The sequence below is a fragment of the Streptomyces sp. NPDC006365 genome (genome assembly GCF_042870755.1).
GTDB lineage: Bacteria > Actinomycetota > Actinomycetes > Streptomycetales > Streptomycetaceae > Streptomyces > Streptomyces xiangluensis.
In genome coordinates this window covers 1-55,445 of sequence record NZ_JBIAHS010000024.1, presented here as the reverse complement: position 1 = coordinate 55,445, position 55,445 = coordinate 1, and the positions used below count along the sequence as shown (strand labels likewise).

At 70.1% G+C, this 55,445-nt stretch carries 53 protein-coding genes and 4 pseudogenes (1 of these 57 running past the window's edge); 29 read left to right on the top strand and 28 right to left on the bottom strand.

Translation table 11 applies throughout. From position 1 onward, the window contains the following. Positions 1–422 carry the 5' portion of a hypothetical protein gene (locus ACFYO0_RS40575; protein ID WP_388686470.1) on the bottom strand. The gene continues 43 nt to the left of window position 1, outside the view, so 422 of the gene's 465 nt are visible here — the first part of the coding sequence; the start codon lies at positions 420–422; the stop codon falls past the left edge of the window. Between the two features lie 230 nt (positions 423–652). Between ACFYO0_RS40575 and ACFYO0_RS40570 the strand changes: the two genes are divergently transcribed. Further along, positions 653–2,017 (top strand): diacylglycerol/lipid kinase family protein, encoded by a 1,365-nt coding sequence (locus ACFYO0_RS40570; RefSeq protein ID WP_388686469.1) that lies wholly within the window; start codon positions 653–655, stop codon positions 2,015–2,017. Positions 2,018–2,145: 128 nt separating this feature from the next. On the opposite strand, the gene ACFYO0_RS40565 is transcribed toward ACFYO0_RS40570, so the two are convergent. Beyond that, the gene (locus tag ACFYO0_RS40565) at positions 2,146–2,541 is read right to left on the bottom strand and encodes a VOC family protein (RefSeq protein WP_388686468.1); all 396 of its coding nucleotides are present in this window, start codon (positions 2,539–2,541) and stop codon (positions 2,146–2,148) included. Positions 2,542–2,708: 167 nt separating this feature from the next. On the opposite strand from ACFYO0_RS40565, the pseudogene ACFYO0_RS40560 reads away from it, so the two are divergent. Further along, positions 2,709–2,859 (top strand): annotated as a pseudogene (locus ACFYO0_RS40560) (IS5/IS1182 family transposase); the annotation flags it as partial. Positions 2,860–3,063: 204 nt separating this feature from the next. Here ACFYO0_RS40560 and ACFYO0_RS40555 read toward each other — a convergent pair. The 3 genes and pseudogenes from ACFYO0_RS40555 to ACFYO0_RS40545 form a co-directional block, all read right to left on the bottom strand. Then, positions 3,064–3,135: pseudogene (locus ACFYO0_RS40555) on the bottom strand (hypothetical protein); the annotation flags it as partial. A 67-nt stretch (positions 3,136–3,202) separates the two neighbouring features. Beyond that, the gene (gene tal, locus ACFYO0_RS40550; protein WP_388686466.1) at positions 3,203–4,318 is read right to left on the bottom strand and encodes a transaldolase; all 1,116 of its coding nucleotides are present in this window, start codon (positions 4,316–4,318) and stop codon (positions 3,203–3,205) included. Positions 4,319–4,547: 229 nt separating this feature from the next. Next, positions 4,548–4,982, bottom strand: a complete 435-nt coding sequence (locus ACFYO0_RS40545) for a hypothetical protein (protein ID WP_388686464.1) — start codon at positions 4,980–4,982, stop codon at positions 4,548–4,550. An 84-nt stretch (positions 4,983–5,066) separates the two neighbouring features. On the opposite strand from ACFYO0_RS40545, the gene ACFYO0_RS40540 reads away from it, so the two are divergent. Continuing rightward, on the top strand, positions 5,067–5,777 hold the full coding sequence (locus ACFYO0_RS40540) for a helix-turn-helix transcriptional regulator (RefSeq protein ID WP_388686583.1): 711 nt from the start codon (positions 5,067–5,069) through the stop codon (positions 5,775–5,777). Between the two features lie 90 nt (positions 5,778–5,867). On the opposite strand, the gene ACFYO0_RS40535 is transcribed toward ACFYO0_RS40540, so the two are convergent. Genes ACFYO0_RS40535 through ACFYO0_RS40525 form a run of 3 tightly spaced genes read right to left on the bottom strand, consistent with a single transcriptional unit; the run spans position 5,868 to position 8,315 of the window. Next, on the bottom strand, positions 5,868–6,638 hold the full coding sequence (locus tag ACFYO0_RS40535) for a class I SAM-dependent methyltransferase (RefSeq protein WP_388686463.1): 771 nt from the start codon (positions 6,636–6,638) through the stop codon (positions 5,868–5,870). A 13-nt stretch (positions 6,639–6,651) separates the two neighbouring features. Continuing rightward, the gene (locus ACFYO0_RS40530) at positions 6,652–7,464 is read right to left on the bottom strand and encodes an LLM class flavin-dependent oxidoreductase (RefSeq protein WP_388686461.1); all 813 of its coding nucleotides are present in this window, start codon (positions 7,462–7,464) and stop codon (positions 6,652–6,654) included. Continuing rightward, positions 7,461–8,315, bottom strand: a complete 855-nt coding sequence (locus ACFYO0_RS40525) for an alpha/beta fold hydrolase (protein WP_388686460.1) — start codon at positions 8,313–8,315, stop codon at positions 7,461–7,463. The genes ACFYO0_RS40530 and ACFYO0_RS40525 overlap by 4 nt, the downstream gene beginning before the upstream one ends. A 72-nt stretch (positions 8,316–8,387) precedes the next feature. Here ACFYO0_RS40525 and ACFYO0_RS40520 point away from each other — a divergent pair, with 72 nt between their 5' ends. Then, positions 8,388–9,317, top strand: coding sequence for a LysR family transcriptional regulator (locus ACFYO0_RS40520; protein WP_388686458.1), 930 nt, complete (start codon positions 8,388–8,390; stop codon positions 9,315–9,317). A 429-nt stretch (positions 9,318–9,746) separates the two neighbouring features. Continuing rightward, positions 9,747–10,682, top strand: coding sequence for a hydroxymethylbilane synthase (gene hemC / locus ACFYO0_RS40515; RefSeq protein ID WP_388686456.1), 936 nt, complete (start codon positions 9,747–9,749; stop codon positions 10,680–10,682). Between the two features lie 47 nt (positions 10,683–10,729). On the opposite strand, the gene ACFYO0_RS40510 is transcribed toward hemC, so the two are convergent. The 4 genes from ACFYO0_RS40510 to ACFYO0_RS40495 form a co-directional block, all read right to left on the bottom strand. Then, positions 10,730–11,113 (bottom strand): toxin Doc, encoded by a 384-nt coding sequence (locus ACFYO0_RS40510; protein WP_388686455.1) that lies wholly within the window; start codon positions 11,111–11,113, stop codon positions 10,730–10,732. Beyond that, complete coding sequence (locus ACFYO0_RS40505) at positions 11,113–11,349, bottom strand: hypothetical protein (protein ID WP_388686454.1); 237 nt, start codon at positions 11,347–11,349, stop codon at positions 11,113–11,115. The genes ACFYO0_RS40510 and ACFYO0_RS40505 overlap by 1 nt, the downstream gene beginning before the upstream one ends. 599 nt (positions 11,350–11,948) lie before the next feature. After that, entirely contained in the window at positions 11,949–13,067 is a 1,119-nt protein-coding gene (locus tag ACFYO0_RS40500) for a hypothetical protein (protein ID WP_388686452.1), read from the bottom strand. Positions 13,068–13,449: 382 nt separating this feature from the next. Next, positions 13,450–13,566 (bottom strand): helix-turn-helix domain-containing protein, encoded by a 117-nt coding sequence (locus ACFYO0_RS40495; RefSeq protein WP_388686581.1) that lies wholly within the window; start codon positions 13,564–13,566, stop codon positions 13,450–13,452. Between the two features lie 14 nt (positions 13,567–13,580). Between ACFYO0_RS40495 and ACFYO0_RS40490 the strand changes: the two genes are divergently transcribed. After that, positions 13,581–13,757, top strand: a complete 177-nt coding sequence (locus tag ACFYO0_RS40490; protein ID WP_388686451.1) for a hypothetical protein — start codon at positions 13,581–13,583, stop codon at positions 13,755–13,757. Positions 13,758–13,806: 49 nt separating this feature from the next. On the opposite strand, the gene ACFYO0_RS40485 is transcribed toward ACFYO0_RS40490, so the two are convergent. Further along, the gene (locus ACFYO0_RS40485; RefSeq protein ID WP_388686449.1) at positions 13,807–14,253 is read right to left on the bottom strand and encodes a Tn3 family transposase; all 447 of its coding nucleotides are present in this window, start codon (positions 14,251–14,253) and stop codon (positions 13,807–13,809) included. Positions 14,254–14,443: 190 nt separating this feature from the next. Between ACFYO0_RS40485 and ACFYO0_RS40480 the strand changes: the two genes are divergently transcribed. The 3 genes from ACFYO0_RS40480 (at position 14,444) to sthA (ending at position 19,799) form a co-directional block, all read left to right on the top strand. After that, on the top strand, positions 14,444–15,304 hold the full coding sequence (locus tag ACFYO0_RS40480) for a hypothetical protein (protein WP_388686447.1): 861 nt from the start codon (positions 14,444–14,446) through the stop codon (positions 15,302–15,304). A gap of 146 nt (positions 15,305–15,450) precedes the next feature. After that, complete coding sequence (locus ACFYO0_RS40475) at positions 15,451–18,252, top strand: SpoIIE family protein phosphatase (protein ID WP_388686445.1); 2,802 nt, start codon at positions 15,451–15,453, stop codon at positions 18,250–18,252. Positions 18,253–18,395: 143 nt separating this feature from the next. Beyond that, positions 18,396–19,799, top strand: coding sequence for a Si-specific NAD(P)(+) transhydrogenase (sthA, locus tag ACFYO0_RS40470; RefSeq protein ID WP_388686444.1), 1,404 nt, complete (start codon positions 18,396–18,398; stop codon positions 19,797–19,799). Positions 19,800–19,978: 179 nt separating this feature from the next. Here the strand turns inward: sthA and ACFYO0_RS40465 are convergent, their stop codons facing one another. The 3 genes from ACFYO0_RS40465 to ACFYO0_RS40455 form a co-directional block, all read right to left on the bottom strand. Beyond that, on the bottom strand, positions 19,979–20,794 hold the full coding sequence (locus ACFYO0_RS40465; RefSeq protein WP_388686442.1) for an SAM-dependent methyltransferase: 816 nt from the start codon (positions 20,792–20,794) through the stop codon (positions 19,979–19,981). 176 nt (positions 20,795–20,970) lie between these two features. Further along, the gene (locus tag ACFYO0_RS40460; protein ID WP_388686441.1) at positions 20,971–22,020 is read right to left on the bottom strand and encodes a hypothetical protein; all 1,050 of its coding nucleotides are present in this window, start codon (positions 22,018–22,020) and stop codon (positions 20,971–20,973) included. Between the two features lie 517 nt (positions 22,021–22,537). Beyond that, entirely contained in the window at positions 22,538–22,729 is a 192-nt protein-coding gene (locus ACFYO0_RS40455) for a hypothetical protein (protein WP_388686440.1), read from the bottom strand. Between the two features lie 61 nt (positions 22,730–22,790). Between ACFYO0_RS40455 and ACFYO0_RS40450 the strand changes: the two genes are divergently transcribed. Continuing rightward, on the top strand, positions 22,791–23,093 hold the full coding sequence (locus ACFYO0_RS40450) for a hypothetical protein (protein WP_388686439.1): 303 nt from the start codon (positions 22,791–22,793) through the stop codon (positions 23,091–23,093). Between the two features lie 78 nt (positions 23,094–23,171). Then, complete coding sequence (locus ACFYO0_RS40445) at positions 23,172–23,483, top strand: ArsR/SmtB family transcription factor (RefSeq protein WP_386338539.1); 312 nt, start codon at positions 23,172–23,174, stop codon at positions 23,481–23,483. A gap of 95 nt (positions 23,484–23,578) precedes the next feature. Here the strand turns inward: ACFYO0_RS40445 and ACFYO0_RS40440 are convergent, their stop codons facing one another. After that, complete coding sequence (locus ACFYO0_RS40440; protein WP_388686437.1) at positions 23,579–25,558, bottom strand: heavy metal translocating P-type ATPase; 1,980 nt, start codon at positions 25,556–25,558, stop codon at positions 23,579–23,581. A 208-nt stretch (positions 25,559–25,766) separates the two neighbouring features. On the opposite strand from ACFYO0_RS40440, the gene ACFYO0_RS40435 reads away from it, so the two are divergent. From ACFYO0_RS40435 to ACFYO0_RS40415, 5 genes are all read left to right on the top strand, one after another. Beyond that, positions 25,767–27,425 carry a ricin-type beta-trefoil lectin domain protein gene (locus ACFYO0_RS40435; RefSeq protein ID WP_388686435.1) on the top strand — a complete coding sequence of 553 codons (1,659 nt, stop codon included), beginning with the start codon at positions 25,767–25,769 and terminating at the stop codon, positions 27,423–27,425. A 272-nt stretch (positions 27,426–27,697) separates the two neighbouring features. Further along, the gene (locus tag ACFYO0_RS40430; RefSeq protein WP_388686579.1) at positions 27,698–28,330 is read left to right on the top strand and encodes a nucleotidyltransferase family protein; all 633 of its coding nucleotides are present in this window, start codon (positions 27,698–27,700) and stop codon (positions 28,328–28,330) included. Further along, positions 28,327–28,647 (top strand): hypothetical protein, encoded by a 321-nt coding sequence (locus ACFYO0_RS40425; RefSeq protein ID WP_388686433.1) that lies wholly within the window; start codon positions 28,327–28,329, stop codon positions 28,645–28,647. Before ACFYO0_RS40430 ends, ACFYO0_RS40425 begins: the two co-directional genes overlap by 4 nt. After that, positions 28,644–29,411 (top strand): metallophosphoesterase, encoded by a 768-nt coding sequence (locus ACFYO0_RS40420; RefSeq protein WP_388686432.1) that lies wholly within the window; start codon positions 28,644–28,646, stop codon positions 29,409–29,411. The genes ACFYO0_RS40425 and ACFYO0_RS40420 overlap by 4 nt, the downstream gene beginning before the upstream one ends. Positions 29,412–29,521: 110 nt before the next feature. Continuing rightward, positions 29,522–30,085: a hemerythrin domain-containing protein gene (locus ACFYO0_RS40415; RefSeq protein ID WP_388686577.1), complete on the top strand. Its 564-nt coding sequence runs from the start codon at positions 29,522–29,524 to the stop codon at positions 30,083–30,085. A gap of 61 nt (positions 30,086–30,146) precedes the next feature. Here ACFYO0_RS40415 and ACFYO0_RS40410 read toward each other — a convergent pair. Together ACFYO0_RS40410 and ACFYO0_RS40405 are read right to left on the bottom strand one after the other, a co-directional pair. Beyond that, positions 30,147–30,726 (bottom strand): annotated as a pseudogene (locus tag ACFYO0_RS40410) (NAD-dependent epimerase/dehydratase family protein); the annotation flags it as partial. Between the two features lie 533 nt (positions 30,727–31,259). Further along, a complete protein-coding gene (locus tag ACFYO0_RS40405; RefSeq protein ID WP_388686430.1) occupies positions 31,260–31,787 on the bottom strand; it encodes a hypothetical protein in 528 nt (175 codons plus the stop codon). A 179-nt stretch (positions 31,788–31,966) separates the two neighbouring features. Between ACFYO0_RS40405 and ACFYO0_RS40400 the strand changes: the two genes are divergently transcribed. The 4 genes from ACFYO0_RS40400 (at position 31,967) to ACFYO0_RS40385 (ending at position 36,089) form a co-directional block, all read left to right on the top strand. Further along, on the top strand, positions 31,967–32,305 hold the full coding sequence (locus tag ACFYO0_RS40400) for a thiamine pyrophosphate-binding protein (RefSeq protein ID WP_388686429.1): 339 nt from the start codon (positions 31,967–31,969) through the stop codon (positions 32,303–32,305). A 106-nt stretch (positions 32,306–32,411) separates the two neighbouring features. Beyond that, positions 32,412–32,540, top strand: coding sequence for a hypothetical protein (locus tag ACFYO0_RS40395; RefSeq protein ID WP_388686427.1), 129 nt, complete (start codon positions 32,412–32,414; stop codon positions 32,538–32,540). A gap of 160 nt (positions 32,541–32,700) precedes the next feature. Next, positions 32,701–34,779 (top strand): SpoIIE family protein phosphatase, encoded by a 2,079-nt coding sequence (locus ACFYO0_RS40390; protein WP_388686426.1) that lies wholly within the window; start codon positions 32,701–32,703, stop codon positions 34,777–34,779. A 71-nt stretch (positions 34,780–34,850) separates the two neighbouring features. Next, positions 34,851–36,089, top strand: coding sequence for an acyl-CoA dehydrogenase family protein (locus tag ACFYO0_RS40385; RefSeq protein ID WP_388686424.1), 1,239 nt, complete (start codon positions 34,851–34,853; stop codon positions 36,087–36,089). A 13-nt stretch (positions 36,090–36,102) separates the two neighbouring features. On the opposite strand, the gene ACFYO0_RS40380 is transcribed toward ACFYO0_RS40385, so the two are convergent. Both ACFYO0_RS40380 and ACFYO0_RS40375 read right to left on the bottom strand, forming a co-directional pair. Beyond that, positions 36,103–37,368, bottom strand: coding sequence for an LCP family protein (locus ACFYO0_RS40380; protein ID WP_388686423.1), 1,266 nt, complete (start codon positions 37,366–37,368; stop codon positions 36,103–36,105). A gap of 29 nt (positions 37,369–37,397) precedes the next feature. Further along, positions 37,398–39,476: a glycosyltransferase gene (locus ACFYO0_RS40375; RefSeq protein WP_388686421.1), complete on the bottom strand. Its 2,079-nt coding sequence runs from the start codon at positions 39,474–39,476 to the stop codon at positions 37,398–37,400. A 286-nt stretch (positions 39,477–39,762) separates the two neighbouring features. On the opposite strand from ACFYO0_RS40375, the gene ACFYO0_RS40370 reads away from it, so the two are divergent. Next, complete coding sequence (locus tag ACFYO0_RS40370) at positions 39,763–40,773, top strand: permease (RefSeq protein WP_388686420.1); 1,011 nt, start codon at positions 39,763–39,765, stop codon at positions 40,771–40,773. Next, entirely contained in the window at positions 40,770–41,546 is a 777-nt protein-coding gene (locus ACFYO0_RS40365) for a TIGR03943 family putative permease subunit (RefSeq protein ID WP_388686418.1), read from the top strand. Before ACFYO0_RS40370 ends, ACFYO0_RS40365 begins: the two co-directional genes overlap by 4 nt. 8 nt (positions 41,547–41,554) lie before the next feature. On the opposite strand, the gene ACFYO0_RS40360 is transcribed toward ACFYO0_RS40365, so the two are convergent. Together ACFYO0_RS40360 and ACFYO0_RS40355 are read right to left on the bottom strand one after the other, a co-directional pair. Beyond that, positions 41,555–42,241 carry an MBL fold metallo-hydrolase gene (locus ACFYO0_RS40360; protein ID WP_388686417.1) on the bottom strand — a complete coding sequence of 229 codons (687 nt, stop codon included), beginning with the start codon at positions 42,239–42,241 and terminating at the stop codon, positions 41,555–41,557. After that, positions 42,238–43,380 carry a CapA family protein gene (locus tag ACFYO0_RS40355; protein ID WP_388686415.1) on the bottom strand — a complete coding sequence of 381 codons (1,143 nt, stop codon included), beginning with the start codon at positions 43,378–43,380 and terminating at the stop codon, positions 42,238–42,240. Before ACFYO0_RS40355 ends, ACFYO0_RS40360 begins: the two co-directional genes overlap by 4 nt. A gap of 88 nt (positions 43,381–43,468) precedes the next feature. On the opposite strand from ACFYO0_RS40355, the gene ACFYO0_RS40350 reads away from it, so the two are divergent. After that, positions 43,469–44,356: an aminoglycoside phosphotransferase family protein gene (locus tag ACFYO0_RS40350; RefSeq protein WP_388686414.1), complete on the top strand. Its 888-nt coding sequence runs from the start codon at positions 43,469–43,471 to the stop codon at positions 44,354–44,356. Here the strand turns inward: ACFYO0_RS40350 and ACFYO0_RS40345 are convergent. The 3 genes and pseudogenes from ACFYO0_RS40345 to ACFYO0_RS40335 form a co-directional block, all read right to left on the bottom strand. Continuing rightward, entirely contained in the window at positions 44,343–45,194 is an 852-nt protein-coding gene (locus ACFYO0_RS40345) for a pectate lyase (protein WP_388686576.1), read from the bottom strand. The two genes, ACFYO0_RS40350 and ACFYO0_RS40345, sit on opposite strands and share 14 nt — an antisense overlap. A gap of 33 nt (positions 45,195–45,227) precedes the next feature. Further along, positions 45,228–45,578: pseudogene (locus ACFYO0_RS40340) on the bottom strand (RICIN domain-containing protein); the annotation flags it as partial. 260 nt (positions 45,579–45,838) lie between these two features. Then, positions 45,839–46,492: a TetR/AcrR family transcriptional regulator gene (locus ACFYO0_RS40335; protein WP_388686412.1), complete on the bottom strand. Its 654-nt coding sequence runs from the start codon at positions 46,490–46,492 to the stop codon at positions 45,839–45,841. 147 nt (positions 46,493–46,639) lie between these two features. Here ACFYO0_RS40335 and ACFYO0_RS40330 point away from each other — a divergent pair, with 147 nt between their 5' ends. Beyond that, positions 46,640–47,197 carry an NADPH-dependent FMN reductase gene (locus ACFYO0_RS40330; RefSeq protein ID WP_388686410.1) on the top strand — a complete coding sequence of 186 codons (558 nt, stop codon included), beginning with the start codon at positions 46,640–46,642 and terminating at the stop codon, positions 47,195–47,197. A 109-nt stretch (positions 47,198–47,306) separates the two neighbouring features. On the opposite strand, the gene ACFYO0_RS40325 is transcribed toward ACFYO0_RS40330, so the two are convergent. Beyond that, positions 47,307–49,001, bottom strand: a complete 1,695-nt coding sequence (locus ACFYO0_RS40325; RefSeq protein WP_388686408.1) for an ArnT family glycosyltransferase — start codon at positions 48,999–49,001, stop codon at positions 47,307–47,309. Positions 49,002–49,230: 229 nt separating this feature from the next. Between ACFYO0_RS40325 and ACFYO0_RS40320 the strand changes: the two genes are divergently transcribed. From ACFYO0_RS40320 to ACFYO0_RS40310, 3 genes are all read left to right on the top strand, one after another. Then, positions 49,231–51,129 carry an AMP-dependent synthetase/ligase gene (locus ACFYO0_RS40320; protein WP_388686406.1) on the top strand — a complete coding sequence of 633 codons (1,899 nt, stop codon included), beginning with the start codon at positions 49,231–49,233 and terminating at the stop codon, positions 51,127–51,129. A gap of 145 nt (positions 51,130–51,274) precedes the next feature. Continuing rightward, entirely contained in the window at positions 51,275–52,459 is a 1,185-nt protein-coding gene (locus ACFYO0_RS40315; protein ID WP_388686404.1) for a hypothetical protein, read from the top strand. 490 nt (positions 52,460–52,949) lie between these two features. Continuing rightward, positions 52,950–53,390 carry a TIGR03618 family F420-dependent PPOX class oxidoreductase gene (locus ACFYO0_RS40310; protein ID WP_388686403.1) on the top strand — a complete coding sequence of 147 codons (441 nt, stop codon included), beginning with the start codon at positions 52,950–52,952 and terminating at the stop codon, positions 53,388–53,390. Positions 53,391–53,424: 34 nt separating this feature from the next. Here ACFYO0_RS40310 and ACFYO0_RS40305 read toward each other — a convergent pair whose 3' ends face one another. Beyond that, positions 53,425–53,994, bottom strand: coding sequence for a pep a2 (locus ACFYO0_RS40305; RefSeq protein ID WP_388686401.1), 570 nt, complete (start codon positions 53,992–53,994; stop codon positions 53,425–53,427). A 325-nt stretch (positions 53,995–54,319) separates the two neighbouring features. Here ACFYO0_RS40305 and ACFYO0_RS40300 point away from each other — a divergent pair, with 325 nt between their 5' ends. Both ACFYO0_RS40300 and ACFYO0_RS40295 read left to right on the top strand, forming a co-directional pair. After that, positions 54,320–54,625 (top strand): DUF5133 domain-containing protein, encoded by a 306-nt coding sequence (locus ACFYO0_RS40300; RefSeq protein ID WP_388686399.1) that lies wholly within the window; start codon positions 54,320–54,322, stop codon positions 54,623–54,625. A 156-nt stretch (positions 54,626–54,781) separates the two neighbouring features. Continuing rightward, positions 54,782–55,445: maltotransferase domain-containing protein (locus ACFYO0_RS40295; RefSeq protein WP_388686397.1), on the top strand; the 664-nt coding region annotated here is incomplete at its 3' end.

Here is a 55,445-nt window from a genome sequence, read left to right as displayed (position 1 = left end):
TCCCCACTGGCCACCGTCGTCCTCAGCAGAGGCATCGAGGCGACGAAGGTGCCGATGGCAAGGACGAGACTCAGTACGCCGGCCCCGGCCCCGTCGAGGATGGCGCCGACGGCCAGGGGCCCGATGCCGGTGCCCAGCGCGCCCGCGCCACTGAGGGAGGCGACCAGGCGGCCGGTCGGGTCGATGAGTGCCGCGCCGGCGAGCATCTGCACCAGGATGGCCAGTTGGCAGGTCTGCCACAGGACAGCCGCGACTGTGAAGACCACGGGGTCGCGGGTGAAGGTCAGGACCGACATGGCGAGGACCTGCGCCGTGACGAAGTCGGCCATCGACCGCATGCGCCCGAAGTGCCGCGCGGTGACGGGTCCCACCACGGCGCCGACGAGCGCCACGACGCTGGAGACGGCGAGGACTGCCGACACGGCCGAGTGCGACGGGCCCAGACACCGTTGCGCGGCTTGAGCGTGTTGGCTGCGCCGAGGGGTAATGCGCGGGGTCCTGTTTGCCACGTGCTCGTGATGGGACGTGTGGCCGGGATCGGCGAACCCGGGTCTGGTCAACGCCGTGGTCGACGAGACGCCGCGGCGCCCGTCCCGCCGGAACAGGACCAAACAGCGCAGCCCTACGATGACCGTCGGCGAGTGGAGGCAGCATGGCCAAGGACTTGAGCAGGCGGGCCTACCGCACACAGAGATGGGCGGCGAGGGCAGCACTGGCCGCGGCCGCGCTCGCGGTCGTCGTCCCCCTCGCTTACGACGGCATCGGCGGCGTACTGCTGTTGGTGGCCGCAACAGCGGGCCTGGCCGTCACCGCGGCCGCGGTGTGGTGGACGCTCACCCTGCGCGGTCCGGCGCGCGCAGCCGCGGCCGTCCTGGCCATGACGGTGCCCGCTGTCGTCGTCGTCCTGTTCGCAGCCACCCTCTTCTGGGCCCTGCCGCTGTCCCTGGCGCTGTGGGCGGTGGCCGTCTGGAGTGGCCGGTACGCCCTACGGGGCACCGGCAGTCACCGGATGCGTGCGATGAGGGAGCGCCGCACGCCGCCACCCCGACACCCGTTCCTGATCATGAATCCACGCTCGGGCGGCGGCAAGGTGACCCGGTTCGGTCTCAAGGACAAAGCTGAGCGGCTGGGCGCGCGCGTCGTCCTGCTGGACCCGGAGTCCCACCAGGACGTCGCCGTCTTGGCCCGTGCCGCTGTCACGGGCGGCGCGGACCTGCTGGGGGTCGCCGGCGGCGACGGCACCCAGGCACTGGTCGCGGCCGTCGCCGCCGAGCACGACATCCCCTTCCTGGTGATCAGTGCGGGGACCCGCAACCACTTCGCCATGGACCTCGGCCTCGACCGCGTCGACCCCGCCACCTGCCTCGACGCACTCACCGACGGCGTGGAGGTCCGCATCGACCTCGGCTTCGCCGGCCGACACCCCTTCGTCAACAACGCCTCGTTCGGCGCTTATGCGGCCATCGTCCAGAACCCCGCGTACCGCGAAGACAAAATCAGCACCAGCCTCGACCTACTACCCGATCTCCTCACCCGACAGCAGGGCCCCCGGCTCACCGCCCACGCCGGCAACAACACGCTCACCGACCCGCAGGCCGTGCTGGTCAGCAACAATCCCTACCGCACGGACGATCCCTTCGGATTCGGCCGACGCGAACGCCTCGACACCGCCGCGCTCGGCGTCCTCGGCGTCCGGGTGGACAGCGTGGCCGAGGCCGCCGGGCTGCTCCTGGACCCCGAGCCGGACGGCCTCACCATCCTCACCGCCCCCGAGGTCGTCATCGACGCCGACCGCGCGGAGATCGAGGTCGGCCTCGACGGCGAAGCCCTTGTCCTGCCCACCCCGGTGCACTGCCGTATCACCCCCGGCGCGCTGCGCGTCCGCCTTCCCCGCAAGCGGCCCGGTGTTCCCAAGCGTCAACCGCGCCTGGACTGGCGCCGGTTGCGCAAACTCGCGGCCACGGTCGGCCGTACGGCGGCACCACGCCGCGGACGCGGTCACTCAAGCACGCGCTGACCCGCCTTGAGTGTTCGGTCCTACCACCCGTCAAGGCCGGCGTGCCGCAGAGGACCGCCCGGGCAACCACTGAAGCCTTCTCGGCAACGTGATAGTCGCGTGTGACGGGGTACGGGTGCCCGCGCGGCCTAGTTCTGCGGTGCCAGGGTGCGCAGGACGTCGAACTCGTTGCCCTCGGGGTCTGCCATGACCACCCAGTTTCGGTCTGAGCCCTGGCCCACATCCGTCTTGGCGGCGCCGAGGCCGAGCAACCTCGTCACCTCGTCCTCGGTACTGCGGTCGATCGGGCTGACATCGAGGTGCAGCCGGTTCTTCACGCTCTTGCCCTCGGGCACCTGGATGAACAGCAGGGTGGGCGGCATCTGGCGGGCCCGAACATCCTCGACGGTCGGCACCCACGAGCCGATCTCGACCTTGCCCTCGCTCCGGTCGATCACCTTGAAGTCCAGGACCTCGCACCAGAAGGCCGCGAGCCTCTCCGGGTCGTGGCAGTCAACGGCCAACTCGGTGAACCTACTTGTCATGACTCTCCCAGATAGTGCGGACGGGGCTCAGAGTATGCCGCCCGTCCGACAGATCCGAGATCTTCCTGACCAGGGATACCAGACGGGCTTGACCCGGCATCAGATACGCGAGGAACCCCTGGTAGGAACAGGTCTGCGCAGAACAGGTTCCGGGTACCCGAGAGGCTTTCAAACAGAGCGTGTTGATCCTGCGCTCGTGCCTGGACGGTACCCGGCTGACTCAACTCGCCCGCGACAACCGGATCTCCGTCCCGACGGCCTACCGCTACCTCCACGAAGGGCTGACCGTTCTCGCCGACCACGCCCCGGACCTGTCCACCGCAGTGAGCGCGCGGCCGCGGCCGGCTGTACACACCTCAATCTCGACGGCACCGCATTCCTACCCGTCGCGTCACCGCCCTCCGGCCGGGACGGCCGACCTGTGGTGGTCGGGCAAGCACTGTGACCGGTGCGCACGGCGGCGAAGTTCTGGGACACCTCGCGGCCCAGTACGCGCAGCAAGGGCAGGTCCGCAGTCTCCAGGACGGTGACCTCCACGCCAGCCGCGCGGGTGTCGGCCGCGGTCTCCAGGCCGATCCGGCCTGTGCCGATCACTGCGGTGCGATGCGGATCTTCGCAGGAAGCTGCTTCGCCGGGATGGTCCGGTCGGCGACCGGCTGCATCAGGCGGCGGCGTGCTTGGTGTGCAGTTCGGTATCCAGCTGCTCGAAGAGTTCGTCGCCGGAGGCCGTGAACTTGGCTATGCCCTCGTCCTCCAGCACACGCACCACGTCGTCATAGGACACTCCGACAGCCTCCAGGTCATCGAGTACCTGCTGGGCTTCCGCGTACGTGCCATGGATGGTGTCGCCCTGGATGCGGCCGTGGTCCGCGACCGCGCGCAGGGTCTGTTCCGGCATGGTGTTGACCACCCCGGGAACCACCAGTTCGTCGACGTAGCGGGTGTCGTGGTAGGCGGAGTCCTTCACCCCGGTGGATGCCCACAGCGGGCGTTGCGGGCGCATCCCGGCCGCCGCCAGGGCCCTCCATCGGTCCGATGCGCACGCCTGCTCAAAGTGCTGGTAGGCCAGGCGTGCGTTGGCGATTGCCGCCCGGCCGCGCAGCTCCCGTGCCCGACGCGTGCCGATCTTGTCCAGTCGGCTGTCGACCTCGGTGTCCACCCGGCTGACGAAGAAGGAGGCCACCGACGTGACGGACGTCAGGTCGTGGCCCGCCGCATGCGCCCTGCCCATGCCGTCCAGGAAGGCGCGGAGCACCAGGTCGTAGCGGTCCAGAGAGAAGATCAGGGTCACATTGATGCTGATGCCCTGGGCAAGCGCCGTGCTGATCGCCTCCAGGCCCTGCTGCGTGGCGGGGATCTTCACGAACATGTTCGGGCGGTCCACCAGCCACCACAGGGCCCGTGCCTCGGCGACCGTCGCCGCCGTATCGTGCGCGACGCGCGGATCCACCTCGAGCGACACTCGCCCGTCGACACCGTCACTGGCCTCGTACACCGGGCGCAGTACGTCGCAGGCCCAGCGCACGTCGAACGCGGTCAGCAGCCTGACGGCTTCCTCGACCCGAACCCCGCGCCGGGCGAGATCCTCTACCTGCTCGTCGTAGCGGGCACCCGAGCGGATCGCCTTGGCGAAGATCGTCGGGTTGCTGGTGATACCGACAACCCGCTGCTCCCCCACCAGGCTGGTCAGCCGGCCACCCGCGAGCCGCTCACGACTCAGATCGTCCAGCCAGACCGCTACGCCTTCGGCGGCCAGCCGGTCCAGGTTCCCACTCATGATCTTCCTCCCTCGCGTCGCTTCGGGCGATGCCCTACGCATACCGCCCGGCATCTCCCGCGGACCGGGCGCAGACCTCCTTCACGCAAGGAGGCCGGCGGCCGGTGACTCGATGCCGGGCGGGGTGTGAACGGCGTTCCGGATTGCCGAGCCCGCCCGGGTAACGCGTGCGGGTGAGCCGATGGAGGGGCCCACCCGCCTCGTCACCTTCCGCGGCTGCTGTCTGCCGTCAGGGAGACTGCCTCTTGCCGTGGTAGCGCTGTGCGAGCCGGGCGAGGGCGACCGCGCCGAGCAGAAGGCCGAAGTCGCGCAGCGCGATGTCGTAGTGGCCGGGGATGGTCAGCAGGTTGACGATGATCCCGGCGAGCCATCCGGCTACCAGCCAGCCCCCGAATCGCGGGGCGAGCGCGACGACGAGGCCCGCGACGATCTCGATCACTCCGACTGCGTACATGGCCGCCTGGGCGCTGCCCGGAACGACATCGTTGATCCAAGGCGCGAGGTAGGTGGGCCAGTCCACGAGCAGGTTGGCGAACTTGTCCAGCCCGAACAGGATCGGCGCCACGGTGAAGCCGGTGCGGAGGATGACGAACGCCTGGTAGCCGGGATCGGTGAACACGGCCCGCCGGGAGCCGGCGGATGTGGTTGTGGTTGCGGACGACATGACGCCCTTCCTTCTATTGACAACTCTCACTAACGATAGAAGCGCGCAAATCTTCTTTAGTCAATCGCTATGGGTTTTACACTCGTGTTCGTGGACCACTCGAAGAAAGCACCCCGCCCCGGCGTCTCCGCCGTCGCCGCACTCGACGAGCCGACCCGCAGAAGGCTCTACGACCACGTCGTGCGCCAGCCGGCACCGGTCAGCCGCGACGAAGCCGCCGAAGCCCTCGGCCTTGCCCGGCAGACCGCGGCCTTCCACCTGGACCGGCTGGCTGACGAATCACTGCTCGACGTCGTCTACGAACGGCGCAGCGGACGCACCGGGCCTGGAGCGGGCCGGCCCGCCAAGCTCTACAAGCGCTCCGGCAAACAGGTCACCGTCAGCCTGCCCGAGCGGCACTACGAACTGGCCGGACGGCTCCTCGCCAGGGCACTGGAGGAGTCCGAAACCACCGGTGAGCCGGTCCGCGCAGCCCTGCACCGAAAGGCCCACGAGCTGGGCACACAGCTCACCGGACCGGGCCGGACAGACGTGTTCACCATGCTGGAAGAGAGCGGATTCGAACCTCGCCATGAGGGTGACGCCATCGTCCTGGGCAACTGCCCCTTCCACGCGCTCGCCCGCGAACACACCCAGACGGTGTGCGGCATGAACCTCCACCTGCTTCGCGGCGTGCTCGAAGGAGTCGCCGAAAGCAGCCTCCAGGCGTGCCTGGCACCCAGCCCCGGTCACTGCTGCGTCCGCCTGGAGCCGGCTTCGTCACCGCCCAGAGCGTGCGCCCATCCTGAGACGTAGACACCATCCGCCCCCGCGGCTCGACATCCCCGAGGAGTACGTCACCCGGGAACACGAGCAGTGATTCTGGCGGCGGCCGCTTGCAGGTGGTCAATGCCGGCGCGCGATGACCAGCCAGGCGCGGGAGTCGAACCATACGCCGTCGCCGGTGTCGTGCGCGTCGAGAGTCGCGCGAAGCCGATCGAGCGCGCGCTCGGCGGACGCGGCATCCAGTTCGGTGACCAATTCCTTCGCCATCCACAGCTGGAGTACGGCGGCACGCGCGCTGTCGGCGTCCGGGCCGTAGCAGACGGGCTCGCATACGTCGACGACGTCCACTGCGGTGAAGCCGGCCGCGGCCAAGTGACCGACCACGACATCCGGATCGGCCAGCGCGAAGGGATCGAGGGCCGCCGGGGCCGACATCGACGACGCGTGCCCGCCAGAGAGCGCCGCCCGGATCGCGGCATGCCACTCCTGACGGTCGGCGGCCTGCCACACCAGTTGCACGAAGCGCGCAGCCGGACGCAGTGCTCGCCCGATATTGGTGAATGCGGCGATTGGGTCGGAGAAGAACATCGTGCCGAACCGACTGACGCCCAGACTGAAATGCTCCGGCAGGAAAACATGGACCTGGGCGTCGGCCTGCACGAAACCGGCATTGCGGAGCCCTTCCGCCTCGGCCTGTTGGCGGGCCCGCGCCAGCATCGGGCCCGAGACGTCGATGCCGAGCGCAGTACCGGACGACGCGGCTCGGGCCGCGTCCCGGGTGGTCTGGCCGGTGCCGCAGCCGATGTCGAGGACACGATCGCCGGCTCGGATGTCGAGGGCCTCGCACAGTCGCTCGTGATAGCGAGCGAGCTCCGAGTCGTAGTCGAACAACCCGACCGCCTCCTTATGCCGCGGGGCCGTCGCGGAGTACGCCCCGCACGGCGTCGAGCCGTACACCCGGTTCCAATTCTGGCAGCCACCACGTCGCGCCGGCCGTCGCGTACGGTTCGGGGTCGACACCGAGCGGCAGAGCGACGGCGATGTCGTACGAGGCCATCTCGCCATGACGCAGTTCGGTGAGGGTGCCGACGATCTCGGCGAGCTGGTCCGGGAGTTCGAGGTTGGCCGGGAAGAAGCCATCGAGCCGGGCGGCCCGGCGGATCGGCTTCACGTTGCCCGGAAATCCGGCGGCCCACACCGGCACGCCCGGCCGCTGGACCGGCCGCGGCAGGAACGCGATGTCGTCGACGGTGTAGTGCTCGCCGCGATGGCGCACCGGCTCGCCCGTCCAGGCGGCGGCCAGGATCTCCAAGGACTCGTCGAGCATCCGCCCGCGCCGCCGGTCGTCGAGTTGCTCGCCGGTCTTGGACAGCTCGCCGGCGAACCGGTCGCTGCCGAGGCCGACGCCGAGGGTGAGGCGGCCGTCGCTGAGCCGATCCAGTGTCGCGCTCTCCCGCGCGACCTTGGCCGGCCGTCGGCGGGGAAGCACCGACATCATCGGGCCGAGCCGGAGCCGCTCGGTCGCGGTCGCGATCGCCGCCAGTGCGATCCACGGGTCCGCGACCTGTCGGACCGGCGCCCGCCAGCACAGCTGATCCCACACGAAGCAGCCGTCCCACCCGGCTTCCTCGGCGTCGGCGGCGAGGCGCGCGACCGCCCGCGGGTCGGCGAGGTCGTCGAAGAGCGGCAGCCAGAGTGCCGACCGCAGCCGGTTCATGGGCGACTTCCTTCCGTGTGCAGCACCAGAGCCGACACGAAGTCGTCCCACACCGCCTTCGGCAGGTCATGTCCGGCCCCCTTGAGGACCAGCAGCTCCGCACCGGGGATCGCGTCGCGCAACGCCTCACCGTGCGGCAGCGGCAGCAGTGGGTCGTGGTCGCCGTGGACCACGAGCGTCGGCGCCGCGATGTCACCGAAGCCGCCTCGCGTCGGCCCATCGAGCTCGATGCGGTAGTGGTTGACCAGAGTCGACGAGTAGCTCCTGGCGCGCGCCACGTCACGTTCGGCCAACGCTCCGATCGCGGCCTCGTCGAAGTACGGCGAGCCACCGGCGTACGCCCTCGCGCCGGCGACCACGTACTCGACGACCGCGAGCAGGTCGGAGACGTCTGGCACGGCCGCCATGGCCAGGTCGCTCGACGGTGGCGGCAGGCCGTCGGCACCGGTCGAGCTCGAGACGAACGTCAGCGACGCGACCCTGTCGGGGTGATCCACACCGAGGATGAGCCCGATCCCGCCGAACATCGACTGACAGACCACATGGGCGCGCCCGATGCCGAAGGCATCCTGGATGCCGAGCACGTCCAGGGTCAGGTCCGTGAACGAGTAGGCCGGCTGCCCGGGCGGGTAGCAGGTCGACCGGCCAGTGTCCCGATGGTCGTACCGGACCACGAAGCGACCACGGACGGCGATCTGTTCGCACAGGTCGGCGTCCCACCACAGCATCGAGGCAGCTGCCCCGGCGACCAGGATGATCGCCGGGGCCCCGCGGTCTCCGAAGGTCTCGACACACAACTCGACGCCGTTGATCCCGAGTAGTTGCTCGCCGTGAGACTGATGTGGGCTCATGCCTGGCACGCTAGAGCCCGCGACTTCATTGTGAAAAGCGATGATTTCCGATTGATTCGATCGCTTTCAGCAATGGAAGTCGCTACGTTCGAACGCGTGAGCAATGTCGAGCTGCGCCATCTGGCGGCGATGACCGCCATCGCCGAGGAGGGCTCGTTCGGTCGGGCGGCCACCCGACTCGGGTACACCCAGTCGACGGTGAGCCAACAGATCGCCGCGTTGGAGAGGGCCCTGGGCGGTCCGGTGTTCGACCGGCCGGGCGGCCCCAAGCCAGTACGGCTCACCCCGCTCGGCTCCGTGGTGCTGGACCACGGTCGCGCACTACTGGCGAGGGCAGAGGCATTGGCCGACGCTGTGGACCGGTTCAAGGCGGGAGACGGCCGGATCGACATCGGCACGTTCCAGAGCGTGTCCAACGTGATCCTGCCCTCGGTCGTACGCCGGCTGCGGGACGAGCATCCCGGCTGCGACATCAGGTTGTCCGAGGAGGAGCCGGAGCAGCCGCAGATCGGCGACCTGGACCTGCTGTTCTACGACGGCCGCCTCGACGGCGACGTCGAGCACCGCAAGCTGCTCGACGACCCGTACCTGCTGGTGGCCGGCGCCGGCACCTTCCCCGAAGGTCCGGTCCCGCTGGAGTTGCTCGACGGCGCACCGATGGTGGCCTGGCCGCTGATCTGCGACCAGCCCGTGATGGAGCAGGCTGTCGCCCTCGGCGGCGCCCGTCCGCAGATCGTGTTCCGCACCGCGGTCAACGACACCCTGTTGTCGATGGTGCGCGCAGGCCTGGGTTCAGCGGTATTGCCTTGGCTCGCCATCCGCGGTGCCGACGTCCCATCCGACGACAGGCTCCGAATCCACGAGCTACGGCCGTCCCTGCCGCTACGGGAGATCTACCTGCACTGGCGGGCCGGACGTATCCACTCACCACTTGCCGGCCGGGCCGTCGAAATCGCCGTCGAGGTCGCGGCCGAACTCGCGCCGCCGCCAGCCAGTGCTTGATGCACGCCGGTTTCCCAGGAGCTCATGAGTCCGGCTGCCACATGGGCTTCGTTCCTGGTGTCTCGCCAAGCAGCGGTCAAAGGCCCAACGCCGGCTGCGATGACCGACGCCCTCGGGGGGACGCCCGCCCGCTCCCGGAGGAGTACGACGGCGGGACAGCGCACCCGAGCGCGGGGAAGGACACTGAGCGACAAGTGGTGTCGGCTCCCACGTATGAACCCAGCCCGAGCTGCGGGCGCTACTCAGACCGGGCGGCCTGTACGTCGTCGATGACCTGCTGCCGCAGCCGACGTGGCCTGATGACCACCAGGAGCGCGTCGACGACTTCCTCGCACACCTGCCCGACCAGCCCAACCTCCTTGCCGCACCGATGAGATGAGTGTGCGGGCTGGTGGGCGGCGCGCGCATCTGACGGTCTATCGTGGGCTTATGTCCGCCCCTGATCTGATCCGTATCGTCTCCCGCGACTCGCCCATGGCCCTGGCCCAGGTGGAGCGCGTCCGTGCCGAACTGGCCGCGCTCCACCCCCGCGTGCGCACCGAGGTCGTGCCCGTGAAGACGACCGGCGACAAGTGGATGGGCGACCTCGCCCAGGTCGAGGGCAAGGGGGCGTTCACCAAGGAGGTCGACGCCGCGCTCCTGGCCGGCGAGGCCGACCTGGCGGTGCACTGTGTCAAGGATGTGCCCGCCGACCGGCCGCTCCCGGCGGGCACCCTGTTCGCCGCGTTCCTCAAGCGGGACGACATCCGCGACGCCCTCATCCACCCCGGCGGGCTCCCCCTCGACGAGCTGCCGGCCGGCACCCGGATCGGCACCTCCTCGGTACGGCGCATCGCGCAGCTGGCCGCCACCCACCCCCACCTTGATTGCGTGCCGTTCCGCGGCAACGCCAACCGGCGCCTGCAGAAACTCGCGGCCGGCGAGGCGGACGCACTGCTCCTCGCGGTGTCCGGCCTGGAACGCATCGCCCGCACGGACGTGATCACAGAGATTCTCTCCCCCGAGACGATGATGCCCCCGATCGGCGCGGGCATCCTCGCTCTACAGTGCCGGCAGGACGACACGACGGTCATCGACACCGTCAGCGCGCTCGGCGACCCGGACACACATCGCGAGGCCACCGCGGAACGCATGTTCCTACACGTCCTCCAGGGCCACTGCAACTCGCCGATCGCCGGCTACGCGAAGGCCGGACGAGGTGGCGAACTGTCCCTGCGCGCCTGCGTGTTCACCCCGGACGGCAAGACCCAGCTCAACGCCCACGAGTGGGCCGGCCGCCTCGACCCCGCCACCCTCGGCACCTCGGTCGCCGTCGCCCTGCTGCGCCAAGGCGCCCGCGAGCTGATCGACAATATCGCCCACTGACCCGGGCGCCACGTACGCGCCGAGCGGTGGCGCCTGTTCTGGGCTGGTCAGAGTCTCCAGGAGCGCAACTGGTCGGCTACTGCGTGGACGCTGAGACGGGTGTCGCGGATCTTGCGTACGAGATCGGACAGGGCGCCGTAGGGCGCGTCGATGCCCTCACCGGACTGGTCCATGTACTGCGCGATGACGAACGCCGCGAACAGGCTGTTGCGGTGCGGGAGTGGCTCGAGGCGGACGAGGGTGTGCATCAGCGCGGCCGCGCGCCATGCGGCGTCCGGGTCGGAGGTTTCGAGGGTCGGCAGCCTGGTCTTGTGCCGTGCGACGGCCGCTACGAGCGCGGAGTAGTCCGAGACCGTCATGTCCTCGTGTCCGAGGGCGGTTTCCTGGACATCCAGGAGCCAGGGGACGTCGATGTAGAGGATGGGCGGCATCAGGCGGCTGCGGCCCCGTCGCGTTCGGAGGGCGGCACCTCGTCGGGGAAGGCAGCGTCGAACTCACCGCGCAGCCTGTCGGCCCACCCGGCGGCGCCGGTGACGAACTGCTGGCGCTGCATCTCGCGTACGCCGAGGTCGTGCAGGTACTGCTTGAGGCTCTTGCCCTCGGCCGCGGCGGCCGCGCGCACGCCCTTGAGTTCCTCGTCGGTGAAGGACACGTTCAGGGATGGCATACCCATGATGGTACCTAGTTGGTGCCTGCCCCGCGAGGCCTCCAGCTCGCGCGCCGGAATCGCTCTCCGGCCCAGTCCTGCGCGCGAAGACGCCCGGGTCCGGCGCCGGACGCCTCCGAGGCTGGACACTCGCCAGACTGCTGATCGGCTCCGGGGCCCTTCGGACGGGGCATCGGGGGCGGCTGACAGGTGACCTGCGCGAGCCGTGCGTGCCGGGTGTGCCGGGGATCGACACGCAGCCGGGCCTGAGGGTGGGGGTGATCAGGGACACAGAGGGCCCTTGTAGGCGCCCGGCGGCAGTTCCTGTTCCGGGGGCAGTGGCTCGCCGCCGCGGATGCGGCACAGATCCGTCATCCTGGCCTTGGCCTAGCGACGTTCGTCCGCGGCCACGGAGGCGTCGGGGGGGGGAAGGATGCCGTGATAACGCGGCCAAGTTCCCCGTGGTGGACATGTCCACCACGGGGAACTTCCGTACCCGGATGCCCACCTGACCGGCCCTACTTGCAGGCCTTCGACGACGCCGAGTTCACGGCGGCCCTTGCAGGCGATGCGGGCCGCGCGAGCGGTGGGGCAGCAGGAGAGCGTGGCGGTCGGGGCGGTCAGTAGAAGCGGCGGATGAAAACGTCCGACTTGCCGTTGGTGTCGCCGGGCACGATGTCGGCGGCCGTGGAATGGAAAACCACGTCGCGCCCACCGGCGCTGACCGCGTCGGTCCCGGCCGAGGCGAGCTGGTTCGAGACGATCTCCTCGGTGCCCGTCTCCAGGTCGCGCAGCGTGAGCGACGGTCCGCTCGTGTCGTGCGGGGCGTACAGCAGATAGCGTCCGGTGGGATCGATGGCCACGCCCTGCACGTTCGGCACCAGTTGGTCGGTGCCCGAGCTCTCGTCGTGGACGTAGGTGTCGGAGCCCGAGAGGTAGACGACCTTGCTGCCGTCCTTGCTGAGCTGGACGAGTGTCGCCGCCTTGGACGGGCCCTCGATCGGGCCGGAGGAGGTGTTGTCGGTCCGGTCCCACACGAAGACGTCCTCCGCCTGGCCGTCCTGGTAGGCGACAAAGCGGCCGTCGCCGCTGATGGACGGCCGGGCCGAGACGTTATGGCCGAACTCGGCGACTGTCTCCGTGGTGTTGGCGTTCCAGTCCGCTACCTCGATGCGCTGCCGGGACGGCGGTCGACTGAAGGTGGCGACCTGGGCCATATAGCGGCCGTCCGCGCTCAGCGACGGCTGGCTGCAGCTGAGGCCCGAGCAGTTGATGCCGATCGTGCTTCCCGAGCTCACCTGGGACAGGAAGGTCTTCGTGTCTCTGAACAACTGCCCCCACAGGGCAACGTATCGCCCGTCACCGCTGATCACCGGGCGCTGGATCGGGGAGGTGAGGGTGCTCATCAGCGTGGTCTGACTCGTCCGCCGGTCGCGGACGAACACCTCCCGTGTCACCGGGTTGGTGGGTGTGAGGTTCTTCGCCAACGACGAGAAGGCGATACGCCGGCCGTCGGTCGTGATCGTGGCGCCGGCGGAGTCGCCGTCGCCCTGGGTGCCGTCGGTCGCGACACTGATCCGCTCGACTCCGGCTCCGCTGTCGCTCGCGGCGCCCGCCACGGTCATGGGCTCGGCCGAAGCGGCTCCGGGCAGCACCGTCGTGACCGCGCAGACCACGACCGTGGCGCATAAGGCGGCCCGTACGCGTCTGGTGGCGCTCCGATTCGCGCTTCCCCTCATTTTTTCCCCCTAAGGCAGGACATGGTCCTTCTCTCCGGTTCCCCACCGGAAGGCCACAAGCATGCAACCGCGATGGCGCTGTGGGGTCAATGTGTCGCATGACTATTGAGAGGCGCGGTTCCGGTCAGGTGAGAGCGGTCGGCTTCGCAACGCGCTGCCAGCCTCTCAACAGCGCCCGGGCACTTCGGCGATCCCGGCACAGCGAGAGGCCGGGCGCGAGTACGAGAACCGCGTTGACGCCCTTGGCGCCCCGACCGGACCGTGATCGGCCCACTCCCGAATGATGCCGGCCAAGGAGGTGCGGGTGGCGTAAGTGCTCCCCGAAGGCCGTTCGAGGACGGCACGCAGCGAGCTGCTGATAACGACCTCCTGGCCCCCGTTCTCAGGGCCGACATCGGCTGCCGGGCGAAGTACGGCAGTTGGCGGGGCTGGTGCCGTACCGTGCCTTGAACGCCCGGGAGAAGTGTGACGGGTCCTTGAAGCCGACGCGCAGGGCGATGTCTGCTCGCGCCGTTGATCGAGCCGCGACTGCCCGACTCCGACCGCCGCGCCCTGCAGGCGCGCGCGATCGCAGCCGCGGCGATCACATGCCTCCAGGCAGCACATGAGGAGTGGATGCGCCTAGGCGGGAGGGTCGACGTCTTCGACCTCTACGACGCGGCCGTGCAGGCCATCCGCCGCCCGGCATGAAGCCCGGCCGCCTCCGCCCGCACAGCGCGACGAACCGGAACGAGGGCCGTCAGTCTTCGCCGCTCGTCCACTGCTCGTCGAACGGGGCCGGCCCGATGGGGACCTGCCCCCTGTTCGTCGCGTCGACCAGGTCCCACGGGACGAGCCCGTGGGGCCAGTCCCACTCGTCCATCGGCGTAGGTGCAGGGCGACGTCGAGGTCTCGGCGTGCACCTTCTCCGAGCCTGTGAGCGCGCCGTCCTTGCCGTGGTGGAGCACGGTGTTCGCCGAGTTCCGGTTCTCCACGGCCTGGAGCCCGCCGTGATCTCCCGGCGGAGGCCGAGGGCGGCGAGGTAGTCGCAGGCGAAGACCGTACGGACGGCGCGGCCGAGTTCTTCGAGCACGGCGTGGGTGACGTGCTCGGGCCCGCCGCGAGTGAAGCGCCGCAGGACCTGATCGGCCTCCGGCGTCCTGACAGCAGAAGCGCGTGACACCGGAATGAGAAGTCTCAGTGACATCGCACTGAGACTTCAGACCCGACCACACACCAGGCACGTCCCTCCGGAGAATCTGTGCAGGAGTGCCACATCGGCTGCACACAGCCCTTCTGCAGCCCCGTTAGCGTTGCTGGCCGTTCGATCTCGCGTGCGACCGTTCCCGGGCCGCAGCCCGGCGGGTCGACGGCACGTCAACTCAGGAAGACCGCACATGGACTACTGCACCTCGTGTCACCGGCATCTCAACGGCGCCCTCGTGTGTCCCGGGTGCGGCGCGTACGCCCCGGACATCGCTCCCCGAGCGGTCGAAGGTCGCGCCCTGTCGACGACGGCCGAAACGGCGGTGAGCGTGACGTCGGAGTGGTTCACGGCCTCCGGCACCTGGCGCGGTCGCGATCTCCGTGATGAGGCAGCGGACGGAGACGGAGACGGCGTGGACGAGGTCCCGGGCAACGGCCCTTCCGGTGACCTGGAGGCCGCGCCGCAGGGGCGGGCAGCGCGGCGTCGCCAGCTGGCACGCTGGAAGATGAACAAGCGCCGGGCCGTGGTCGCGACCGCCGTCGCACTCGTCGGGGGCGGCCTGACCGTCGCCGCGCTGGACCGGCCCTCCACCGACCGAACCCAGGCAGCAACGGCGTCGGACGACACGAACAAGGACGACACGCACGAGGGCGTCCTGGAGGAACCGCGAGCACTGCCCACGCTTCCGGCACCGACCCAGCCCGATACCCGCCGGTCTTCGCGCACGACTCCCCCCGTACGACCGCCCGCGGCCGACCTGCCGCATGAGAAATCCCCCGCCCCCTCGCGCCGCACGACGCGGACGATCACCCGGCCCGACGCCGCAGCCCCTGCTCAGCCGGATCCGGCGGCGCCGGCCCCGCAGCCGCAGACCGACTCACCGACCTCCCCCGAGACGGACCAGGGCGGCACCGGCAGGACAGCGGAGCAGCCGCCCCCGGCCGCCGACGGCACGGAATCGGGAACGTCCTCCGGGGCCACCCAGCCCAGCCCCTCCCCGACCGCGACGTCCCCGTCGGAGATCTGCCTGCTCGTGGTGTGTATTGGCTGAGCACACGGCGCCCGGATCCCCTGCGGCATCCGGGCCCTCATGCCTGAGCTTCCAGCCGATGAGGTCGCGGCCGCGCGGCCGAGGCCACGGCTGTCGCAGCGGTGACGCCCTCGCCTCCTGGCATCGTGGAGTGTAGACATGGGCACATGCTCCGCCACTTGGGTCGATCCCGGGCTCACTCGACCTCCTTTGCCAACGGCCGGCGCGCACGGCTCCGGCGTCCCGGTGCTCGCCGGACGCACGAGCAGCGAGCACGGCAGGCGTCGCACGGGCCTGTCGCAGAGCAAGGGCCACCCGCGGACGGGCCCCGGCGGAAGCCGGCCGACAGGTTCCGGTCGGCGTTGAGCGGGCGCAGCGTCGCCGGGCAGGTCTTCGTACTGCAGGTCGTGATCGTGCTGATGCTGGTCGTGGCCGCGGTGGTGGCGCTGGTGCTGCAAGTGCGACACGACAGCACAGAGGAGGCCCGCAGCCGTTCGCTCGCCGTCGCAGAGACGTTCGCCAATGCCCCGGGTATGCGCGAGGCATTGAGTGGTTCTGACCCCACGGCTGTGCTGCAGCCGCGTGCCGAAGCCGCACGCGTGCGGTCAAAGGTGGACTTCGTCGTCGTGATGAACGTCGACGGGACCCGCTACACGCACCCGAAACCGGACAGGATCGGCAAGAAGTTCGTCGGGACCATGGAACCCGCGCTGGCCGGCCGTTCCATCACCGAGGAGATCGAGGGCACCATCGGGCAGCTGGTGCAGGCCGTGGTTCCGGTCAAGGCTCCCGACGGATCAGTCGTGGGCCTGGTGTCGGCCGGCATCACGACCGCCAATGTGGGTGGCGTCGCGGATCGGCAGCTGCCGATCCTCCTCACGGCCGCGGCCGCGGCACTCGGCCTGTCCACGGCGGGGACAGCGTTGGTGAGCAGACGACTGCTGCGCCAGACCCGTGGTCTGGGTCCGTACGAGATGACCCGGATGTACGAGCACCATGACGCCGTGCTGCACGCCGTCCGGGAGGGAGTGATCATCGTCAGCGGTTCGGGGCGGTTGCTGCTCGCCAATGACGAGGCCCGGCAGCTGCTCGGCCTGCCCGCCGACGCCGAGGGCCGGCAGGTTCTCGAACTCGGTCTTGACGCGGACACCGCCGGGCTCCTGGCCTCGGGACGCGTCGCCACGGACGAGGTGCACCCGGTCGGAGACCGGCTGCTGGCGATCAACCAGCGCTCCACGGACCGTCAAGGGGGCCCGCCCGGAAGCGTCGCGACGCTCCGCGATACGACTGATCTGCGCGCCTTGTCCGGACGGGCCGAGATGGCACGTGAACGCCTCAAACTGCTGTACGACGCCGGGGTGGGCATAGGCACGGGCCTGGACGTCGCTCGCACCGCCGGAGAGCTGGCGGAGGTGGCCGTCCCGCGGTTCGCGGACTTCGTCACCGTGGATCTGGCCGACGCCGTACTGAACGGGGAGGATCCGAACAAGGTCACCGATCTGCGCCGCACGGCGTTCAGCGGAATCCGTAAGGACGCCCCGCTGTACCCGGTGGGCGAGCGCATCAGATTCGTCGCTTCCTCCCCCCAGGCCCGTAGCCTCGACACCGGCCAGGCTGTCGTCGAGCCGAACCTCAAGGACGCCCCCGGGTGGCAGGCCCAGGATCTGGAACGCACCGAGCAGGTGGTCGCGTACGGAATCCACTCGCTGATCACCGTCCCGCTGCGGGTGGGGGGCCTGGTGCTGGGCGTGGCCAACTTCTGGCGTTCTCAGAAGCCGGAGCCCTTCGACACGGAGGAGGTGGCCCTGGCCGAGGAACTGGTCGCCCGGGCCGCGGTCTCCATCGACAACGCGCGCCGCTACACCCGCGAGCACACGATGGCCGAGACTCTGCAGCGCAGCCTGCTGCCGCGCAACCTGCCCGAGCAGAATGCCCTGGATGTCGCCTACCGCTATCTGCCCGCGCAGGCGGGGGTAGGCGGGGACTGGTTCGATGTGCTGCCGCTGCCCGGCGCCCGGGTCGCCCTTGTCGTGGGCGATGTCGTCGGCCACGGTCTGCACGCCGCGGCCACGATGGGGCGGCTGCGTACCGCGGTGCACAACTTCTCCGCCCTGGATCTGCCGCCCCATGAACTCCTCGGGCTTCTCGACGAGTTGGTGGGCCGCATCGATCAGGACGAAGCGGAGGACAGCGGTGCCGCGATCACCGGCGCCACCTGTCTGTACGCGATCTACGATCCCATCTCCCGGCAGTGCAGTGTGGCCCGCGCAGGCCACCCGCAGCCCGCGCTGATCCGGCCCGACGGCAGCGTCGAGTTCCCCGAGGTTCCGGCGGGTCTCCCGCTCGGGCTTGGCGGCCTGCCGTTCGAGACGGCCGATCTAGAGCTCGCCGAGGGCAGCCGTCTCGTTCTCTACACGGACGGTCTTGTCGAGGACCGGGAACGAGACATCGACGTCGGGCTCGAGCTGCTGCGCACCGCGCTGGCCGGGGCCGACAGGTCGCCGGAGGACACCTGCCGGGTCGTACTCGACGCGATGCTCCCCGCTCGGCAGAGCGACGACATCGCCTTGCTCGTGGCCCGTACCAGTGCGCTGTCGGCGGACCGGATCGCCGACTGGCAGGTGCCCTCCGACCCGGCGGCCGTCGCCGACGTACGCGAATCGGTCACCCGGCAGCTGGCTCAGTGGGGGCTGGACGACTTGGCGTTCGCGACGGAGCTGATACTCAGCGAGCTGGTCACCAACGCGATCCGTTACAGCAGCGGCCCCATCCGTGTCCGTATGCTGCGCGACCGGAGCCTGATCTGCGAGGTCTTCGACAGCTCGAGCACCTCACCCCATCTGCGTTATGCGGCCACCACCGACGAGGGCGGGCGCGGCCTGTTCCTCGTCGCGCAGCTCGCCGAACGCTGGGGCACCCGCTACACGCCCACCGGCAAGATCATCTGGGCGGAACAGCCGCTGCCCTGAGAGCCGAGATCCGGGCGCAGAGCGACCGGGGCCGGTTGTTCGCCCCGTGAACGGGATCAACCTCACTCCAGTAACGTGCAGTTGGTCCCGGACATGGCTGCCCACCCTTTCGGGTGGGACCTTCGAGCTGTCAGACTCCGGACGTGCCCGACTTCGACATGCTCGTCATCGGATCCGGCCCGGGCGGCCAGAAGGCCGCCATCGCCGCGGCCAAGCTCGGCCGCCGGGTCGCCGTCATCGACCGCCCCGACATGGTCGGCGGGGTGTCCATCCACACCGGGACCATCCCCTCCAAGACACTGCGCGAGGCGGTCCTGTATCTGACCGGCCTCACCCAACGTGATCTGTACGGCCAGAGCTACCGTCTCAAGGAGGACATCACCGTCGCCGACCTGACCGCACGGACCCAGCACGTGGTGGGCCGCGAGGTCGACGTCATCCGCAGCCAGCTGTCGCGCAACCACGTCTCCCTGTTCGCCGGCACCGGCCGCTTCGTCGACGACCACACCGTCGCGCTGCGCGAAGTGACCGGCCACGAGCGGATGTTGAGCGCCGGGCACATCATCATCGCCACCGGCACCCGCCCTGCCCGGCCCGCCAGCGTCGAGTTCGACGACCTGACGATCATCGATTCGGACAAGGTCCTCAATCTGGAGCGGGTGCCGCGGTCCATGGTCATCGTCGGCGCCGGCGTGATCGGCATGGAGTACGCGTCGATGTTCGCCGCTCTCGGCAGCAAGGTCACCGTGGTCGAACAGAGGCCGGGGATCCTCGACTTCTGCGACATCGAGGTGATCGAGTCGCTGAAGTACCATCTGCGGGACCTGGCCGTCACCTTCCGGTTCGGGGAGACCGTCGCCGCGGTCGAACGTCACCCGCGGGGCACTCTCACCATTCTGGAGAGCGGCAAGAAGATACCTGCGGACGCCGTGATGTACTCCGCGGGCCGCCAGGGCCTCACCGACGACCTCGAACTCGACAAGGCCGGTCTGTCCGCCGACCGGCGCGGCCGGATCAAGGTCGACGAGCACTACCGCACCGAGGTGCCGCACATCTACGCCGTCGGCGACGTCATCGGCTTCCCGGCGCTGGCCGCGACCTCGATGGAGCAAGGGCGTACGGCGGCGTACCACGCCTGTGGCGAGCCGGTGAACCAGATGGACGGCCTTCAGCCGATCGGCATCTACACCATCCCGGAGATCAGTTTCATCGGGCGGACCGAGGACCAGCTCACCGAGGAGTCCGTGCCGTACGAGGTCGGCATCTCCCGCTATCGCGAGCTGGCCCGGGGGCAGATCATCGGCGACTCGCACGGCATGCTGAAGCTGCTGGTCTCGCCGGACGACCGCAGACTCCTCGGCGTGCACTGCTTCGGCACCGGGGCCACCGAGCTGATCCACATCGGGCAGTCCGTGATGGGCTGCGGCGGCACGGTCGACTACCTCGTCGACGCGGTTTTCAACTACCCCACTCTCGCGGAGTCCTACAAAGTCGCAGCCCTGGACGCGACGAACAAGATCCGGCAGATCGACCGGCTCAGGGATTGATGTCGACAAAGCTCAAGGATTGACGAGGAGGACTTCGCGTCGATGGCGGCAGCTGAATCCCGTACCGTCCGCTGCGGTCGCCGGCCGCGGTGCGGTGGCACGTCCTGAACCACTCCGGCCCCCGCGACCGCTGAACGCAGCGTCATCACACCGCCTCTTGGGGGTGCGACTTCAGGACTTCACGGCTTTCGAGCGACGCCACCCACAGCGATCACTTCGCCGTCAGTGCCGGTCGTCGTGGGGTCGGGGCGCCAGTCGGTGATGGGTACGACGCCGGGCTCCAGCAGTTCCAGGCCGTCGAAAAAGCCCGCGAGCTGCTGCGGGCTGCGCAGGTGGTACGGGGCCGCGCCGCTCTCGTTGTAGAGGCGGGTGGCCACGGCGTTGGCCCGGTTGGTGTCCACGCTGTCGTTGAACGCGAGGTAGCTGCCGGACGGCAGCGCCCCCATGAGCGTGCTGACGATGGACCGCGCTTCGTCGTAGTCGGCTATGTGCCCGCTGACCTGCATCAGTGTGAGTGCCACCGGCTGAGTGAGGTCGAGGGTGCGGGCCGCTTCGCGCAGCACGGTACCGGGGTCGTGCAGGTCCGCGTCGAGGTAGTCGGTCACTCCCTCACGGGTGCTGGTCAGCAGTGCTTGGGCATGGGCCAGGACCAGGGGGTCATTGTCCACGTAGACGATGCGGGCGTCGGGGGCCATCCGCTGGGCTATCTCGTGGGTGTTGTCCGCCGTGGGCAGACCCGTGCCGATGTCGAGGAACTGGCGGATCCCGGCCTCACCGGCCAGATGGCGCACGGCGCGGCCGAGGAAGGCCCGTGAGTCGCGGGCGAGGTCGGTGATGCCGGGAAAGACCTCGCGGAACGCGTCGCCTGCTTCCTCGTCGACGGGGTAGTTGTCCTTGCCGCCGAGCCAGTAGTTCCAGATCCGGGCCGAGTGCGGCACCGCCGAGTCGATCTTCGCTGATGCCGCGGTGGCGGGGGTGGACGAATCCTGCGTCACCGGACAGCCTCCTTGTGGGGAACCATCGTTGGCCTTAGGCATACAACGTAGGGTCAACTGCCTTCGTTCCGCCGGGAGTTCGCGGGATTGAGGTCCTCTCGACTGCCCCGCATCGCACGCATGCCGCCTCCTGCCCGCGAGGCAGGAGGCGGCCCGTTGTCGGCGCCCCTCGGGAGTTACAGGGGGATGCGTGCCTGGGCGGCGGAGATGACCGGCTCGCGCCGGCGGTGGCGCTGCTCGTACTCCGCCACCTGGCGGGCCACGCCCAGGGAGACGTTCTGCAGCTTGGCCATGATCTGGCTGGGGTCCATGGTGTCGTAGCCGGACCACGGTTCGCTGCCGCGCAGTTGCTCGATGGCGTCCAGGACCGCGTCCCGGTTCGCGTGGGCCCGCTCGTAGCCCTCGATCACCGTCAGGTCGGACTGCGACAGCGGGCGCAGCCGCTTGTTGATCTCGTCGAGGCCGAGCCGGCCGTACCCAGAGATCGGCAGGTCCTCCTCCCGGGTCACCGCGCCCTGGACTTCCTCGGCCATCCGGGTCACTCCCGGCATCTCGCGAACCACGCCCTCGGCCGCGGACTTGGTCTGCCGACCGCTGGTCCGGACGATGTCCCGTAGCCGGTCGGCAGTCGTCCGCACCACCTGCATGAGCTCGTCTCGCATGCTGCCGTCGTGCTGCGGGCCGAAGCCATTGCCCGCGGCCGCCACGGCCCGCGCGTGCGCGGCTACGGTGTCCTCCAGCTTTTCCAGCAGCTCCTGGTCCTGGCGGCGCAGCGACCCGAGCAGATCGGCGGCGGCCTGGTCCTGGACCTCTTCGGCGATGCTCTCCCCGGCGCGGGAGGCGGCCAGCGCCCGGGCCGCGGCCGTGAACTCGCTCTCGGCGTTCTTCAACAGCCGCAGCTCTTTGGCCTGCCGACCGCCCAGCAGCCCGGTCACGAGCGACGACCCGATCGCCAGCGGGAGCATGGCCGTACGCATGGCGCTGCGGGAGACGACCCCCGCCATGTCGACCGTGGTGCCGAGCAGGCCGCGCGGATGCGTTTCGCGTACGTGATGCTCGATCCGCTGAAGGCTGTCCAGGACCTCGGCGACCTGGCGCTCCAGCATCTGGCGGTACGGACCCGGAGGCGTGACCGTCACATCCGCCCGGAACCGGTCGGCGACTGCGGCATGCGTCTGCCGGGCATCTTCCAGCGCCGGTACCAGCGCCTGCGTTATCACTGCCATCTGCTACTCCCTGGGTGGGGGATCGGGCGGCTGTCCGCCGCGCGCGGGAAACGGCTGCTCGTCGGCCCTTTCCACGGCCGGGCAACCCCCACCATCCTGCGAGACCCCCACCGTGAACGCCCGGCGAGCGGTGCTCGGAGGACGGACACCGCACGGCTCGGGGCCCCGCCCGGCGCGGACTTCCCACGCCATGCCACACCTGCCGGATTACTCCGTACGAGTGACGGCGGCGCCCTCGCTGCGACAGCGGCCCGTTGTTGCGGCGCCTGTGCGGTGAGCCCTGCTTCCCGGCCGCGAAATGCAGCCACATCAGTCTGACCCCTCTACCCGGGGCATAGTCACTCAGACACCATCGACCTCATCACCTCTACACATAAGGGCGCCTGATGGAGGCTCCGGGGCAACCCTGCGTAACCTCCCCGGTGCGCAGTAGGTTCGAGATCAGAACGCGCGCGGCCCCCGGGGCGCGCGCGGTCTGGGTCGAGATGAGGGGGGAACCCGGCGCCGGGGGGACGAATTAGCCCGCCCCCAATTCCACAAACAGGGCAGAGGCGCCCGGGGGAGCGGTGATGTGTGGCTGGCCCACGACGAGGTGGTCGGGCAGGACGTCGCACTGAAACCGGAGCGGATCGAGGGCGACCGCGAGACCGCGGTACGGCGGCTGCTGGGCGAGCCGCGCGCCATGGCCAAGTTCCGCGATCATCCCCATGTCGTGACCCTCTTCGATGTCGTGACCGTCCCGCGTGCCAGGCACAAGGCAAGGAGTCGTCATGACCAGCGCCACCGACCACCTCACCCACGAGAACCACACGCACACCCACGGCACGGACTGCGGCCACGTCGCCATCCCGCACGGCGACCACACCGACTACGCCCACGACGGACACATCCACCGGGCGCACGGCGACCACATCGACGAGTACAACGGCGCGGGCCACAGCGTCCACGAAGGACACGGCCATCAGCACGGCGAGGGCTGCGGCCACATCGCCGTGCCGCACGACGGCCACACCGACTACGTGCACGACGGCCACCGTCACGCCGCCCACGAGGGGCACTGGGACGACCACTGACGGCCGGTGGCGACTGGCGCCGATACGCGCAGGTCACGCACCGAATCGGGAACCATTGCCACATGCTAATGTCTGCATATGGCAACGACTTCCCCTCCCCCGGCGAGCGAGCCCGCGGACACCCTGCAGGCCGCCAGTGAGCTGCTGCGAGCCCTTGCCTCGCCCGTGCGCCTCGGCATCGTGCGCGAGCTCTCCACCGGCGGGAAGTACGTCCACGAACTGGTCGCCACCCTCGGCGTGAGCCAGCCTCTGGTCTCCCAGCACCTGCGAGTGCTGCGCACTTCCAGGATCGTCACCGCCCGGCGCCAGGCCCGCGAGACCCAGTACAGCCTGACCGACGACCACGTGGCGCACATCGTGCTGGATGCCATCCGTCACGCACAGGAGTAGCGCTGGCCTTTACGTCCCCGTCGCTCCCCGATGGCCGCCCGGCTTCCCGTCGGGCGGCCGTCGTCGTGCCCGGGTTCGGGCATCGAGTGGTGGCGTCAGCCGCTTCCCACGCCGGCTGCCCGCTGCCAGGCCGTCTCCCGCAGCAGGCGCAGTCCGTTCAGGCCGACGATGACGGTCGAGCCCTCGTGGCCCGCGACGCCGAGGGGCAGCGGAAGGGTGCCGGCCAGGTCCCAGATGACGAGTCCGGCGATGAACACCCCGGCGATGACGAGGTTCTGGACGACCAGTTCCCGGGCGCGGCGGGAGAGGGCGACGGTGGTGGGGACCGCGGCGAGTTCATCGCGGACGATCACGGCATCGGCGGTCTCCAGAGCGAGGTCGGAACCCGCCCGGCCCATGGCGATACCGGTGTGGGCCGCGGCCAGGGCGGGCGCGTCGTTGACGCCGTCGCCGACGACCATCACCTTGCGGCCCGCGCCCTCCATCTCCTTGACCGCGCTCAGCTTGTCCTGCGGCAGCAGCCCGGCGCGTACGTCGTCGATGCCGGCCTCGGCGGCCAGGTGGGCGGCGGCCCGGGCGTTGTCGCCGGTGAGCAGGGTCGGAACGGTGCCGGTCAGCTTGGCGAGGGAGGCGACGGTGGCGGCGGCGTCCGGGCGCAACCGGTCCGCGATGCCCAGTACTCCGGCGGGGAGGCCGTCGACCATGACCAGGACCGCGGTACGGCCGGACTCCTCGAGGTTCTCGGCCATCGCAGCGGACGGGTGCTCGGCATCGTCCAAAAGGCGGGCCGGGGCGCCCACCGCGACCGTGCGCCCGGCGACGACGGCCTTCACCCCGACGCCGGGTGCGGACGTGAAGTCCTCCGCGGCGGGCAGGCCGAGGCCACGCTCGCGCGCCGCGTCCACGACCGCTCGGGCCAGCGGATGCTCGCTGGGGTGCTCGGCCGCCGCCGCCAGCGCCAGCAACTCGTCCTCCTCCAGGCCGGTTCGGGGCAGTGGCCGGACGTCGGTCACGTGGGGGCAGCCTTCGGTCAGCGTGCCGGTCTTGTCGAGGGCGACCGTGTCCACCTGGCCGAGCCGCTCCATCACCACGGCCGACTTGACGAGCACGCCATGCCGTCCGGCGTTGGCGATCGCGGAGAGCAGGGGCGGCATGGTGGCCAGTACGACCGCGCAAGGGGAGGCCACGATCATGAAGGTCATGGCCCGCAGGAGCGAGCCGTCGAGTTCGGCGCCGAAGACGAGCGGCACGAGGAAGACGGCGAGGGTCGCGGCCACCATGCCCAGCGAGTAACGCTGTTCGACCTTCTCGATGAACAGTTGAGTGGGCGCCTTGGTCTCGGACGCCTCCTCCACCATCCGTACGATCCGGGCGATCACCGAGTCGGAGGCGTCGCGCTCGACGCGGACCCGCAGGGCTCCGGTGCCGTTGAGGGTGCCCGCGAAGACCTCGTCCCCGGGTTCCTTCGGCGCGGGGAGCGGTTCGCCGGTGATGGTCGCCTGCTCGACCTCGCTCGCTCCGTCCAGTACGCGGCCGTCGGCGCCGACGCTCTCTCCGGGGCGTACGAGGATGATGTCGCCGACCGCCAGCTCCTCGACGGAGACGGTCTGTTCGCCGCCGTCCGGAGTCAGCAGGGTGGCGGTGGAGGGAGCCAGGTCGAGCAGCCCGCGGACCGAGTCGGCGGTGCGGGCGGTGGCCAGTGCCTCCAGCGCGCCGGACGTCGCGAAGATGACGATCAGCAGGGCGCCGTCCATCACCTGCCCGATCGCGGCCGCGCCCAGGGCGGCGACGATCATGAGCAGGTCGACGTCGAGGGTCTTCTCCTTGAGCGCCTTCAGTCCCTCCCAGCCCGGTTCCCAGCCGCCGGTGACATACGCCAGTGCGTAGAGCGGGCCCCAGGTCCAGGCGGGGGCTCCGGTCAGCTGGAGGGGTAGCGCGAGCAGGAAGAGGGTGGTGGCCGCGGCAGCCCAGCGCGCCTCGGGGAGCGCCAGGATGCGGGTGCGCCGCCGGGGCGCGGTTCCGGCGCGCTCGGGCCCGGCCCGGTCGACCGACGGCTGGGTGAGCGTGGAGGTCATCACTTTCCTTCATGAGGGGCGCATGGGGGCGTGCGGGCAGACGGTGGTTCCCGGGCCGCACCGGCACCATACAGGATCACATGAAGAGCAATTCATGTCTTCATGTACGCACCCGCCGTCCCCTGTCGTCACTAGGGTCGCTCCAGACCCACAGACGCGACGGGATTCGGACGGGCAGTAACAGCGTGTGGTGCGAGGAGGCACGGGCATGGCTCGGGGCGACGAGTCCGACGAGTACTGCGACACCGAGGCCGACGGCGGCGAGCAGGCCCCCCAGCAGCCGATGCCGCCCGAGCGGGACGAACTCCCTTCGGTGTCCGATGCGCGGCTGACCGATCTACTGCGCGCCGACGCCCGGACCGCGCGCCCGGCTTGGCGCGAGCTGCGCAGCCGCCACCGGCCCGCGGTTCTCTCGTACGCTCGTCTGTGCGCCGTCGACGAGTCGGCGGCCCATCGGATCACTGCGACGGCCTTCACCCTCGCGGCCCGCGAGACGGCGCGCGGCCTCGAGCCGCGCACGCCCTGGCGGCATCAACTCCTGCTGCTCGCCTGCCGCGTGGCCGTCGAATGGTCCGCCGACGAACGTGCCGCCCGTCTCGCCCCGGGTCTGCTCACCCGCCTGGGCGAGGCGGATGCGGGTCCCGACGGTCCCGTCCCGCCGATGCTCGCCGCGTTCCTGACGCTGCCCACGCGGGTGCAGGGTCTGGTCTGGTACGGCGTCGTGGACGGGGAGTCCGAGACCGACACCGCTCGCCTTCTGGGCGTCAGGCCCGAGGATGTGGCGTACGGCATGGAAGGGGCGTTCCAGGCCGTGTGCCACTCCGTGCTCACCACGCGCCTCGCCGGTTCGGACGATCCGGACTGCCAGGACTTTCGCCGCCTGATCGAGGAGGCCGTACGGCCCGAGAGGCCACGCCGCAGCGCGGACCTCGTCGCCCATATGGGCAGCTGCCCGCACTGTGCCACCGGGTACGAGGAGTTGGCGGCCCTGCGCGACACTCCGCACGCCGCTCTGGCCGAGGGGTTGCTGCCCTGGGGCGGCACGGCCTACGCCATGGTCGGCGGGGCGGCGGGCGAGGGGCGGCAGGAAGCGCGTACGACAGCGGGGAAGGACGAGGGTCCGGCCGGCTGGTGGAGCTGGTCGGCGTGGTGGCCGTCCCGCCGCTTGGCGATCGTCTCGGCAGCCCTCGGTGTCGCGCTCGCACCGCTGCTGGTCTACCTGCTGACGCAGGGTGACTCAGGATCGCAGGAGACGGCCGGCGCTGTGGACACCCCGACGCGGCCGCCCTCGGTCACCGCGACGTCGACGTTCTCGCCGCCGCCGACCCTGTCCGCCACGGCCCAGTCCCCGACCCCCGAGCCGACGAAGCCGTCGCCCCCTGCCTCACCGAGCCCGAAACCGACGCCCACGCCGACACCGACGCCGACGCGTACGAAGCCCCCGGCGTCCGGGCCGCCGGACGGCTCCTACGCCCAGGTGGTGAACGTCGACTCGGGCCTGTGCCTGGACGTCGAGGACGGCGACTTCGACAACGGTACGAACGTCATCGCCGCCGACTGCTCGGCGTCACGCACCCAGCGCTGGCGGGTCGACGCCGGCCGTGGAGCCCTGCAGTCGTTCGCCGACCCGGACTTCTGCCTGGACAGCCGGGGCTCCGTCGACGACGGCCTCGGTATCTGGACCTGCGAATCGCTCGACAGCAGCAACGGCGACAACCTTCGGTTCGCGGTGGAGAGTACGGGTGTCATCCGCCCGGCCATCGCCCCGGACCACGCCCTGACCCCGGCCGACGGCGAGGGCCTGGATCTCGAACCTGCCGACGGAGACGACGACCAGCGCTGGAAGGCGGGGGCGGGGGTCGACTGACCTCGGCTGCGCGCCCGGCCCTTGGGGGACGTGGTGCGCCACGGTGGCAGGCCGTAGGTACGGGGCGTGGCCACGAAACGCCGACCGTCATTCCGTACCGCTCCGGAACCCTGATTGATCCGTCGTGCGATGGAGACCCGTACAGCCATCAGCGCAGGGTTCGTCGGAGACGGCCGGCCTGCATCGCGTGTGCGGCGGCGTCCGGAAAGGGAGCAGCAGTGGCGCAGAACGCGGATGACGCCGCTCTCGACGGGCGGCGCCCGGCTCCTGACCTGCATCTGGCGGGCGGTGCGGGTGAGGGGAGCCGTCGGCCCGACGCGCGTGCCCAGGAGCTTCCGCCCGACCGCCACCAGGCGATCCTGGAGGCGACCAAGCAAGTCGCCTCCCTCCTGAAGAGGAACGGGCACGACTTCGCTCTGGCCGGGAGTGTCGCCGTCTATGCCCATGGCGGGGTGGGCAATCTCCAGCACGATGCCGACTTCTGTATCAGGCCCGAGGACGCCGAAGCGGTCGCCGCCACGCTGGAGGACGCCGGTCTGACGGTGTACGCGCCTCCCGAGGACTGGCTGCTGAAGGCCAAGTGTCTCGGCCAGGACGTGGACCTGATCTTCGGGCTGGCCCATGAGCCGGTCAGCACCGAGCTGCTCGGCAGGGCGCAGGACCTGTCGGTGGACTCCGTACAGATGCCCGTCCTGGCACCCACCGACCTGCTGCGGAGCCTGCTCGCCGCCTTCTCCGAGCACCACTGCGACTTCGGCGCCGTCCTGCCGATCGCCCGGCTGCTGCGCGAGAAGGTCGACTGGAAGCAGATCCGCCGCGAGTTCGTGGACGTACCGATGCCGGCCGCCTTTCTGTACTTGCTGGAGCGCCTGGACGTCATCGCACCGCAGGGAGGAGATCAATGAACGCCCATGCCGGACACGACCCGGGTGGTACGGGGACCACGGCGGACGTCGGTGCCGCCGAGACCCACGCCGAGAACAACATCGAGTACCGCATCGCCCATCTGCAGGAGCGGCTCGCCGCCGGCGAACTGGGCGAGCTCGGTATGCGCGTCGAGCCGCGGGGTTCGGCCGTGACGGTCATGGGCACCGTGCCCACCGCGCACTGCCGGGAGGAGCTACTGCGCACCGTGAACGAGGAACTGGCCGGCCTTGCCGTTCATTACGACATAGTCGTGGCCGAGGCCGCGGCTCCCGATCACCCGGAGGAGGTGGCATGATCCGCGTCGCGGCCGTCGGGGACATTCACATGGGGGTGGACAGTCAGGGCCTGCTCAGGCCGGCCTTCGACACGCTGGCCGACTGTGCCGACCTGCTGCTCCTGGCCGGCGACCTCACCCGGCACGGAACGCCGGAGGAGGCGCGGGTGGTCGCCGAGGAGGTGGGCGGTCTGCCCGTGCCGGTCGTCGCCGTGCTCGGCAACCACGATCACCACGACGAGAAGCCGGAGGAGGTCACCGCCGTGCTGCGCGCGGCAGGTGTGCGCGTTGTCGAGGGGCAGGGAACGGTCGTCGAAGTCGACGGCGTGCGTGTCGGCGTCGCGGGCACGAAGGGCTTCGGTGGCGGGTTCGTAGGCCGCAGTGGCAGTGAGTTCGGTGAACCGCTGATGAAGGAGTTCATCCGGTACACGCGCCGCTGCGCCGATGGCCTGCGTACGGCTCTGGACGAACTGGCCGGGCAGGGCTGCGGGACGCGGGTCGCGCTCACGCACTTCTCGCCCGTGCCGGACACGCTGGCCGGCGAGCCCCCGGAGATCTATCCGTTCCTCGGCAGTTACCTCCTGGCCGAGGCGATCGACACGGCGGGCGCGGACCTGGCCGTCCACGGACACGCCCACGCCGGTACGGAACACGGGATGACCAGCGGCGGCGTCCCGGTCCGCAACGTGGCGCAGCCGGTCATCCGCAGGGCGTTCAGCGTGTATCACCTGCACGGCCGTGAGGAGCCGACGACGGCTTCCGCCTCCGCCGGCGCCTTCGGCTGAGCAGGCACCGGCCGGGCGTTAGCTCCCAGCCAGGCGGGGGCACCCGGAGGCCGAGTGGGGTCCTGACCAGGGGCCGCCGCACCTTGACCGAGGTACTGGAGGTACTGGACATGGCACACGAAGGAAACGTCATCACCGAGCTGGTGACAGACCACCGGGAGGTCGAGGAGATCTTCGGCCGGATCGAGGCGCTGCCGCCCGGCGACAAGGACCGCAAGGTCTACGCCGACCAGGCCACCATGGAGCTCGTCCGGCACTCGGTGGCCGAGGAGGAGCATCTCTACCCGGCCGTGCGGCAGTACCTGCCCGACGGGGACACGGTGGCCGACAAGGAGATCGACGACCATTCCAGGGCTGAGCAGATCATGAAGGACCTGGAGAGCTGTGAGGCGAGCGATGCCGAGTTCGACCGGCTCATAGGCATGCTGATGAACGAGATCCGTTCTCACGTGGCCGACGAGGAGGAGAACCTCTTCCCCATGCTGCGCGACACTGCTCCAGCCGAGGCCCTGGACGAGCTGGGCGACAAGGTCCGGCAGGCGAAGAAGCTGGCACCGACGCGTCCGCATCCCTCCGCACCGGACAAGCCCCCGGCCAACAAGCTCCTGGCTCCCGGAGCCGGACTTGTCGACCGCGTGCGCGATGTGCTGACGGGGCGCGGGAAGAAGGAGTGACGGCAACGGCAGGATTGGGCCGGCGGGGCGCGGGTACTGCGGGGAGTCGTCCACGCAAGAGGCCGTCGTGACCGCGCATCCTCGGGCCGTACGTGTTGAACAGCCGCACGATGGCGGTGTCGGTGCCGTGGGTTTCGGCGTGCGCGGTGGTCAGCGCCTCACCGAACCGTTTGGCCTCGTCGTACACGCTGCGGGGTCCGACCGGGTTCACATTGCCCCAGTAGCGCTCGTTCTGGGGGTTCTGCTGCGGGTCGCCGTAGATCTCGGATGTGGAGGCGAGAAGGAAACGGGCGCCGGAGTCGTGGGCGAGCCCCAGGGCGTTGCGGGTGCCGAGGCTGCCGGTCTCCATCGTATGCAGGGGCAGCCGGAGGTAGTCGGCGGGGGACGCAGCGGGCGAAGTGCAGTACGAGATCGGGCGGCCGCTCGACGGTGAGTCCCTCGGAGACGTTGGCCTGCACGAGGGTGAATCCGGGACGGTCGAGCAGGGCGGCCACGTTCTCGGTCCGGCCGGTGCTGAAGTCGTCCACACAAGTGACCGCCGTGCCGGAGTCCAGCAGAGCGGTGCACAGGTGCGAACCGACGAAGCCCGCGCCGCCGGTGACGACGGCATGGTCCCGGTTCCGTGCGGGAACGGTGCTCATGTCGATCTCCTCTGTACACGGCGACTGCGAATCGGCCCCCATTCCTTGAATCGGCCCCCATTCCTTCGCCTTCCTTCGCCTTCCTTCGCCTCTGGGCTGCTGATGTGGCCGAAGGCCGTCGAGCTCTCGATCAGCGTCCGCCGCGGGGGCGCCGAGGGCTCGGTGGTCTACGGCATTCGGGTGACTCACGGAGCGCGAAGGCCGACTCCCGGTGCCCGGTCGGACGGGGCGCCGCGGCGCTGTCGCGGCGGGCTGGACGCACTGTCGGCCGCCGTCGCCGGGGCCGGAAGGGACGCGCCGCCGACAAGGGCGTGCGCAGCCGGCCCGCAGTCGCGCGGAGGGCAGGCGGACTGGGCATGGACGCTGAACGCCCGCCTTGGCGCCACCCGTCAGCCGGAGGGCCACCCGTCCTGCCCGCCGACGGCCCGGGGGCCACGGCCTCGTGTCGATTGCTGCTTGGACACGCGTCACCGGGTCCCCAAACGACCACGGGACATTCCTGCCCTCGGACGGTCGGCGTCTGTGCCCCTGTTTCAGGCGCTCAGCGCCTGCCCCGGCCGCAGGCGGTCGAGGAGGTCCGCGTGGTGCAGTTCGGCTATCGGCGCGAGGAGGTCGGGGTGGCGCAGCAGTGCGGCCGCCCGCCGGTCGCGGTCGTCGGGAGCGACCAGGCGGCGGAACTCGGCCCGCGCCGAGGACAGGTGGCTGGAGTCGGCGAGCGCGGACACCGCCTGCCCGGCCAGCACCGGGTCGGTGAGCAGGCAGGCGGCCCAGCTCGCCACGACCTCGTCCACCCAGGTCCGCCACGCGTACCCGTCCGCGTCGTTGGCCGCGGCCCCTTCCGCCCCCGTGATCCAGTCGAGCCGGTCGGAGCCTCCGGGGCCCGCCATGCCGACGAGCGCGGCGTCCATCGGTGTCGGATAGCGCAGCCACGCCGCGACGGTCACGGCCTGCCGGGCCTGCGCCTCACAGAGCGCGGCGTCCAGCGCACCGCCGCCCGGCGGATACGCACACGTCAGCCACTGAGCGGTCGCCGCTATGACCGGGGAGAGATCTGCGTGCACTGGCCGTCCGCAACAACTGGGGGTGGGGAGCAGCACGGTAGCCCGCCGCTCGCCTGAGCGAAATGGCCCAGGTCACGGAAGCGACGTTGCTTCGCCCACATCGTCGGCTCGAAGCGTCGGCCGGTGCCGTTCGCCCCGTCGGCCAAGGAACCCGACAACGCCAAGGCAGCGGTGCCGACATGACGGAGCTGACTGGCGCCGAAGCACTCGTGGCGCAGCCGGAGCGAGAGGGCGTACGACATGTCTTCGGCGTGCCGGGCGTTCAACTCGACCATGTGCTGGACGCGTTCGCCCGCTCCATCGAGGCGTCGATCAGTTACATCACCGCCCGGCATGAACAGGGCGCGGCCCACATGGCGGAGGCGTACGCACGGACGACCGGACGCCCCCGTGTCTGTCCGGTGGTGCCAGGGATCCTGGCGTCCTCAACGCGCTGCCCGCTCGCCACGGGTTACGCCTACTCGTCCCCGATGCTGGTGGTGGCCGCCGACATCGCCTCGACGCCGGCCGGCCGGTGACTGGCCATGCTGCACGAGCTGCCCGGCCAGGGCGGCATGTTGGGGTCGGTCACCAAGTGGTCGGGGCGAGCCGGGCCCGGCGCTGATCGAGGTCCTGGTGGGCGATATGCCCAGTGTGTGGCCGCTGCAGCTGGGCGGCGGCCCCGGGTTCGGTACGGGACTGACGCATATCCCGCGGCGCCGGATCGTGACGTATGCGGTGATCTGCTACGAGGCGTCACCGGCCCTGCCGTGATCTCCCCTGCCCTCCCGGCGTCTTCGCCGGACAGCCGGTGGTGTGTTGAGGGATGGTGGAGAAAGACGAGGGCAACGCCGGAGGGCAGGGTGACCGCGATAAGACTGGGAGAGTCGGCGCGTGGAACGGTGTGCCGCATGGATCGAGGGCGGTGCGAGGGATGAGCGCAGCCGGATCTCCCGTGACCGAGGGTGACGAACCCGTTCGCGGGCCGGTGCAGCCGAGCGGGCTGCTCGATGTGCTGGGCGTGGCCTCGGTGGTGCTGGACACCAAGGGGCGCGTCGTGCTGTGGAGCCCGCAGGCCGAGGAGCTGTTCGGCTACACGGCGCAGGAGGCGCTCGGCGAGTACGCGGCCCGGCTGATGGTCCACGAGGAGCACGCCGATCTGGTCGTCAAACTGTTCGCCGACGTCATGCTCACCGGCGAGGGCTGGGCCGGAGCCTTCCCCGTACGGCACAAGAACGGCACCACGCGCCTCGTGGAGTTCCGGAACATGCGGCTCCTGGACGACCGCGGTTCCGTCTACGCCCTCGGTCTCGCCGCCGATCAGTCGACCGTGCGCCGGCTGGAGCGGGACGTGGCGCTGTCCGCGCGGATCGTCTCGCAGTCGCCGATCGGTTTGGCCGTCCTGGACACGAATCTGCGGTACGTGTCGGTCAATCCGGCACTGGAGCGCATAAACGGCGTCCCCGCGAAGGAGCACATCGGCCGGACGGTCCGCGAGGTCCTGCCGTCCGTCGACGCCGGCGCTCTGGAGTCAGCGGCGCGCCAAGTGCTGGACACCGGCGTCCCGCTCGTCGAGCAGCACACCATCGGCCGCACCCCGGCCGATCCGGACGAGGATCATGCCTGGTCGGTCTCGTTCTATCGGCTGGAGGACGCCATCGGCACGGTGCTGGGCGTGGCCACATCGGTCGTGGACGTCACCGAACGGCACCGGGCGGGTATCGAGGCCGAGGCCGCGCGGCGCCGCCTGGCCGTCATCGCCGACGCCACCACGCGTATCGGCACCACGCTGGAACTGGACCGCACCGCCCGTGAGCTGGCCGACGTCGCCGTGCCGGAACTCGCCGACATCGCGGCCGTGGATCTGCTCGAGGCGGTGATGGAGGGCCGTCCCAGCGTTCTCCGGCCCGCTCAGCCGGCGGTGATCCGCGCGCTGGCCGTCCAGGCGGACCATGTCACCGAAGCGCTCGGGGCGGCGGACCCCGCCGGGCAGGTCGCCCGCTATGAGCCCGACCGGCTCGTCACCCAGTGCGTACGGACGGGCCGACCGGTCATGGTGCAGCGGGTGGAGGACGCCGACCTGGTCCGCATCGCCCGCGATCCGGAATCGGCCGCGCTCCTGGCGCGGGCGGGCGTCCATTCGTATCTGGCGGTGCCCCTGATCGCGCGCGGCGAAGTGCTCGGCGCCCTGGATCTCAAGCGGACCCGCAACCCGCTGCCGTTCAGCGAGGACGACCTGCTGCTCGCCCGGGAGCTGGCCGCCCGTGCGGCGGTGCAGATAGACAACGCCCGCTGGTACCAGAACGCCCGCAACACCGCCGTCACTCTCCAGCGCAGCCTGCTGCCGAGTCATCCGCCCGAGACGACCGGACTCGAGGTCGCCTCCCGCTACCAGCCCGCGGGCGCCGTCGGCGAGGTCGGCGGCGACTGGTTCGACGTGATCCCCCTGGACGACGGCAAGACCGCTCTTGTCGTGGGTGACGTCATGGGCAGCGGCATCGACGCCGCCGCGACGATGGGCCGACTGCGGACCGCGACGAGCACCCTGGCCTCGCTCGATCTCGAACCCCACCGGCTCCTCGAACACCTCGACAAGATCACCGCGGGCCTGGACCACTACATCGCCACCTGTGTGTACGCCATCCACGATCCCCATGCGCGGCAGTGCAGCTTCGCCAACGCCGGGCACCTGCCGCCCGCCCTCGTCCGTCCCGGCCACAGCCCGAAACTGCTCGAACTGCCCACCGGGGCACCGCTGGGCGTGGGCGGCGTCCCCTTCTCGACGACCACCGTCGACCTCCACCCCGGCGACCAGCTCGTGTTCTACACCGACGGTCTCGTCGAGACCCGCCAGCACACCCTCGACGAACGCCTCGACACGCTCCTGAGCCTCCTCGACGACCCCGCCCGCCCCCTGGAAGACGTCTGCGACCTCCTCCTGCGCACGCTGCACCACCCCGACAACCACGACGACGTGGCCCTGCTCATCGCCCGCGCCCAGGAGCAGACGTAACGGTTCGTCTGCTCCCCAACACCCGTGGCGGGAAAGGCAGTTGACAGCGTCGCGCAAACCGGGTCACGGTGATGACTCGCCGTGCCGGGAGGTCGTCGTCCATGGCTGTGTCCTCAGCACCTCGTCCCACCGCACCCCGCAGCGATACCGAACTCGTCGAACGTGTACGGGCGTTACGCCCCCTCATCCGCGGGCAGGCCCTGCGTACCGAGGAGGAGAGGCGGGTGACGAGTGGAGTCGTCGGGGCGCTGACGGAGGCCGGGATCCACCGGATGAACGTCCCCCGGCGGTACGGCGGTTACCAGTCGAGCCTGCGCACCCAGGTTGACGCGCTGGCCGAGATCGCCGCGGCGTGCGGTTCGGCCGGCTTCATGGCGCTGATCCAGGCCGGGTGCTCGTACATCGCGGCGCTCTTCCCCGACGAGGCGCAGGACGAGATCTTCACCAGCCCCGACGTCCGGGTCGGCGGCACCCTCATTCCGGACGCGACCGCGGTCGCGCGGGACGGCGGTTACGTCGTCAACGGGACCTCCGGCTTCGCCACCGGCTGCCAGGACGCCGACTGGCATCTGCTGACGGTCAGGGTCGAGTCGGGCGACGGGCGGGGCGGGCCGCCCGAGGTGCTGTGGACCGCCGTTCCCATGGCCGAGTTGGAGGTCCTCGACGACTGGCATGTCTCGGGTCTGGCCGGCAGCGGCAGCAACAGCGTCGTCGCCCGCGACGTCTTCGTCCCCGCGCATCGCGTCCTGCCGGTCGGGCCACTGCTCGGCGGCGGCTTCCCTTCGAAGACAAACGCCGACGACCCCTTCTACCGCATGCCGGTGCTCATGCTGTTCTGCGCCTGGACGACGCCGAACGCGCTCGGCGTGGCGCGGGGCGCGCTGGAGGAGTTCACCGAGCGGATCCACCGCCGGGGCATCACGTACACCTTCTACGAACGGCAGAGCGAGGCGGCGGTCACACACCTGCAGGCGGCCGAGGCGGCGATGAAGATCTCCTGCGCCGACCTGCTGACCGGCGAGATCGTCGCACGGATCGAGTCCAGGGCGGCCAGTGGCGATCCGTACACACTTCAGGAACGGGCGAGGACCCGGGCTCAGAGCGGCTATGTGACGCGGCTGTGCAAGGAGGCCGTCGACCTGATCGGCTCAGCGTCCGGCGCGTCCTCTCTGCACCGGGAGGTGCCCATCCAGCGGGCCGTCCGCGACCTGCATGCCCTGAGCCTGCACTCGTTCGTGAACCCGGCGACCAATCTGGAGTTGTACGGCAGGGTCCTTTCCGGACTGGATGCCGGTACGCCGTTCCTGTAGCGGGCCGCGCGGCTCACTGCTTCTGCTGGACGGTCACCGGCTGGTCCTCCCTCAGCTGTGCGAAGAGCTGCCGTGCCTGGCGCATGTCCCACTTCACGGCGGCGCCCTGGGGCGTCCTGAATGCCGGGTCGGAGATGGGGACGTTGATCTGGCGCCCATTGCCTGCCGTGACCTTGCGCATCGCCTGGAACAGGCTCACGAGATCCGGCAGGCTCGTGTCCTCGTCCACGATGAGTGTGTCGAGGCCTGCGTCGGCGGTCGGTAAGACCCTGCTCGGGTTGAGGAGCGTCTGACGGTTGACCGCCTTCTTGGCGAGCGCGGCCAGGAACTTCTGCTGGTTCTGGGTACGGCCCAGGTCGCCCTGGGCCTCCTGCTTGCGCTGCCGTACGAACGCCAGTGCCTCGGCGCCGTTCAGGGTCTGGCAGCCCTTCTGCAGGTTCGCGCCCGAGTCCTTGTCCTTGATGGCGCGGTCCAGGCACATGTCGACGCCGCCGACCGCGTCCACGATCCCGACGAAGCCCGCGAAGCCGATCTCGGCGTAGTGGTCGATGTGCAGGCCCGTGTTGCGCTCGATGGTCTGCACGAGCAGCTCGGGGCCGCCCAGGGAGAACGACGCGTTCAGCTTGTTCGGCCCTCGGTAGTTCTGGCCGTTCTCGGGGCGGACGAACGACGGGAGAGTCACCCACGAGTCGCGTGGCAGGCTCATCATCGTCGTGCCGTTCGCGCCGGTGTGCAGCAGGATCATCGAGTCGGTGCGGCGGCCCTCGGTCGAGCCGGCCCGCAGATCCTGCCTGGCCTGCTCGGACAGGCCCTCGCGGCTGTCCGAGCCCACGATCAGATAGTTGGTCCCCTTGCCCTGCGCGGGGCGGTCCGGGAGCGCGCCCAGGTCGACCTCCTTGGTGAGCTCCGTGTCGGCCCACACGTACGCGCCGACCGGAGAGACGAGCAGGACGGCGAGCGCGAGGATCGCCAGCCGCACGGTCCGTTTACGCCGGGTGGGGCGGCGCCTGGGGGGTCTGGCGCCGCTGTCGGGAACCCTGCCTTTGCGGGATCTGGCGCGGTGCCGGTGGGGTTGGTGCGCGGCGGCCGTGCGGCCCGCTGCGGTGGACGACGGCATACCGGGCAGGGGCGCGGTGCGCCATGGGGGCGGGGCCGGGTTCCGGTCCGTCACCGGCCCCGTGTCGCCCCGCGCCGGATCCGGTCGGCCGCTCCCGTCCCAGCCACCCTCGCTCCAGCCACCCCTGTCGTTGTCCGGCAGACGGTCAGTCCACTCGCTCATCGGCCTGTCCAGTCCTCACGCCATCTCGCTCACCTCGTGGTCAGGCTCTTATACGAGTCAGCGCCGCCGATCTGTTCAGCGGCCGAACCGGAACGCCGCATGCGATGCCATTTGAGCCGGCTGCCGAACAGCAGGGCGACCATGGACTGGATGACGACCAGGTACGTCAACTGCCGGTACACGAAGAGCTGGAACGGCATCGACCACAGGGCCAGCACCTTCTCGCCGTCGAGCTTCAACGCGTAGTGGGCGCAGATCAGTTGGGCCCCCAGGAAGCTGAACCACACGGCGCCTGCCAGCCAGGAGTCGAGGAAGAGCACCGCGTACAGGGCGAACACGTCGATGACCGGGGCGAGCAGCGGAAGGGCGACCTGGAACAGCGCGATGTAGGTGAGTCCGCGCCGGCCGAAGCGCCCGGACACTCCCCGGTCCAGGACGGCACCGCGATGCTTCCACATGGCCTGGATGGTGCCGTAGCACCAGCGGTAGCGCTGCCGCCACAACTGTCCGAGAGAGGTGGGCACTTCGGTCCAGGCGACGGCGGACTCCTCGTAGAGCACCCGCCAGCCCGCCCGCCACAGCGCCATCGTGAGGTCGGTGTCCTCGGCCAGGGTGTCCTCGCTGACCCCGCCGACGCTCACCAGCGCGTCCCGGCGGTAGGCGCCGATGGCACCGGGGACCGTGGTCATGCACTCCAGGACCTCGAACATCCGGCGGTCGAGGTTGAAGCCGAAGCAGTACTCCAGGTGCTGCCACTTGGCCAGCAGGCGGCGCCGGTTGCCGACCTTGGCGTTGCCGCTGACGGCGCCGACAGCGGGGTGCGCCAGCGGCTGGATGAGTCGGCGGATGGCGTCCGCTTCGAAGACGGTGTCGGCGTCGACCATGACCACGATGTCGTGCCGTGCGTGCGCGAGCCCGGTGTTGAGGGCGACCGCCTTGCCCTCGTTCAGCTTGCGGATCACCTGTACGCGCGGGTCGCCGATCCCCTCGGCGATGTCCGCCGTGCGGTCCGTCGAGCCGTCGTCGATCACGATGATCTGCAGCTGCCGGTGCGTGGAGACCAGCAGGGAGAGGACGGTGGACTCGATGCCGGCCTCCTCGTTGTACGCGGGCACGAGCACCGTCACCGGTTCGGTCACCTCCGGCATCCAGGCCGCGCCGGGGCGGGAGTTCTCGAGCCGGCGGACATGGGTGCGGGCGAAGTAGGCGAGCAGTGCGAGACGCAGCAGTCCGAGGGTGCCCGCGATCCCGAGTACCCAGGTCATGGCGTTCGAGAAGGCGTCCCCGAGCTTGGTCACCCAGACCAGCGCGGTGCCCTGCCAGCGCTCGGCGGTGGACGCGGGCTCGTACGGGTCCAGCCTCATCCCCTCCGACACGGTCGTGAAGCGGTCCACGTTCCGGTTCTTCAGGAGCTTCTTGGTCTCCCCGTAGGCGAGCGACGTCTGGCTGAACTGCCGGACCAGGCCCTGCCTCGCCTTGCGGGACTCCGCGTCGGCGGCGACCAGTACGTAGCCCCGTGTGGCGGCCTGCTGTGCCGCCCGCCACTCGCGGCCGCACAGTGTGTCCGGTGTGGTGGTCCGCGGCATCCGCAGCAGTTTGGGATGCCGGCCCGCGGAGCTCGCCAACGCGCTCTCGGTCAGGTCGAGTTCCGCCGAGAAGCGGGTGGGCGACGACCCGCCCAGGACAGCGCCGGTGTATGTGTTCGAGCCGATCTCATGGCCCTCGGCGCGGATCCGCCTCACCAGCTCGGGATGACGGGCGGCCTCGGAGCCGAAGAGGAAGAAGGTGGCGCGTGCCCGGTGCTGCCGCAGCAGGTCGAGGAAGCGCGGGGTCCAGACGGGGTTGGGGCCGCCGTCGAAGGTGAGGGCGACGGTGCGGGCGGGCATCGAGGCGGTCTGGACGCCGTTGCCGTTGATGCCCACCACGGGTCCGCCGCGGGCGACGGCCTCCGGTGCGGGCGAGGTGCAGGGGGAGCGGGTCTTCGCGGCGTCGACCTCGTGGCTGGTCCAGCCCTCGAAGAACAGGACCGCAGCCATCACGGGGAGGACGAGGAGGAGTAACAGCCAGTGGCCGCGCGGGTCGCGGGACTGCTTGTGGCGGGCCTTCAAGAGACGTCAGCCCCCTTCGCGACGTCCCGGACCTCTCTTCCTCTCTCCGCGCGTGGTGGGCGGTCGGACTGTTTCTTCCGCTGACTGGTGGGGATGGCCTCGCACATGGTGGGCGAGTGTAGCCACAGGTGTTCGGTTGGATGTCAATAACACCGGCCGCCTCTTGTGGAGACGTACCGCACACGTAGGTTGGGCGCACAAGTTGAGCAACCGTGCCTGAATCGGCGTATGGAAGGTGGAGGGGAATCCGCCCGCGAAGCCCCTCCACGCTGGAGGTATCTCACCCGTGACCCTCACCAAGGCGGCCCCGTCCCGGGGCGACCGGCGCGATGTGGACGGGCCGCGGGGGTCGCGGGTCGACTCGTCGCTCGTCCTGATCATGCTGCTGCTCGTGGTGGTGGCGTTGCAGGGGCCGATCCGCGAGGCCGTGTCCACGCCGGTGATGCAGAGCTGGATGACGGTGTTCGTCGCGGTGGTGGTGCAGGCCCTGCCGTTCCTCGTCCTCGGCGTCCTGCTGTCGGCGGTCATCGCGGTGTTCGTCCCGGCGTCGTTCTTCGCCCGCGCACTGCCGAAACGGCCGGCTCTGGCCGTTCCGGTCGCCGGGATGGGCGGGGCGGTGCTGCCCGGCTGTGAGTGCGCTTCCGTGCCGGTGGCCGGCGCGTTGGTGCGCCGGGGCGTCGCGCCCGCGGCGGCGTTCGCGTTCCTGCTGTCCGCTCCGGCGATCAACCCGATCGTGCTGACCGCCACCGCCGTCGCGTTTCCCGGCAAGCCGGAGATGGTCCTCGCGCGGTTCGTGGCGAGTCTGCTGGTGGCGTGCGCGATGGGCTGGCTGTGGCAGCGGCTTGGCCGCAGCGACTGGCTGCGTCCGCCGTCCCGCCCCGAGTCCGAGGGCCTGGGCAGGGGGGCGGCGTTCTGGGGGTCCGTACGGCATGACGTGATGCACGCGGGCGGATTCCTCGTCGTCGGCGCGATGGCCGCGGCCACCCTGAAGGCCGTGGTGCCGGCGAGCTGGCTGCAGGCCACGGCCGACAACCCCGTCCTCGCGGTGCTCGCCCTGGCGGTCCTCGCGGTGCTGTTGTCGATCTGCTCGGAGGCCGACGCGTTCGTGGCCGCGTCCCTGTCGCAGTTCTCGCTCACCGCGCGGCTGGCGTTTCTCGTGGTCGGGCCGATGATCGACCTGAAGCTTTTCGCCATGCAGGCCGGCACGTTCGGCCGTGGCTTCGCGCTGCGGTTCGCCCCGGCGACCTTCGCCCTGGGCGTGCTGATGTCGGTCCTGGTCGGGGCGGTGCTGCTGTGAGCCGGCAGGCACAGGCAGCCGTGCTGTTCCTCATCGGCGGGGCGCTGCTGCACGCGAGCTACACCGATCTCTACCTGCGGTACGTCAAGGCCGGGCTGCGTCCGCTGCTGCTGGTGGCCGGTGTCGTCCTGATCGCGGCGGCCGTCGCCACCGTCTGGTACGAACTGCGACGGCCGCGCACGGCCAAGGGGAAGGCCGCGGAGTACCGGCCGGAGAACCAGTCCGGGATCGAGCACCACGACGGGCACGGGCACGGACACGCCCACCGCGAACCGCGCGTTGCCTGGCTCCTCGCCCTGCCCATCCTCGCGCTCATCCTGGTCGCCCCGCCCGCGCTCGGCTCCTACAGCGCCATGCGCACCGGCACGGCCCTGCAGAAACCCTGGGGCTTCGCCGACCTTCCCGCGGGCGACCCCGTACGGATGAGCCTCGTCGACTACGCCGGCCGCGCGGTCTACGACCAGGGGCGCTCCCTCCACGACCGGCAGGTCGAGATCACCGGCTTTGTCGCCCTGGACCGGCGCGGTACGCCGTACCTCGTCCGCATGGCGCTCAACTGCTGCGCCGCCGACGGCCAGCCCGTCAAGGTCGGACTGGCCGGAAAGACTCCTCCCGTCCTGCAGCCCGACACCTGGCTCGAAGTCACCGGCACCTACACCGGCAAACGGACCAAGGATCCGGTCAACGACGGTGTCATCCCCTTCATCGACGTCACCGAGGCCACACCGGTCCCGGCCCCGCGCGATCCGTACGACGAGGGCGGGGGCGGCTGAGCGTCGCGTCATCGGCCGCGACGCCGGGGACTCGCCGTGCTGCGGGCGTCGGCGCCGTGCTCGTCCCACGGCAGGGAGTCGTCCCACCGCAAGGTGTAGGTGTGCCCTTCGACGCCCCATTCACCGGCCGGCGGCTTCAGCCCGGCGTCGACAGCCCGCAGCGTGGGCCGTCCGATGTGGGCGTACACCAGTCGCCGCACCCCGTAGCGCACAGCCTGCTCGCTGACGGTCCGTACGCACATATGGCCGCCGACGCCGCCCCGGAACCGTATCGGCCGGTCCCAGGCGGCGGCCTCCGCGAACATCAGGTCCGCCTGGGCCGCCCAGCGCGGGAACTCCCAGAACTCCGGCGCCCAGGCCACGACCAGGGCGCCCGCCTCGATGCGATAGCCGTACGCGGGATGCGAGGTGTGCGCCACCGGGCAGCAACGCACCCGTACCGCACCGAGCTCCAGGTCACCGGCCCGCGGCGATACGCCTCGGGTGGCCCCTCGTCGCCGCAGTTCGGACCGCAGTTCCGCCTGCTCGTCGGTGACCAGCCAGGCGTCGAGCCGTCCGGGCGGCGGCTCGGCCCCGGGGCCGCCGTCGAAGGCCACGCGGTGCCCGGGGCATCCCAGCAGCAGACCGGCCGGGGCGAACCGCGGCGAGTTCATCGCGCCCACGCCGAGGAGGGTCAGCCGCAGCAAGTGGTTCATCGGCCGGGCTCCGTCGCAGGGGGTCCGTGCAGGGCAGGCGGGTGTACGAGTGTGAGAGCTCCGTCGGGATCCAGGGTGATGTGGACCGATTCGCTGATCCGGTCGAGGGTCGTGCGCAGCCAGTCCCGGTCCTCGTCCGTCGCGGGCTCCAGCCGCATCCGCCGGGCCCGCAGCGGCACCATGCGCAGACCGGCCAGCCGCCCGGTGTCCGCCTCCACCGAGACGAAGTAGGCGACCCGGAGGTCGTCGCGGTACTGCTCGTAGCCGGAGATGCCCTCGTAGTCGTCGATGAAGTCGCCGCAGCCGTAGAGGATCAGCCGGTCGCGGTACACCTCGATGGTGCGGGGATGGTGCGAGGAGTGCCCGTGTACGACGTCGACACCGCCGTCCACCAGAGCGCGCGCGAAGCGGATCTGCTCCTGGGAGATGCGATAACCCCAGTTGGAGCCCCAGTGCACGGAGACGACCGTGATGTCACCGGGCAGCTTCTCCTGCCGCACTCGCCGGACCGTCTCGGCGGCAGCGGCCGACGGCTCGACGGCATGGGCGACACCGGGCACGTACTCGGTGGCCGCCCAGCCCGGCGGGATGCCGCTGGACTCCATCCCGAGGGCGAACACCAGCACGCGTGCGGTGCGGCTGACGGTCACCGTCGCGGGCGCGTGCGCCTCGTCGGCGTTGCGCCCCGCGCCGACCGCCCGCAGACCCGCCCGGTACAGCGAGTGAAGCGTTTCCTCGAGACCCGGGGGGCCGAAGTCCAGCACATGGTTGTTGGCCAGGACGCACACGTCGGGCCGGGCCGCGGCCAGGGCGGGCATGTTGGCCGGGTGCATCCGGTAGTGGATCTCCTTGCCCGGCTCGAAGGTGTCGCTGCGGGTGACGGCCGTCTCCAGGTTCACGATCCTGGCGTCCGGGGCGGCCTCCTCCAGCACCCGGAGCGCGTCGCCCCAGGGCCAGGAGGGCTCGACCGGCGCGAGGATCGGGCCGTTCACGGCCTCGGCAGACTCGACGTAGAAGCGGGCGTCGCGAACGTAGCCTTCGCGCAGTGTCGGGTCACCGGGATGCGGAAGGATCTGGTCGACGCCGCGCCCGAGCATCACATCGCCGCAGAGGAACAGCGTCACGACGCCGCCGCCCATGTCTCAAGCGTACGGAAATCGGTTGACGGGTGATGGCCTGGACCGTTCGTATGGCGCTCGGCCGGGACCTCACTTCAGGAAGGTGCTCATGGGCGGCGGAAAATTGCATGCGGACGAGTTCGACATCGATGTGTCTGGCGTACGTCGGCTGATCGCGGCGCAGTTTCCGCAGTGGGCGGATCTTCCCCTCGAGCGGATCGAGTCCGCCGGCACGGCCAACGCCATGTTCCGGCTCGGCGGGGCCATGACCGTGCGGCTGCCCCGTGTCGAGGGGGCGGCGGGCGATGTGGAGAAGGAGCACCGGTGGCTCCCCCGGCTCGCTCCCTCACTTCCGGTCGCCGTTCCCGTACCGCTGGTCAGGGGAGTGCCCGACGAGGGCTATCCATGGCCGTGGGCCGTCTATCGCTGGCTCGACGGTGAGACTCCGGTCGTCGGGCATATCACCGATCCCGGCCTGCTGGCCAAGGATCTCGCCGAGTTCGTGGCCGCGTTACGCCGGATCGATCCCGAGAACGGGCCTGCCTCGTACCGAAGCGAGACCCTGACCGCGCGAGACGCGACGACGCGTGCCGCGATCGAGGAACTGCGCGCGGTCGTCGACGCCGACGCGGCGACCGCCGCGTGGGAGGCGGCTCTGAACGCCCCCGAGTGGCCCGGTCCTGCAGTCTGGATTCACGCGGACCTGCAGCCGGGGAACGTGCTGATCGCAGACGGCCGGCTCAGCGCCGTGATCGACTTCGGCTGCCTGGGCCTGGGCGATCCGGCCGTCGATCTGATCGCGGCCTGGTATCTGCTGCCGCCCGAGGCACGCGACGTCTTCCGCTCCGCTCTGGAGCGCGATGACGCCGCCTGGGAGCGGGGCCGCGGCTGGGCGCTGTCGATCGCGCTCGACGAACTGCGCTACTACCAGGACACGAATCCGGTCATGGCGAGCATCGCGCGACGCGTCATCCACGCAGTTCTCACTGGTAGCTGATGCTGGAGGAACTGTAGCGGCAGTGGGTGCCGTCCGCGCCGCTGCCGAGTTTCGTCGGTTCGTCACCGGAGTCGTTGCCCTGGAAGCGCTCGCAGACGTTCATCTCGCCGCCGACGATGGTGATGCCGGAGAGGTCGGCGGTGTCGCCGTAGTTGGCGTTGACGCCGACCAGCGACTGGCCGGGGCCGGTCGCCTTCACGTTGCTGACCACGACATGGCGTTCGTACTGGGTGTCGCAGTTGCCGCAGGACCGGTAGAGCTTGCCGAAGTTCTCGACCTGGAAGTTCTTGATCGTCACGGTGCCTGCGCCGTTGTGCTGGAAGACCTTGTCGTCGGCGTTCCTCGCGCCGCCGCCGTCGATGGTGTACCTGGCCGAGGCCGACGTGCCCTTGAAGGTGGCGGCGTCCTCTCCGACGTCCTCCCACCACACGTTCTGCAGGGTGCAACTGCCCAGGCAGTGAATGCCGTCGGCGGCCGGGGCACCCAGGATGACGTTCTTGAGCACGGCGCCGTCGGCCAGCTCGAACAGGGCGTCCTGGTCCTCGCCCTGGCCGCCGCCGCCCAGTTCACCGGAACCGGAGTAGCGCTTCATACCGCCGTCGTAACTGCCGGAGACCTCGATGGTGGCGGACACCGGCTCGCCCGCCGGGGCGTTCGGCCATGCGCCGAGGGCGGTGCCTCTGGAAGGCGTACGAGGGCGGGTCGCCGAAGCGGTGGGGGTGGCGCGTTTGCTCGGTGACGCCGAGGGCGAGGCGGACGTGGACGGGGATGCCGAGGGTGATTTCGATGACGAGGGGGACGACGACGGGGACGGGGATGTCGTGGGCGTCGGAGCCACGTCGGACACCGCCCTCAGTCGCCAGTTCTTGCTGCTCCCGCCGTCACAGGAGTCCTGTTGCGCCAGGGCTCCCTCGAGGTTCAGGCACTTCCCGCTCTTGGCATTGACAAGGTGGTACGCCTCGCCGACCTCGGTCGTCTTCCAGACCTGTGAGCTGCCGTCGCCGCAGGCCTGCTGCTGCACGGCCATGCCGTCCGACGTCGCAGCACCCTTCACGTCGACGCACAGACCGCCCGACGCGGACTTCACCCGGAACCCCTCGCCGGACTCCGTGAGTTGCCACCTCTGCCCCGCTGCGCCGTCACATGCCGCCCCGCCCAGCCGCGCGCCGCCCGACGGCTCGGTCAGGCACGTACCGTCACCCGCGTTCACCACCTGGTACATCCCCGCGTCGGGTCCGGACGCGGAGGCCGACATGAGCACCCCGCCGACGATCGCGCCGCAGGTCAGAACGGCGGCCAGTGCGCTGATCAGTACGTTTCTTCGCCGGCTCGACTGATTTCGCCGCGGCCCGCGATGGGCTGCTCTCTTACCCACGTCGTTACTGTCCTTCAGGGGTGCGCAGTTGAGGTTGGTCCCGCACCCCTCTGTCGCCACCGGTCGGACAAAGGTTGCCTCCGGTGGCCGAATTCGTACGGTGTCCGCTACGTGGCTGCGCCCAGGCGCTCGACGAGGTCGTACCAGCCGGCCTCCAGTCGCTCCACGGACATCCCTCGCTGGGTGAGCAGGTGGTCGGCGAGAAGGGTGCCGAGATAGCCGAGCAGCGTGTGCGCCACGAGTTCGATGTCGCCGGGCGCCTTCAACTGCCGTAGCAGCAGGGCGACATGGCCGAGCCTGAGGTGATTCGCCGGGCTGCTGTAGTGGCGGGACACGTCCGCGTGGGCAGCCAGATAGAGGTCGCGGTGGGCGCGTTCGTGGCGGATGACGGCCGGGCCGAAGGCGCGCAGGCGCTCGGCGGCGGGCGCGTCCGGCCCCAGCGGCGGCGGCCCCATGAGTAAAGCGGTCTGGAGCTGCTGCTCGTGGTGGTCCAGGAGGGCGAGCATGAGCCCGGCGCGGTCGCCGAACCGCCGGAAGACGGTGCCTTTGCCGACCTTGGCGGCGGTGGCGACAGCCTCCATGGTGACGTTCCCGATCCCGCGCTCGGCCGCGAGTTCGGCGGCCACTTCCAGCAGGCGCATGCGGTTGCGTGCGGCGTCGGCGCGCAGCCGGGGCGGCTCCTCGGTCGGGGTCAGGGTGAGATCCACCTGTCCGGAGGGCGGTGCCTGCGCAGTCGGGAAGAGCGGGAGCGGCTCGGTCATGGCTTCAGCGTAGCGCCGTGAGGAATAGAAGTGGACCGCGGTCCGGTTAATCGCGGACAGAACTGGACCACGGTCCGGTTAAGTGATACAACATTCAACGGACCACGGTCCGCTTGTTCCGGCCCACTCTTTTCTGGAGTACCACTCATGTCTGTTCGCATCCTCGCGCTCGTCGGCAGCCTCCGCACCGGTTCGCACAACCGTCAGCTCGCCGAGACGGCCGTCAAGCACGCCCCCGCCGGTGTCGAGATCACGCTCTTCGAGGGCCTGGCCGAGGTGCCGTTCTACAACGAGGACATCGACGTCGAGGGCAGCGTGCCCGAGGCCGCCGCCCGGCTGCGTGCCACGGCCGGCCAGGTCGACGGCTTCCTGCTGTTCTCGCCGGAGTACAACGGCACCATGCCCGCCGTGCTGAAGAACGCGATCGACTGGCTGTCCCGCCCGTACGGCGCCGGCGCGATCTCCGGCAAGCCCGTCGCCGTGGTCGGTACCGCCTTCGGCCAGTACGGCGGCGTATGGGCGCAGGATGACGCCCGCAAGTCCCTGGGCGTCGCCGGCGCCTCGGTCCTGGAGGACGTCAAGCTGTCCATCCCCGGCTCGGTCACCCGCTTCGCGGACACCCACCCCTCCGACGACAACGAGGTCGTCACCGGCCTGACCGAGGTCATCCAGCAGCTCTCCCAGGCCACGCCCTCCGCGGCCTGACAACGGCGTCGGCCCGGCGAAGGCGCGCGAAGCGGGAGCACGCCACCGCCGGGCTGCCCCGCTCCGAAGCCGCGATCGTCCCACCCGCCTCCTCTCCCCCGCAACGCCGTCAGTCCCGGCGGAAGATCGTGATCGAGTGGCCGACCTCGTCGATCGGCCTGCTGGACTCGACCAGCGCCTCGAGCGGCCCTCCGGGCTCGGCCTTGGCGACCGCCGAATTCGAGATGACGAGCAGCCCGCGCACCTCCTCGGGCTTCACCTTGAACGGATCGCGGGCGTCGATGCCGTAGTACGACGGGACCCCGCTGCCCTTGTAACCGAGCCAGACCCGCTCATCGGGGTAGCGCTGCCGGAGATGTTCGGCCAGCCGTCCCAGATCCTGGCCCCAGTCGACGTTCGAGTCGTGCAGGTGCTGGTGGGTCTTCGAAGTCCCGCCGAACGCCTCGTTGGAGTACGGCAGGTAGTACGGGAAGGTCCGCAGCGAACTCACCGCGACGAACACGACCAGCGCCGCCGTCATCCCGTACGCCCACCGTGTGCGGTGGACGAGTACGCCGGCCGCGGCGACGGCCAGGAACATCGGCAGGAAGATGGCGTACCGGACTCCGAAGCCGCGCGACCCGTCCAGGAGCACGGCCATCAGCACCGCCGGGAGCAGCAGCAGGTACGGTGCCGCGGGCCGGAGGCGGCGAGCCGTCAGCAAGGTCACGGCACCGGCTGCCCACAGCGCGAGCATGCCCAGCGGTGTCTTCACCAGCACCGCGGCCGGCAGGTAGTACCACAGCGAGCCGAAGTAGCGCCGGCCGAACAGGAAGCCACCGCCCTTCGTCGAGTACTCGATGCCGAACTGGATGCGCATACCGTCCCGGTACGGCTCCGGCACGGGCAGCCAGGCGGTGAGGAGGCCGCGCTTCCCGCCGATGTCCGGCACATTCCTGGGTGTCGTCCAGGGCGGGCGCGGGTCGACGGCCAGGTAGGCGGACCACACCACGGCGATGGCGACGAGCGCCACACCGGCCGCGGCAAGGACGGCGTACGCGAAGAGTCGCCGCGTCCCGCGTCGGTCGAGGCCGGGTGTGCGACGCGCCGACCAGAACGACCAAGCGGCCAGAAGCAGCAGCACCGGCGCCGCCGCCAAGGTGTTCATGCGTGTCGCCAGAGCCGCGCCGAGTGCCAGACCGGCCGGCGGGAGGTTGCGGAACGGACGGTCTCGGGCCCGCCAGAGCAGCCACGCCGATGCCAGCAGGAAACCGGCGGCGGGTACGTCGAGTGTGGCCAGCGATCCGTGCGCGATGACATCCGGCGAGAACGCGTAGAGCGCGAGCGCCGCCACCCCGCCCACCGCACCGACGAGATCGCGCGCGAACGCGAAGACGACCAGGCCGAACAGCAGGGTCAGCGCGATCATCGGCAGTCGGGCGAACAACATCACTCGCCACGGATCGTTGCCCGATTCGTACAGCACATGCCGTCCGAGAGCGGTCTGGTCGCCCGTGAAGTCGGGGTCGAGATGCACATTGGTGAACGCCAGCCCGGACGCGATGATCAGCTTGCCCAGGGGCGGATGCTCGGGGTTGTAGCGGAGGTCGCGCTGCTCCAGGTAGACCTGGCCCGTCCCCACGTACACGGGCTCGTCGATGGTCGGCGTCTGCTCCACAGCCGTGGTGATCATCGCGGCGGCCATCTGCGCCAGCAACACGGCCACGAGGAGCGGGAGCAGCCATCGCCGGTGCCGCCGCAGTACGTCGAAGCGGCTCCGTGGAGTGGGCGCGGTGGCGGTCGGTTCGGCGTGCCTGATCGCCATGAACATCGGCATACGCATGACTACGTCCGTCCCGTACGAGACTGCTCATCCTCGCGCGTATCGTCCGCCCGGCACCCGCATGAAACACCTCTTCAGGCCTGATCAGCCATCAGATCAAGTCACTTGGCGGTTCCGGACACGGCTGCCGTCGGCGTGGACTAGATTTCAAAGGCTCCCGGTCCCCAGCCTGAACCCCGAGGGCGCTGTGAGAAGAATGCTGGAGCGGCGCATGCATGTGTCCGAAGTTCCCTCCTCGGCTCTGCCCTTGATGCGAGGAGGACTTGCCGACAGTCTCTTCGACACGGCCGAGCGCATACCTTTGCTTCCGCAGATCGCACGCCGTTCCGCATCCTCCCCTCCGACCTGGTCGCCGGTGACGGCAGTCGAGTTGCGGGACGAAGTCACCGACCTGGCCAGGGGCTTCATCGCGTCCGGGCTGTATCCCGGACACCGCGTGGCCATCATGGCCCGTACGCGCTACGAGTGGACCGTGCTCACCTACGCACTGTGGGCGGTGGGAGCCGAGATCGTTCCGATCTACCCGACCTCGTCGCACGATCAGGTCGCGTGGATCCTGCGCGACGCGAACTGCGCCGGTGTGATCGTCGAGGACGAGCAGGGCCTCATGACGGTCGGCTCGGCGTGCGCCGCACTGCCGCAACTGCGCCACGTCTGGCAGTTGGACGCCGGATCCCTCGCTCAGCTCGTAGAACTGGGCCGGTCCGTACCGCTCTCGGCCGTCGACTCGATGCGCCGGATCGTGCTCCCCGACTCGACCGCGGTCATCGCGTACACGTCCGGCACGACAGGACATCCCCGAGGGTGCGCCCTGAGCCATCGCAATCTGGCGAGCCCCTGCGACTCCCTGCTGGCCGGCTGGGCCCACACGACGGCGCCGCCCGGCCGGCAGCCGGCCATCCTCGCCTTCCTGCCCTTCTCCCACGTGTACGGCCTCATGATCCAAGGGATCTGCGTACGCGGCGGACTACTGCTGGGGCACGAGTCCGAGATGAGCCAGGAGGCACTGTCCGAGGCCTTTCTGTCGTTTCGCCCCACGTTCCTGTTCGGCGTCCCCTTCGTCTTCGAGAAGATCTACAAGAACTTCCTGCGCAAGGCCCAACAGACGGGCCACGGCCCACTGTTCGACCGCGCGGCGCGCATCGCACGACGATTCGCCGGAGCGGTGGAACGGCAGCAGCTGGGAACGGGTTCCGGGCCCAGCTTCGAACTGCGCGCCCAGCACGCCTTCTACGAACGGACGGTCTACCGGAAACTGCGCGCCGCACTGGGCGGAAGAGTATGCGGCGCCTGTTCCGGCGGCTCGCCGCTGAACCGGCAACTCGCCCTCTTCTACTCGGGGATCGGGATCTTCATCCACGACGGATACGGGCTCACGGAGACGAGTGGCGGGATGACCGCGCAGCCCGTCGGGCGGCACAAGTTCGGCACCGTCGGACGCCCCCTGCCGGGCATCGAGGTCCGCGTGGCCGAGGACGGGGAGATCCTGGTGCACGGCCCCTCGGTCTTCCAGGGTTACGTCAATGACGTGCCCGGCACTCGGGAAGCGCTCCGCGACGGCTGGCTGGCCACGGGGGACATCGGCCGGCTCGACAACGACGGGTATCTGGCCATCACGGGGCGCAAGAAGGACATCATCATCACGAGCGGCGGCAAGAGCGTGGCTCCTGCGGCCCTTGAAGAACGTCTCCGGGTCCACCCGCTCATCCATCAAGCGGTCGTCGTGGGTGACAACCGCCCTTGTGTGGGGGCCCTGATCGCCCTGGATCCGGACTTTCTCGCTCACTGGCGCTCCAGCCTGCCCCTGGGCGGCGAGGCGTCGAACCGGGACGTACGAGAGCAGAACGCCCTGCGGGAAGAGGTCAAGCGCGCGATCGCGGCGGCCAACAGCACGGTGTCCCGTTCCGAGTCCATCCGCGTCTTCCGCATCCTCCCGGAGCCCATCGACCCGGCCACCGGGCTGATGACACCGTCGATGAAGCTGCGCAGGGACGCCATCGCACACCACTTCGCGGCCGAGATCGACGCGATGTACGCGACCTCGAGAGCCGCGCGACGCAGCCCGGCCGTCGAGTCGTACACCTGGGAGGACGACAACGTGTTCCGGTGAGGTGTCCCGGGACGGCAGGGCGTCACACGGGTGGCTCGGCCCCGCGTGCGGGGGCCTGGGGCGGCGCCTAGAAAGGCGGATATCGGAGTCTCGTGCCGCACGTCAGGGGCGTGACAGCGTCCGCTGACCTTTGTAGGAGCCGAGTATGACAACCCGTTCGCCGTTCCCGCCCGACCACTCCGGCATACCTGTCGAGGGTGAGACCGACGCGCCCCCGCCGCCGACAGCACCACCCGTCTACCATCTGGGATCCGCTGCCCCGCCGACGGAGGACGATCCGGCTGTCACTCCCCCGCCACGCCCGCTCGGCCCTGTGGTCATGCCGTTCCTGGACATGCCGTCCGCCGGAGAAGGCGACCTCGGCTTCGAGGAGTTGCACGTGGATCCGGTCGGGGGGCTGGTGCATGCCGCCGCCGTCGACCGGCCGCTGGACGAGGTCATCGAGCTCATCAAGCTGCTCGAGGAGTCACCGGAGTACGCGAGCGCCACGGTCGACGCACTGCGGGCGGTCGGCAGAGACCGTTCCGTGGAGGACGTGAGCCGGCTGGTGACCGAGCTGACCCGGCCGCCGAGGAAGGCCGACAGTGCCGACGAGGCGATCCGCGCCGCCGCCCGGAGCCGCCCTGTGGAGGACGTCACGCGGCTGATGGCATTCCTGCACTTGTCCCCACTGGAACCCCACTGCGCGGAAGAGGCGGCGCGGGCCGCCGCCACGAGCCGGCCGGTGGAGGAACTCGTGCAGCTGATCGGCCGCCTGGCCCATGAGCGGGAAGTACGTCCCGAGCGTCAGCCGGTGCGGGAGGCGTCGGGGCGGTCCGCCGCCGAAGCTCCCGCGGCTGGGCCTGAGGAGCGACCGGCCGCAGTGCTGGGTGCCGTCGGCCACGCGGTCCGTACAAGGCGCGCAGGGACCGCGAAGGACGGCGTTCCCCCCGGCTGGCCGCTATGGGTCGCAGCCGCCGCGCTGTTCCTGTGCGGCCTCGCCTACTTCCCGCCGGATCGCGGCAGCGCGTCGGCGGGCGCCTACGGCTTCACCATGGGCGCATCGGTCCTGTGCGTCCTGCTGGCCTTGGCTCTGGCCCTGGCCCCGGCTCTGTTCCGCAAGGGCCGACTGCCGGTCCTCGCCGCGGGTGTCGTCCTGCCGACCGCACTGGCCGTCGCCCAACTGCTGGAGGGCCAGATCAACTCGCCGGGCCTGACCAGTGCCCTGGACATCACCATCGCGCCACCGTGGGCGGCCAATCTCGCGGCCGCACTCGCCGCGCTGGCCTCCCTGACAGCCCTTCTCACGCTGCTGTCGGCACCGGGTGAACAGGACCGCGGATCCCGGTAGGCCCCGACCGACGCTCCCGGCATCCCGCCGCCGTTTACGAAACATTCGTAAACGGCGGCGATTGCTTTTGCGACGACTTCGCGGCCGAACTACGTTGACAGGGCTGAAGTCGACGTCCAGGTGCGGGTCGTACGCCTCGGGCTGGAGGCCGAGTTCATGGGTGGCGTACTCGCCGAAGCGGCGGATGTGCTCGGTCCGGTACGGAGGCACGAGCCGCGTCGGACGCAGACGTGGCGGCTACGGAATCGAAGCAGCCGATCACCTTACGCTGCCGTCCGGCTCACACGTACCTAACTTGCCTGACACGTCTCCAACGCGATGACCTGTAGGGACATGGCCAACGCTCCTGCGTACGGCAGGTTGAAAGACGGGTTCTCAACGGCCGGGAGGCGTGGCGTGGCGATCCCGGTTGCCGCGCCACGTCGCCACGTACGAGACCGCCTGCCTCGACAACGGAATGTCTCGGCGACTCCCAGGCGTTGAACAGCCCATGTCCAACGACACAAGCCAGGACGCCCTGCTCAAGCTGCTCGGCGAGTACGACGGTGGGGTGCTGGTCACCCTCAAACGCGACGGACGACCTCAGCTGTCGAACGTCAACCACGCGTACTACCCCGACGAAAGGACCGTGCGCGTCTCGATCACGGACGACCGTGCCAAGACGCACAACATGCGCCGGGATCCGCGGGTGTCGTACCACGTGACCAGCGAGAACCGATGGGCCTACACCGTCGTCGAGGGTGTCGCCGACCTCTCCCCCGTCGCGCGTGATCCGCACGACGAGACGGTCGAGGAACTCATCCGGCTCTACCGCGACGTCCAGGGCGAGCATCCCGACTGGGACGACTACCGCGCCGCCATGGTCCGCGACCGCCGCCTCGTCCTGCGCCTGCGGATCGAGCGGGCGTACGGAGCGCCGCGCGCCCGCTGACCGAAGAACGGCCGCGCTTTCGCACCGGCGGGGCTCAGAGGCAGGCAGGCAGCGCGAATCCGGTCGGCGAGCCCTCCGGACCCCTGGCGCGGGCGTCGGCCGTCGCTGCCGTGAGCAGGCTCGTCGGCGCGGAACCGGCCAGGGCGGGCACCGGCGCCTCGCGGGGCATGGGGCGTGCCGTGCGCAGGCTGGGGGCGGGGCGGATCGGGACCAGCGGAGCGCGCTCGACGGCGCGGGCCCGGCGCGAGAACCAGATCATCTTGCCGCCGGTTCCCGTCGCACAGCAGCCCCATCCGTCGCTGACGGCGGCGATGTGGGCCAGACAGCCCGGTTGGGCGTGCTTCGGGTGCAGGTCCGCGTCGTTGTCCGCGATGGCGGTGATGAGGTGCCGGCCGGTCCACCACATCTCGATGGTGGTGTTCTTGTCCTCGGCGTGCTCGTCGATCGTGTGCAGCAGCACCTCGGCGCAGTGGCAGACGGGCTCGACCAGGTCGTCGAGGTTCCAGTACCGGAGGTGGGCGGCCAGGATGCGCCTGACCTGCGCGACCCGTTCCGGGCTGACGTCCACGTCGAGGTGGTAGTAGCAGGGCACTACGGTCTTCATCGTCCTTGGCTCCTCACCGGCGAAGCTCTCGCTCCCCCTCGCCCTTGCGGGCCGAGCCCCGAATACGAAGCGTGAGCGCTGATCGCTCCTGAGTCACTCCTGAGTCACTCCAGGGTGAGAGTGCTACTCCGTTCGTGCAACACGAGAGACAAGACGAGGCAGGAGCGCCGCATGTCGTTGAAGAGACAACAGGACGTTCTGTGGCACGGCGTGCACCATGAGTGAAGGCTCGACTTCTGTAACCGGTCGGCGCCTCTCCGTGCACGCCCTTCGCGCACCGTCCGGGTGAACTGTGCGCACCAGCGAGGAGGAAGGTGACCAGAAGATGCTGCTCCCTGCCAAAGCCGAGGTCGCCAGGCATCTGGAGCAGTACCGGGCCTGGGAACGCCTGATGCTCGCCGCCCCCGCCGACCGCACGGCGCGGGACAACTTCGAGAGCACGGGCTACACCCTGTGCGTGCTCATGGGGAAGCGCTGCGCCCGTGAGGCCGCCGACGCCGCTGAGCGCTACCTGGGCGCTGATTTAGCGGTGTACTTCGCAAGCCGGAACGGCAGGAGCCGCCGCCGAAACGGTGCCCGCAGGACGGCGGCCACCCGACCGACGGGACTCGCGGCGACACCGGCGCGGTAGGCGGACTTCCCCAAGTCCGATGCGGTGTCGCGCCCCTTCAGGGGCGCGGGGCTGAATCAATTTGCGGCTCCGCAGCGATGGGGAACGACCAGCCACAACGGACCCGCAGCTTCGAACCGCATGTCCAGCGGAGCGCTCAGGTGGGAGGTGAAACCCATGAACCGGTACCAGGCCGACGGCCGTGCCACGGTAGGCCGCGTCCCCATCCTCGATGTCCGCCCGGTGGTCGAGTGCGGCAGACGCCCGGCGAAGGCGGTCGTGGGAGAAACCTTCCAGGTCACTGCCACGGTTTTCGGCGAAGGCCATGACGCGATCGCCGCCAATGTCGTGTTGTACGACCCGAGCGGTCGCCCGGGTCCCTGGACTCCGATGCGCGAACTCGCCCCGGGCAGCGACCGCTGGGGCGCCGATGTCACGCCGGACGCGATGGGCCATTGGACGTACGTGGTGGAGGCCTGGGGCGACCCGGTCACCACCTGGCGTCATCACGCGCAGATCAAGATCCCGGCGGGGATGGACACGGAGCTGGTTCTGGAGGAGGGCGCGCTGCTGTACGAGCGGGCCGCCGCCGGAGCCCCCGACGGCGCGGCGGTACGCGCCGCCGCGCAGGCGCTGCGCGACAAGTCCCGGCCCCCGGCAGCCCGTCTGGCGGCCGCCTCGGCTCCGGAGGTGGACGCCGTTCTCTCCGAGCATCCCCTGCGTGACCGGGTCACCAGGTCGGGTCCGTTGCCGTTGTTGGTGGAGCGGGAGCGGGCGTTGTACGGCTCGTGGTACGAGTTCTTCCCGCGTTCGGAGGGCGCGGTCGTCGAGACGGGCAGGC

Bases quoted from the DNA above. Each gene is read 5' to 3' on its own strand.
- ACFYO0_RS40570 (WP_388686469.1), top strand. From the start codon at position 653: ATGGCCAAGGACTTGAGCAGGCGGGCCTACCGCACACAGAGATGGGCG.
- ACFYO0_RS40565 (WP_388686468.1), bottom strand. From the start codon at position 2,541: ATGACAAGTAGGTTCACCGAGTTGGCCGTTGACTGCCACGACCCGGAG.
- tal (WP_388686466.1), bottom strand. From the start codon at position 4,318: ATGAGTGGGAACCTGGACCGGCTGGCCGCCGAAGGCGTAGCGGTCTGG.
- ACFYO0_RS40545 (WP_388686464.1), bottom strand. From the start codon at position 4,982: ATGTCGTCCGCAACCACAACCACATCCGCCGGCTCCCGGCGGGCCGTG.
- ACFYO0_RS40530 (WP_388686461.1), bottom strand. From the start codon at position 7,464: ATGAACCGGCTGCGGTCGGCACTCTGGCTGCCGCTCTTCGACGACCTC.
- ACFYO0_RS40525 (WP_388686460.1), bottom strand. From the start codon at position 8,315: ATGAGCCCACATCAGTCTCACGGCGAGCAACTACTCGGGATCAACGGC.
- ACFYO0_RS40520 (WP_388686458.1), top strand. From the start codon at position 8,388: ATGGAAGTCGCTACGTTCGAACGCGTGAGCAATGTCGAGCTGCGCCAT.
- hemC (WP_388686456.1), top strand. From the start codon at position 9,747: ATGTCCGCCCCTGATCTGATCCGTATCGTCTCCCGCGACTCGCCCATG.
- ACFYO0_RS40510 (WP_388686455.1), bottom strand. From the start codon at position 11,113: ATGCCGCCCATCCTCTACATCGACGTCCCCTGGCTCCTGGATGTCCAG.
- ACFYO0_RS40505 (WP_388686454.1), bottom strand. From the start codon at position 11,349: ATGCCATCCCTGAACGTGTCCTTCACCGACGAGGAACTCAAGGGCGTG.
- ACFYO0_RS40500 (WP_388686452.1), bottom strand. From the start codon at position 13,067: ATGAGGGGAAGCGCGAATCGGAGCGCCACCAGACGCGTACGGGCCGCC.
- ACFYO0_RS40485 (WP_388686449.1), bottom strand. From the start codon at position 14,253: ATGTCACTGAGACTTCTCATTCCGGTGTCACGCGCTTCTGCTGTCAGG.
- ACFYO0_RS40480 (WP_388686447.1), top strand. From the start codon at position 14,444: ATGGACTACTGCACCTCGTGTCACCGGCATCTCAACGGCGCCCTCGTG.
- ACFYO0_RS40475 (WP_388686445.1), top strand. From the start codon at position 15,451: ATGCTCCGCCACTTGGGTCGATCCCGGGCTCACTCGACCTCCTTTGCC.
- ACFYO0_RS40460 (WP_388686441.1), bottom strand. From the start codon at position 22,020: ATGGCAGTGATAACGCAGGCGCTGGTACCGGCGCTGGAAGATGCCCGG.
- ACFYO0_RS40455 (WP_388686440.1), bottom strand. From the start codon at position 22,729: ATGGGGATGATCGCGGAACTTGGCCATGGCGCGCGGCTCGCCCAGCAG.
- ACFYO0_RS40450 (WP_388686439.1), top strand. From the start codon at position 22,791: ATGACCAGCGCCACCGACCACCTCACCCACGAGAACCACACGCACACC.
- ACFYO0_RS40445 (WP_386338539.1), top strand. From the start codon at position 23,172: ATGGCAACGACTTCCCCTCCCCCGGCGAGCGAGCCCGCGGACACCCTG.
- ACFYO0_RS40440 (WP_388686437.1), bottom strand. From the start codon at position 25,558: ATGACCTCCACGCTCACCCAGCCGTCGGTCGACCGGGCCGGGCCCGAG.
- ACFYO0_RS40435 (WP_388686435.1), top strand. From the start codon at position 25,767: ATGGCTCGGGGCGACGAGTCCGACGAGTACTGCGACACCGAGGCCGAC.
- ACFYO0_RS40425 (WP_388686433.1), top strand. From the start codon at position 28,327: ATGAACGCCCATGCCGGACACGACCCGGGTGGTACGGGGACCACGGCG.
- ACFYO0_RS40420 (WP_388686432.1), top strand. From the start codon at position 28,644: ATGATCCGCGTCGCGGCCGTCGGGGACATTCACATGGGGGTGGACAGT.
- ACFYO0_RS40415 (WP_388686577.1), top strand. From the start codon at position 29,522: ATGGCACACGAAGGAAACGTCATCACCGAGCTGGTGACAGACCACCGG.
- ACFYO0_RS40400 (WP_388686429.1), top strand. From the start codon at position 31,967: ATGACGGAGCTGACTGGCGCCGAAGCACTCGTGGCGCAGCCGGAGCGA.
- ACFYO0_RS40395 (WP_388686427.1), top strand. From the start codon at position 32,412: ATGCCCAGTGTGTGGCCGCTGCAGCTGGGCGGCGGCCCCGGGTTCGGT.
- ACFYO0_RS40390 (WP_388686426.1), top strand. From the start codon at position 32,701: ATGAGCGCAGCCGGATCTCCCGTGACCGAGGGTGACGAACCCGTTCGC.
- ACFYO0_RS40385 (WP_388686424.1), top strand. From the start codon at position 34,851: ATGACTCGCCGTGCCGGGAGGTCGTCGTCCATGGCTGTGTCCTCAGCA.
- ACFYO0_RS40380 (WP_388686423.1), bottom strand. From the start codon at position 37,368: ATGAGCGAGTGGACTGACCGTCTGCCGGACAACGACAGGGGTGGCTGG.
- ACFYO0_RS40360 (WP_388686417.1), bottom strand. From the start codon at position 42,241: ATGAACCACTTGCTGCGGCTGACCCTCCTCGGCGTGGGCGCGATGAAC.
- ACFYO0_RS40355 (WP_388686415.1), bottom strand. From the start codon at position 43,380: ATGGGCGGCGGCGTCGTGACGCTGTTCCTCTGCGGCGATGTGATGCTC.
- ACFYO0_RS40350 (WP_388686414.1), top strand. From the start codon at position 43,469: ATGGGCGGCGGAAAATTGCATGCGGACGAGTTCGACATCGATGTGTCT.
- ACFYO0_RS40335 (WP_388686412.1), bottom strand. From the start codon at position 46,492: ATGACCGAGCCGCTCCCGCTCTTCCCGACTGCGCAGGCACCGCCCTCC.
- ACFYO0_RS40330 (WP_388686410.1), top strand. From the start codon at position 46,640: ATGTCTGTTCGCATCCTCGCGCTCGTCGGCAGCCTCCGCACCGGTTCG.
- ACFYO0_RS40325 (WP_388686408.1), bottom strand. From the start codon at position 49,001: ATGGCGATCAGGCACGCCGAACCGACCGCCACCGCGCCCACTCCACGG.
- ACFYO0_RS40320 (WP_388686406.1), top strand. From the start codon at position 49,231: ATGCATGTGTCCGAAGTTCCCTCCTCGGCTCTGCCCTTGATGCGAGGA.
- ACFYO0_RS40315 (WP_388686404.1), top strand. From the start codon at position 51,275: ATGACAACCCGTTCGCCGTTCCCGCCCGACCACTCCGGCATACCTGTC.
- ACFYO0_RS40310 (WP_388686403.1), top strand. From the start codon at position 52,950: ATGTCCAACGACACAAGCCAGGACGCCCTGCTCAAGCTGCTCGGCGAG.
- ACFYO0_RS40305 (WP_388686401.1), bottom strand. From the start codon at position 53,994: ATGAAGACCGTAGTGCCCTGCTACTACCACCTCGACGTGGACGTCAGC.
- ACFYO0_RS40300 (WP_388686399.1), top strand. From the start codon at position 54,320: ATGCTGCTCCCTGCCAAAGCCGAGGTCGCCAGGCATCTGGAGCAGTAC.